The following is a 44,599-nucleotide window of genomic DNA, read 5'->3' on the forward strand; positions in this document are numbered from 1 at the left end:
GGCGCACGCTACCCAGTTTTTTCATCACTCCCAACGACATATTTCCTGATTTTCCTTCTCCCGACCTTGGGCCAACATCGACCTCGCCAGTCAGCCAAACACTGTTCACCGAAAGGTCCACCAGAGACCTCAGGTGGCAGCACTTCTCCAAGGCCGCTGGCCGTACTGCCCATGACAAAACTAAATCAACAGCTTTGGGAGTGCTCCATGATCAAGTCCTTGCTTACTCGCTTCGCACATCCACTGGCGGTCACCGCCATCGCCGCGACGGTCGCTACCAGCGCCCAGGCCGGCACCCTCTCTATCGGCCACACCACGTGGGTCGGTTACGGCACGCTCTACCTGGCTCAGGACCTGGGCTACTTCAAGGAAAACGGTTTGACCGTCGAATTACCCATCGTCGAAGAGGCCTCGATGTACATGGCCGCGCAAGCCTCGGGCGAGTTGTCGGGCTCGGCGTCGACCATCGACGAAGTGCTCAAGTACCGCCCGCAATTCTGCTTCAAGGCTGTAGCTGCACTGGATGACAGCCATGGTGGCGACGGTGTTCTGGTCGGCAAGGACGTCAAGAGTTTGCAGGAGTTGAAAGGCAAGGCCGTGGCGGTGAACGAAGGTTCGACCTCGCAGTTCTGGTTGTCTTATTTGCTGAAAAAGCACGGCATGAAAATGAGCGACATCACCGTGCAGAACATGACGGCTGACGACGCCGCCACCGCGTTCATCGCCGGTCGCGTGCCAGCGGCCGTGACCTGGGAACCGCACCTGTCGATGGTTCGCAGCAAGCAACAAGGCAAGGTGCTGATCGACAGCAGCAGTACGCCGGGAGTGATTGTCGACGTGGTCGCGCTCAACTGCACGGTTATCGAGAAGCAGCCGGAAGACGTCAAGGCGTTGGTGGCCGGTTTGTACAAAGCGGTGCAGTACACCAAGGACCATCCGCAAGAAGCTTACAAAATCATGGCCAAAGGCGTCGGCGGTTATCTGGCCGATCCGAAGGAACTGGCCGCTGCCGCGCAGGGCGTGCGCTTCTACGATCAGGCCATGAGCGAAAAACTCCTGGGCTCGCCGGGCAATCCGGGCGACAGCGAACCGCTGATCAAACTGGCCAACGAGACCGCCAGTGAATTGCAGGGCAAACCCTACAACGTCAGCAATGACGACCTGATCGACAACCGCTTCGTCAGCCCGCTCTAGGAGGTTCGCATGTTCAAGCGCAATTCATGGCTGAGCCGCTGCATCACGCCCAAGACCGGCCTTCCGGTGTCGGTGATCTGGAGCGCGAGCGGTCTGGCCTGGGTGTTGTTGGTCGGCCTGTGGGCCGGGTTGTCTTACGGCGGCGTGGTGCCGGGCATGTTCCTGCCGACACCGGGCGCGGTGGTCGAGGCCGCTGTGCGCCTGAGCCGTGACGGCACGCTGGGCCAGCATGTGTGGGCCAGCCTCGAAGTGGTCATGGTCGGCTTCATCGTGTCGTCGCTGGTGGCCGTGCCGCTGGGGTTGCTGATGGGCAGCTTTCGCATCGTCCAGGCGTTCCTTGAGCCGATGGTCAATTTCATCCGCTACCTGCCGGTCACGTCGTTCGTGCCGCTGTTCATTCTGTGGATCGGCATCGGTCTGGAGCAGCGGGTTTCGGTGATCATCTTCGGCGTGTTCTTCCAGCAACTGGTGATGATCGCGGACGTGTCCAAAGGCATCTCCAAGGACCTGATCAACGCGTCTTACACCTTGGGTTCGAACCGCCGCGATGCGGTGCTGCATGTCATCGCCCCGGCTTCGTTGCCGGGTGTGCTCGACACTTTGCGCGTGACCATGGGCTGGGCCTGGACTTACCTGGTGGTTGCCGAGCTGGTTGCGGCCTCCAGCGGTCTGGGCTACTTGAGCCTTAAAGCCATGCGCGGCTTTCAAGTGGATGTGATTTTCCTGGCAATCGCGATCATCGGCCTGTTGGGCCTGGTCACCGATCAACTGTTCCGTTTTCTCCGTCTGAGGATCGCCGCATGGGCTCAGTAAGCGCCGTCAACCCTCGTTTCGTCACGTCACAGGCCGCCCCGGTGCACGCCGCGCCACGGTTGCAAGTGGACAAGGTCAGTCTTCGCTATCAAAAGCCTGACGGTGGCGTGTTCACCGCGCTGGATCAGGTGTCGTTCGAAGTGCCGGATCAGCAATTCGCCGTGCTGGTGGGGCCTTCGGGCTGCGGCAAGTCGAGTTTGCTGTACCTCACGGCGGGTTTGAATGAGCCCACGGAAGGCGAGATCTACGTCGGTGGCCAGCAAGTTCAAGGGCCGGGTGCGGATCGCGGCATGGTGTTCCAGAGCTATACGCTGTTCCCATGGCTGACGGTGCGGCAGAACGTCGAGTTCGGCCTCAAGCGTCGCGGTATGGCTGCCGCCCAGCGCAAGGAGATTGTCGACTACTACGTCAACGAAGTGGGCTTGACCGGGTTTGCCGACAACTATGCCAAGCAACTGTCCGGCGGCATGATGCAGCGTGTCGCCATTGCTCGGGCGCTGGCCAACGATCCGCAAATCTTGCTCATGGACGAGCCCTTCGGTGCACTCGACAGCCAGACGCGCCTGCAAATGCAGCAGCTGTTGTTGCGGGTCTGGGGCAACAGCAAGAAGACCGTGTTGTTTGTGACCCACGATATCGACGAGGCGATTCTGCTGGGCGACCGGGTCTACGTGATGGGCGCCAGGCCTGGGCGGATCAAACAGATTCTGGACGTGCCGATCGAACGCCCACGGACGTTGGACATGGTCATGGAACGCTCGTTTATCGACATGAAGCGCAAGATCTTCGGGCTATTGCATGATGAGCTGGAGGAGGGGCATTGAGCCCGCACAATCCTTGTGGGAGCGGGCTTGCTCGCGAAAGCGGTGGGTCAGCCGACATCAATGTTGAATGATAAATCGCCTTCGCGAGCAAGCCCGCTCCCACAGGTTTTGCATTAAGCGGAGGTTAGGGCGCTGCCGGCAGGAGGAACCGCGCAATCACCGGCAAGTGATCGGAGATCCGCAAGGTATCGTCCTGTCTCACCATCGCCTCGACCCGTTTGATCCGCGGACTGTAGAACAGGTAGTCGACAGTCCGGTCCGGGCCGTTCAAGCCCGGATCATTCGGGTAATGGGTCAACCACTGCGCCCGGTCAATGCCGCTGGCTTCGTTGTTGGTCGGGATCATCGGGTATTTGTCCCACAGCACATGCAGCGCACTGTCGGCGGAGTAGGGCGTGCGTTGCTCGTCGGGCAGACGTCGATATTGCCCCAGCGGCAACAGGTTGAAGTCCCCGCCGATCAACCACGGCGTGCCGCGGCTTTCGAACTTGTCGAGGACTTTGACCATGGCCGTCACCTGGGATTGCAGCGTTTCGTCGGGCTGGATGACGCGGTCCAGATGGGTGTTGAACACCGCTATCTGACCGCCGTCGCTCAACGGCAGATACGTGACCAATAAGGCATTTTTCGGTTTGAACTGGCGGGTGATGAAATTGGCCGGCGCGACCGGTAATTGCAGGCGTTCGGCGTGTTCGATCTGGTAGCGGCTGAGGGTGGCCAACTGCCGGCCGACGCTGCCAAAGATGTGCGGTTCAGGCACGAAGTCGGCTTTCCAGTCGAAGGCGTGAGTGCTGCACGGATACAGGTCCGCGACTCGCTCCTGAAGCAGCTTGAACTGGTTTTGGTAATCGCTGGCCTTGGCGTCGTCATCGAGCTCCTGCAACAGCACGACGTCCGGTTGCTCGTCGCGGATCACCCGCGCCACTTCATCGAGGCTGAAAGCCATGTCTTCGGGCGTGGGTTTTTCGTCATTGCCAGCGGCCAGGTCATTCCAGAACACGTAGCGTTTTCCCGCCAGGTACTGGACGTTCCAGGTCATCACCTTCAGCGCCTGACCGGGCACCAGCGTCGGTGCCTGAGCGTTGCAACTGACCGGTAAGGCTTCCTTGGCTTCGGGGCGCCAGGTCAGGTTGTAGATCAGCAAGGCAATCAGGCCGGTCACGGTCAACAGGCCCAGCAGGGTGTAGCGCAGTAGACGGGTCATGGCTCGGCTTATAGCGTTACAAAAGTTGACCCCGAGCATAACCGACAGGCGGGCTTAAGCCCACGGGTAGAGCGGTCAAAGCGGCCCGTCAATTTTCTCGGGCACCTCGCCGATCAACATGAACAAGCGGAACAGCACCACGCTGACGAACAGTTGCAGGAAGCTGTGAGCGCTGTCGATCAACAGGGAAATCACCGGGTTCTGCGGTTCGGGATAGACCGCCAGGGTCGCGCCCTTGAGCACCCACAACGGGCCCATTACACAGAGAATGCACACCAGGATGCGCAGGAAATGGCCGCGGGTCAGGCGCAGGCTTTCTTTCATTGCCGCCAGCGGTGCCATGCCGCGCAGCACCAGCAAATACTCGCCAAACGCGAGGGTCACCATCAGCCAGATGCCCGGCAGGAAATACAGCGACAGGCCGATCAGGATCAGCAGCGTATTGAGTGCCGTCAGCACGGCAAAACGCGGCCATAGGTAGGCGGACCTCGACAGCAGGTCACGGTTACGCGGCGATTCGCCACGACTGCGGGCATCGAGAAACAGGATCAGCGCGGCGGTGTACAGCGGGTAAATCAACAAACCGACCATCACGCTGATACCGGGAAAGCTGTCCGGCTCGGTGGAGTGATCGACCACTTGTTGCAAAAGCGCCTCCAGAATCACCAGCGGCAGGCACAGCCGCACGATCTGGCCCAGATTGCGCTTGAAGAAATACAGTGAGTCACGCAGTACATCGAACGAATTCATCAGTCGGTATCGCAGGTTGGAAGCAGTGGCCCACTTTAACCGATGAAGCGCTTTGGGGCGCAAACGTAAACGTTCGGTAAAGACCATTGAAACATCCTGTATCAGCCTCCATTACGGATAAGCACCTTATCCACAGTGGATAAGGGCGACGATATTCCCGGCAATCTACGAGGTCGCCATGAACAGCGAAGAACAAACCCTGATCGATGGACTGTTTTCCCGGCTGCAACAGGCCGAAACGGACTCAGCCCCGCGCGATGCCCAGGCCGAGGCGCGGATCAAGGAACACTTGACTCGCCAGCCCGCGGCAGGCTATTTCATGACCCAGGCGATTCTGGTGCAAGAGGCTGCCCTCAAAAGCCTCGACGAACAGAACAAACAACTCGCCCAGCAAGTCCAGCAATTGCAGGCCGAACTGCAATCGGCCAAGGCGCAGCCGGCGGCTGCAGCACCAAGCAGCGGTGGTTTCTTGTCGAGCATTTTTGGTGGCGGTTCCCGTGATCCGCAGCCAGCGCCCACCCAAAGTCCACCCGCATCGGGTGGTGGCGGCTGGCGTGAACCGGCGCGGCCGTCGTTCAACTCGCAGCCGCCACAACAGAACTTCGGTGCAGCGCCGCCTCAGCAGAATTACGCCCCGCAACAGCCTGCCGGCAGTGGTTTCCTCGGTGGTGCGCTGAAAACCGCCGCCGGTGTGGCCGGTGGTGTGATGCTGGCGCAAGGCATCAGCAGCCTGTTCCATCACAATCAGCAGCCGGAAGTGGTTGAAGTCATCAAGGAAGAACCGGCTCAGGTCAATGATCAGAGCGGTGAAAAAGGTTGGGGCGAGGATCAGCGCGTGGCTGACAACTCCAGTGATCAGGGCGGCTTTACCGACGCCGACTACAGCGATGACAGCTCATCGTTCTTCGGCGGCGACGACGATTCCTTCGTCTGATTCATCTGTGGTGAGGGAGCAAGCTCCCTCGCCACACGGCCGATTATTCGCGGAACAATCCTTCAGGCTGGCATACTGGGCAACTTTTCGGGCCTGGTGCCTGATCCTGCCTGCGCTGCGGCGCGCCAACGAGGATGACCGGTGAAAAAAATCGCAGTGTTCGCCGATGTCCAGAACCTCTATTACACCGTGCGTCAGGCCTATGGTTGCCATTTCAACTATGCCGCGCTGTGGGCTGATATCAGCAAACAGGGCGAGATCGTCGAGGCCTATGCCTACGCCATCGATCGCGGCGACAGCAAACAGCAGCAATTCCAGCAGATCCTGCGCAACCTCGGCTTTGTCGTGAAGCTCAAGCCCTACATCCAGCGCAGCGATGGCTCGGCCAAAGGCGACTGGGACGTGGGCATCACCCTCGACATCATGGACGCCGCCGATCATGTCGACGAAGTGGTGCTGGCCTCCGGTGACGGTGATTTCGACATGCTGCTGGAGCGCATCATCACCAAGCACGGGGTGCAAGCCGTGGCCTACGGCGTGCCGGGCCTGACGGCCAACTCGCTGATCCGCGCCGCCAGCCGCTACGTGCCGATCGAAGGCGCGTTGCTGCTCAAGAATTGATTTTTACGGAGTTGAAACAGGTTTGGAACGCATAGCAGTCATCGACTTTGAAACCACCGGGATCTCCCCGAGCAGCAGCTGCCGGGCCACGGAAATTGCCGTGGTGATCCTTGAACAGGGGCGCATCGTCGAGCGTTACCAAAGCCTGATGAATGCCGGTGTGCGCGTCCCGGCCTTCATCGAACAACTCACCGGCATCAGCAACGCCATGCTGCGCACCGCGCCATCGGCCGAGCAGGTGATGAACGAAGTCAACGAATTCGTCGGCATCACACCGCTGCTGGCGCACAACGCCGCGTTCGACCAGAAGTTCTGGGACTTTGAACTGGGGCGTATCAAACGCACACGCTTGCAGAACTTTGCCTGCTCGCTGCTGCTCGCCCGCCGTTTGATGCCCGCCGCGCCGAACCACAAACTCGGCACCCTCACCACCTTCGCCAGCCTGCCCAATACAGGTAAAGCTCACCGGGCCATGGCCGATGCCGAGATGGCGGCCAACCTGACGGCGCATTTGGCCCAGGAGTTGCGGCAGAAGCACGGATTGCGCGAGTTGTCCCATGATCTGCTGGTGAGCTTGCAGAAAGTGCCGGCGGCGAAGATCAATGAGCATCTGAAGCGCCATCGCGGGTTCTGACTGACACCCCCAAAAATCCTCTGACACAACACCAATTCCCTGTGGGAGCGGCGGTGCGACGATTCGACTTGCTCGCGAAAGCGATTTATCTTTCAACATTGATGTTGTCTGACACACCGCCTTCGCGAGCAAGCCCGCTCCCACATTGGATCTCCTGCGGCAAATAGATTGGTGTTTAACGACGCCTCCGATTCGACGATCGCTCCTACCGAATATTAGGGATTGTCTGTCTTGCCCCTCATCTGTGGCATCGATAACCTTTTGACCGTTGCTGCCAATGCAGTAACCGGGACTGCAAGCCCGAATCGTTGGAGGCATATTTGGTTCGGAGATTCGCCCATGGTCAAAGCTACCCTCAATATCCCTAATAGCAGTGCTGACTCAGATCAGTCCGAAATAGTGCAGCCAGCTTCAAGAGAAGCTCACTTCGTACCCAAAACATTCATCCGTCATCACATCCAACTGAGAGCGCTGCTACTGCATGCCGAGGCGTGGTTTTGCGCCCGCGATATCGGCCGGTTAATGGGCGTGGATATAAACGGCAGATACGCACTCAAGCTTGATGCCGATCAGCGCCAGATGATGTGTTTGTCCGGAAGCGACGAACCTCAAGAGACATTGATGCTGAGTGAGTCCGGCGTATACGCGATGCTGGTCTATCACTACTGCCCGGAGAACCGGAATCTGCGGCGTTGGCTGACCCATCAGGTGGTGCCGATGCTGCGGGACGGTGGCGGGGTTGCTTCGAATCAGGCGCCGAGTTTGCGCTTGATGGAATGGGCAGGAGGCACGTTAAGCCTGCTGCATTGGCGGACAGAGCCCTGGGTTCGTTTAAAAGATATGCCGTGTTTGTTGGGCGCCGGATATAGCGGCGTTCGCGGATTCTGATCACACCGCAAATCCCCTGTGGGAGCGGGCTTGCTCGCGAAAGCGATTTATCTTTCAACATTGATGTTGTCTGACACACCGCCTTCGCGAGCAAGCCCGCTCCCACATTAGACCTCCTGTGGCATTAGATTGGCTTTCCTTCCAGCTGTCCCAGCGGCACGCGCTTCTCTATCGCGCTCGATAGCACAATCGAGGTCTTGCTGAATCCGAACTTGGCGATCCGGTTGATCAACTCTTCCAGCTCCGGCATCGAACCCACCGCCGCTTGCATGATCACGCACGGATCACCCGTCACCCGATGGCACTCGGTCAATTGCGGGATTTTGATCAGGTCGTCGTAGGCCTTTTGGTTGCCGTGCTGGTTCAGGCGCAGTTCGATGACGCACTGGATCGGCAGACCGATTTTCGACATGTCGACCTTCGCCTGGTAACCGGTGATCACCCCGCAGGCTTCGAGTTTGGCCACGCGCTCGGCCACGGCCGGAGCGGACAGGTTCACTTTGCGCGCCAGGTCGGCGTAGGACGCACGACCGTTTTCCAGCAGGGCGCTGAGGAGCATGCGGTCGTATTTGTCCATCGTCGGACTCCTGAAAAATGACTGACTTTCGAAAACACGGTTTATAGCGGTGATCTCCGTGTTTTGAAAAGTGTACCGGCGCTATAAACAGGTTTTGTAACTTATTTTACGCCGCTGGCCTTTCTAGAATAGCTGCTCACTTGTCTTGCCTACGAGCTGCCCCATGCCTGGCTTACGTCGTTTTCCCTTACCGTTGATCGCTGCCTTTTTCGCGTTGTACGTGATTTGGGGCTCGACTTACCTGGTGATTCGCATCGGCGTGGCGTACTGGCCGCCGCTGCTGCTCGCCGGTATCCGCTTCGTGATCGCAGGGACGTTGATGTACGCGTTCCTGCGTTGGCGCGGGGCGCCGGCACCGACCTGGGCGCAGTGGAAAGCCGCCGGGATCATCGGGATTTTGCTGCTGGCGTGCGGTAACGGCGGGGTGAGCGTGGCCGAACACATGGGCGTCGCCTCGGGTGTGGCTGCGTTGGCGGTGGCGACGGTGCCGCTGTTTACCTTGCTCTGCGGATATTTCTGGGGCGCGCGTAATACCCGTCTCGAATGGGCCGGGATTGTGCTCGGGCTGATCGGCATTGCCATGCTCAATCTCGGCTCCAACTTGCAATCGAGCCCATTGGGCGCCGCCTTGCTGATATTCGCGGCAGCGTCCTGGGCCTTCGGTTCGGTGTGGAGCAAACACTTGCCGCTGCCCCAGGGCGCGATGGCCAGTGCCGTGGAAATGCTGGTGGGCGGTGTGGCGCTGCTGATCGGCAGTGCGCTGAGTGGTGAGCATCTGGACGCCATGCCGCCAATCGAAGGCTGGGCGGCCCTGGCCTACCTGACCTTCTTCGGTTCGATCATCGCTTTCAACGCTTATATGTACCTGTTGAAAAACGTGCGTCCGGCGGCGGCCACCAGTTATGCCTACGTCAACCCGGCGGTGGCGGTGTTGTTGGGGATCGTGTTTGTCGGCGAGACCATCGGGATCGAAGAAGCGCTGGCCATGCTGGTGATCATCAGCGCCGTGGTGTTGATCGGTTTGCCGCAGTGGCGCCGGATGCCGGAACGACCTGCTGCCGTGGTGCAGACAGAATCGAGTGTGAATTAGGGTAAACTGCGCGCCATTGCATCTTGTTTTGCACACTTGTTTTGAAAAACCCGCGCTGAATTTTCCTACGGTAATCCCATGACTTTCGCCTCCCTTGGCCTGATCGAACCCTTGCTGCGCTCTCTCGAGACGCTCGGCTACCAGACCCCTACGCCGGTTCAGGCGCAAGCCATTCCTGCGGTGCTGGCCGGTCGCGACCTGATGGCCGCCGCCCAGACCGGGACGGGCAAGACCGCCGGCTTCGCGCTGCCGCTCTTGCAATTGCTGGCCATGGAAGGGCCGAAAGTGGCGTCCAACTCGGTGCGCGCACTGATTCTGGTGCCGACCCGCGAATTGGCCGAACAGGTTCACGAAGCCGTGCGTCAGTACGCCGAGAACCTGCCGTTGAGCACTTACGCGGTGTACGGCGGCGTCAGCATCAACCCGCAAATGATGAAGCTGCGCAAGGGTGTTGACGTGCTGGTGGCGACGCCGGGCCGTTTGCTCGACCTGTATCGCCAGAAGGCCCTCAAGTTCAATCAGCTGCAAACCCTGATCCTGGACGAAGCCGATCGCATGCTTGATCTGGGTTTCTCCGAGGAACTGGGGAATATCTACCGCGTGCTGCCCAAGCAACGTCAGACGCTGCTGTTCTCCGCGACGTTCTCCGACGCGATCCGTTTGCTGGCCGGACAAATGCTCAACGATCCGTTGAGCATCGAAGTCAGCCCGCGCAACGTGGCTGCCAACACCGTCAAGCAATGGGTGGTGACGGTGGACAAGAAGCGCAAGCCGGAGCTGTTCATCCACTTGTTGCGCAAGGGCAAGTGGAAGCAGGTGCTGGTGTTCGCCAAGACCCGCAACGGCGTGGACGCGCTGGTGGAAAAACTCCAGGGACTGGGCGTCAATGCCGACGGCATCCACGGCGACAAACCGCAGGCAACCCGTCAGCGTGCGCTAGACCGCTTCAAGGCCAGTGAAGTGCAGATTCTTGTGGCCACCGACGTCGCGGCCCGTGGTCTGGATATCGAAGATTTGCCATTGGTGGTCAACTTCGACCTGCCGATCGTGGCGGAGGACTACATCCACCGGATCGGTCGTACCGGTCGCGCGGGTGCAACCGGGCAGGCGATTTCGCTGGTCTGCGCTGATGAAGTGAATCTGCTGTCGGCCATCGAGACGTTGACCCGTCAGACATTGCCTCGCCAGATGGAACATGACTTCGAGCCTGAGCACCGGGTGCCGGATACCGATGCCAGCGGTCAGGTCGTCAAGAAGCCGAAAAAACCGAAGAAGCCAAAGACCTCCGGTGGCGGTAAACGCAATCTGGGTAAGTGGGTTGAGAGCGGTGATGCGTCGGCGCCGGAGCCTTCGATCAAGCCTGTGCGCAAGGTGCCGGTGTTTAATACCGGGCCGCGTAAGAAGAAGCCTTAATAGCTGCGGCGTAACTTAAGCCGCCTTCGCGAGCAAGCCCGCTCCCACACTGGATCTGTGTCGTCCACAAATCCCCTGTGGGAGCGGGCTTGCTCGCGAAGGGGTCAACTCGGTTTCAAGCCTTGTGCTTCAACCACTCCACCATCCCCAACCCCGCCGCTCGCCCACTGGCGAAACACGCGGTCAGCAGATAGCCGCCGGTCGGTGCTTCCCAATCCAGCATTTCCCCCGCGCAGAACACGCCGGGCAGTTGCTTGAGCATCAAACGCTCATCCATCGCTTCGAACATCACGCCACCGGCGCTGCTGATGGCCTCGTCCAGTGGGCGGGTTTTCACCAGTGTCAGTGGAAGCGCCTTGATCGCTTTGGCCAGCAGCGCCGGATCGGCGAAGTATTCGGCCGGCGTCAGTTCGCGCAGCAGAGCCGCTTTCACGCCATCAATGCCGAGCTGGCTGTGCAGGTGTTTCGACATTGAGCGTGAACCGCGCGGTTTGCTCAGCGCAGCCCGCACTTTATCCACAGGTCTGCCCGGCAGCAGGTCGAGGTGAATGGTTGCCGAGCCGTGCTGATTGATGGCTTCGCGGATCGGCGCCGACAAGGCGTAGATCAAGCTGCCTTCAATCCCGGTTGCCGTAATCACACATTCCCCGAGCCGCGGCACGTCGTCATTGAGGCCAATGGCGATGTTTTTCAGCGGGGCGCCGGCGAATTTGCTGACCATCAACTCGCTCCAGGCCTGCACCTCGAAGCCGCAATTACTCGGTTGCAGCGGCGCGAGTCCTACGCCGTGTTGTTCCAGTGGCAGCATCCAGGCGCCGTCCGAGCCGAGCCGCGACCAGCTGCCGCCGCCGAGGGTCAGCAAGGTGGCGTCAGGTTTGACGGTTTTTTCGCCTTCGGGGCTGTCGATGCGTAATCCACCGCTGTCATCCCAGCCGAGCCAGCGGTGACGGGTGTGGATAACGACGCCGCTGTCTCGCAGGCGTTTTAGCCAGGCGCGCAACAGGGGGGCGGCTTTCATGTCTGTAGGAAAGACTCGGCCGGAACTGCCGACAAAGGTTTCGATGCCCAGGTCATGAATCCATTGGCACAGCGCATCGGCACCGAAGCCACGCAGCAGTGGTGCAATCTGCGGCGCGCGTTCGGCGTAGCGTGAGAGAAATGCCGGGTAGGCTTCGGAATGGGTGATGTTCATGCCACCCACACCGGCCAGCAGGAATTTTCGTCCTACTGAAGGCATGCCGTCGTACAGGTCGACCTTGATCCCGGCCTGGCTCAGCACTTCGGCGGCCATCAGACCGGCGGGGCCGCCGCCGATAATTGCGACGTGAGGGGAGGAGGGCGAGGGCTGGGTCATGGGATGCGCTGCGGGATGGCGGAATAAGCCGCGCATTCTAGCAGTACACAATAACTGTGGGAGCGGGCTTGCCCGCGATAGCGGACTGTCAGCCACCAAAGATATTGAATTTGCCGGCCTCTTCGCGGGCAAGCCCGCTCCCACAGGGACCGTAGGTGGATTCGAAAGCTGGTTAAAAAACAACCGCCTCTCTGTGACCTATATGCGGTCTGGTCTGTAGGACCTTTCACTCAGGTTATCCACAGGCAGTTCCACAGGCATTGTGGGTAAAGACCCACAGCTCAATGACAACCTGATGACTGCCAGACCCGTTGTGCACTGTGATGCAGGATTCCATGACGGCGCGCCAATGCCTTGCGGTCCTTGCTGTAGCCGCCGCCGATGACCCCGACCACCGGGATATCCCGGCCCAGGCAATGACGCATCACGCTTTCATCGCGAGCGGCGACGCCTTCGTCTGTCAGCTTCAGGTAGCCGAGCGCGTCATCTTTATGCACATCGACGCCGGCGTCGTACAACACCAGGTCAGGTTGGTAGAGCGGCAGCAAATAATTGAGCGCATCGTCCACCACCTTCAGGTAATCGGCATCGCCCATGCCCTTGGGCAGTGGAATGTCCCAGTCACTTTCGGCTTTGCGTGCAGGAAAGTTCTTCTCGCAGTGCAGGGAAACGGTCACCGCTTCCGGGGTGTTGTGCAGGATCCGTGCAGTCCCGTCGCCCTGATGTACATCGCAGTCGAAGATCAGCACCCGATTTACCCGACCGCTTTCCAGCAGGAAATGGCTGATCACGGCCAGGTCATTGAAGATGCAGAACCCGGCAGGATGGTCGTAATGCGCGTGATGGGTGCCGCCGGCCAAGTGACAGGCCAAACCATGTTCCAGCGCCTGCTCGGCCGCCAGCAGCGAGCCGCCAACCGCCCGCACCGTGCGCCGGGCCAAGGCTTCGCTCCAGGGCAGGCCGAGGCGCCGCTGGTCTTCGCGGGACAACTCGCCGCCCATGTAGCGTTCGATATACGCAGGGTCATGTGCGAGCGCGAGAATCTCTGGCGGGCAGAGGTCGGGGCGCAGCAGGTCGGCGTCGCGAGTCAGTCCGCTGTCCACCAGGTGATCGCGCAGCAGGCGAAACTTGTCCATGGGGAAGCGGTGATCCGCCGGGAACTCGGGACTGTAGTCTTCGTGATAGATCAGGGGCAGGGGCATGACGAATTAACGTAGGAATGAAGGACGGATCCTACCAGCGTTGTAGACTTGCGGCATGGAAAGGGGGAGATGATGGAACCGATACTGGAACTCGAGAGCGCGCGACTGCTGTTACGGCAGTGGAGCGATGAAGATTTGCCGGAGTTTGCGGTGATGTGCGCCGATCCACAGGTGATGCGATATTTTCCGGCGCCTTTGAGTCGTCTGGAAAGTGCCTCGCTGATCGGACGGATTCGTGGTCATTTTGCCGAACATGGTTTCGGTCTCTGGGCGCTGGAGCGCAAGGACACCGGGGCATTTATCGGTTTTACCGGGCTCGCCGAGGTCGGCTTCGACGCATGCTTTACCCCGGCCACCGAAATCGGCTGGCGCCTGGCCCGCGAGCACTGGGGCCTTGGCTACGCCAGTGAAGCGGCGTGGACCGCTCTGCGCTGCGGGTTTGACCGGTTGGCGCTGAAAGAAGTGGTGTCCTTCACCACCGAAACCAACACGCCGTCGCAGAAAGTCATGCAGGCCATCGGCATGCACCATGATTCAGCCGATGATTTCGACCACCCGATGCTCGCGGTCGATCATCCCCTGCGTCACCATGCGCTGTACCGCATCACCCGTGAACAATGGCTGCAAACCTTGCATGGATAAGCCGGCACGGACGTTTACAATGGCTCCCATGGGCCCTGGCCAGAAATTGAATCGACCGTCGCAGCCATGACTGCGCGGCATGCGTTGTGTGAGGAGAGTCTGAATGAGCCAAGTGTTGGATGATCTGGTTGACCTGCTGACCCTGGAACCGATCGAAGAAAACCTGTTCCGTGGCCGCAGCCAGGACCTGGGTTTTCGTCAGCTGTTCGGTGGTCAGGTGATCGGTCAGTCCCTGTCGGCGGCCAGTCAGACGGTCGAAGAAGCGCGCCATGTGCATTCGATGCACGGTTATTTCCTGCGTCCCGGCGATTCCGCGTTGCCTGTGGTTTATCAGGTTGATCGGGTGCGCGACGGTGGCAGTTTCAGCACGCGCCGGGTGACGGCGATCCAGAAGGGCAACCCGATCTTCACCTGCAGTGCGTCGTTCCAGTACGACGAAGAAGGCTTCCAGCACCAGGCCGAGATGCCGGTTGTGGTCGGCCCGGAGAACCTGCCGTCGGAGCTGGAACTCACTCAGCAGCGCGCGCACCTGATCCCCGAGCACATGCGCGAAAAATTTCTGTGCCCGAAACCGATCGAGTTCCGCCCGATCACCGAGAAAGATCCCTACAACCCGCAGCCGTCCGATCCGATCAAGTACGTCTGGTTTCGCGCCGACGGTGCCTTGGCCGATTCTCCGGCGCTGCATAAATACTTGCTGGCCTACGCTTCGGATTTCGGTCTGCTGACTACGTCGATGCAGCCTCACGGCAAGTCGGTCTGGCAAAAAGACATGCAGGTTGCCAGCCTCGATCACGCACTGTGGTTCCATCAGGATCTGCGCGCCGATGATTGGTTGCTGTATGCGATGGACAGTCCTTGGGCGGGCAACTCGCGCGGTTTCTGCCGTGGTAGCGTGTTCAACCGTGCCGGGCAACTGGTGGCGTCGGTCACGCAGGAAGGCCTGATTCGTCACCGCAAGGATTGGGCATGAGCCTGGCCGAGGTGCGGCACTGGGTGTTCGACATGGACGGCACCCTGACGGTGGCCGTGCATGACTTCGCGGCGATCCGCGTGGCGTTGGCGATTCCTGCCGAACACGACATCCTGACCCACCTCGCCGCGCTGCCGGCCGATGAAGCCGCCGCCAAACATGCGTGGTTGCTGGAACACGAACGGGATCTGGCGCTCGGTTCGAAAGCGGCACCGGGTGCGGTAGAACTGGTGCGCGAGCTGGCCGGGCGCGGTTATCACCTGGGCATTCTCACGCGCAATGCGCGCGAACTGGCGCATGTCACGCTGGAGGCGATCGGCTTGGCCGACTGCTTCGCGGTGGAGGATGTGTTGGGCCGTGATGAAGCACCGCCAAAGCCGCATCCCGGTGGTTTGCTGAAGTTGGCCCAGGCCTGGAATGTCCCGGCCAGTGAGATGGTGATGGTCGGTGACTACCGTTTTGATCTGGATTGCGGTCGGGCGGCAGGGGCGCGGACGGTGTTGGTGAACCTGCCGGATAATCCCTGGCCGGAGTTGACGGATTGGCATGCCGCGGATTGCGTGGCGTTGCGGCAAATGTTGTTCGCTTGAAGGCCCCTTCGCGGGCAAGCCCGCTCCCACAAGGTTTTGTGTTGATCACAATACTTTGTCCAACACAAAACCTGTGGGAGCGGGCTTGCTCGCGAAGGCGTCTGATCAGGCACCACAAAACTCAGTGACCAAACAACGCCTTCTGACCCTGCGGCGAGTTGAACATCCCATCCCCGTCATGCCCGACCCCGGGTACTTCAATCAGTTGCTGACTCAAACCTTGAGGATGCAGCCGCTTCAGATAAGCAAAATAATTACGCCCGCGAGCCAATCGATTGGCGCCCTGAGCCTGGGCCTCACAGCTTTTATCCAGCGCCGGCTGATTCGGGTCGTTGTCCTGCTGCCCGAGCAGGTAAACGACATCGCGCTTGACGTAGTTTTCTTCCAGCTGCTTGGCGGTTTGCCCTTTGGCATAGGCGGGTAAATCCACCAGTCCATATTTCCAGCGATTGAAATTCGGGCAACCGGCGTGTTTGAACGCCACCGGCCGTCGTTCATCGAAGTACGCATAAGACGACGGGTTGGCAATGACGTAACGCACCTGAATGTCGGCCGCCTTGAGCGCTGGCTGATCGTGGCCCAGCAACGCGTATCGCTGCACCACCTGAGCGCCGCCGGAGTGACCGGCGATGACGATTTGCTTCACGTCCGGAAACTGTTTTCGATCGCCGATTCGGGCGATGATTTCGTCGAGCGCCGCGTAGGAACTCATGGAAAACGGAGCGCTGGATTCACCGCCCGCCATCCAGTCATTGCCCTGCCAACGCAATACGCTGTCAGCCACGGGATGGGCCGCGACGTCGGTTTCATTGAGAAATTGCGGGGCGATCACCAAGGTGCTCGCGGTTTGCCCGGCCTGTTCGGCCGCGTGCACGGCGCTCTGGCGATAGGTATCGGCATTGCGCAATCGACCATGGATGATGATCAGCACGCGTTCGATTTTCGTCGGCGCCGTGCCGATGCCCACCGCGATTTCACCTGCAGTCAGCAGCAGGCGTCCGGAGCTGACCTCTTTGACCGCATGCTCGGCAGCCTGGGCGCTTGCGCAGGTGATCAGTAGAGCTAACAGCCACTTATTCATTTATAGGTTTTTCGCTGCAAAGGTATCGCACTGGCCGACCTGGCCTTGCGCGAATCCGGTTTTGAACCAGCGCACCCTTTGCGCCGACGTACCATGAGTAAACGAGTCCGGCACCACACGACCCTGACCTTGCTGTTGCAAGCGGTCATCGCCGATGGCATTGGCGGCGTTCAAGGCTTCTTCGATGTCACCGGGTTCCAGCCAGTTCAGCCGTTTCTGCGCGTTGTTGGCCCAGACTCCGGCCAGGCAATCGGCCTGCAGTTCCTGGCGTACCAGCAAACCGCCGTCACCTTCCATCTGCCGACCCTGTTGGCGGGCGGTCTGAATTTTCGCCGACACACCGAGCAAGGTCTGCACATGGTGTCCGACTTCGTGAGCGATCACGTAGGCCTGGGCGAAGTCGCCAGCGGCGGAAAAGCGTTGGGACATTTCCTGGAAGAAACTCATGTCCAGGTAGACCTTCTGGTCCGCCGGGCAATAGAACGGACCGGTCGCCGAACTGGCCAGACCGCAGGCCGAGTTGACGCGGCCACTGAACAGCACCAGGGTCGGGTCCTTATATTGACGACCGGCCTGCTGGAAAATCTGACCCCAGGTGTCTTCGGTATCGCCGAGGATCGAGCGCACGAACTCGGCTCCTTCATCAGTGGCCGGCGGTGCCTTGCGGGTTTGAGTCGGTGCCGGTGCAGATTGCTCGCTCATCTGCCCGGTCAGTTGCCCGAGGATTTGCAGCGGGTCCTGGCCGGTCATCCAGCCGATCCCGACGATCAGGATAATCGCCGTCAGGCTCAGGCCCTTGCCGCCACCGAAACGCATCCCGCCACCGCCACTGCCGACATCATCTCCACGGGCATCGACCACGTTGTCGCTGCGTCGGCCTTTTTTCCATAGCATGTGGGAATCCTCTGATTGTCCGTGGGGATGAGTGTTGCTGCTGAGCGGGAGCGGCGCCAGTCCGGTCGTCCATCTTTTGTTGCGCACAGCAGCCGTCCCGGCAACCTGTGGTGGGTGGCCGGGTGTCTTCCAGACTCGTATTGAACACGGACAACCCATCTAATTCCTTCAGACGACGGGTTTTTATCGAGCAGGCGACCGCCTGCATCGTTATCGGACAGTGGGTTCCAGATTTCGCATTCGGTCGGTTGTCTTCTAGAATCGGACAAATTTTGTGTGGAACCTCCCATGGCCGGCAGTCAGATTGAACGTGTTTTCAGCGTGCTTGAAAGCCTCACCAGTGACCCTCGAGGCCTGCCGATGCAGACGCTGGCGGAGCAATTGGATATTCCCAAAAGCGCGACTCACCGGTTGCTCGCCGAGCTGATTCGGCTGGGTTATGTGCGGCAGAATCCGGAGAACCTGCGGTATCACCTGTCGACCAAACTGGTGGCCATGGGTTTCCGTTATTTGTCGGGCAGCGGCGCCGATATTGTGCAGCCGGTGCTTGATCGCCTCGCCGAGGAAACCGGTGAGCTGGTGCGTCTTGGGGTGATTGAAGGTGAGCGGCAGATCTGGATCGCCAAATCCCAGGGCGCCCGTTCCGGCCTGCGCTACGACCCGGACATGGGCCGCGATGCGCCTTTGTTTTACACCGCGTCGGGGCATGCGTGGCTGGCGTGTATGAGCGATGCCGAGGCGCTGTCCCTGGTCGAACGGCAGGGTGGTGAGCGGCCGAAAGACCTCGGGCCGAATGCACCACGCTCCAACATCGAATTGCTGGAGCGCTTGCGTCTGGCGCGTGAGCAGGGTTATGCCTGGGTTGAGGAAAGTTCGGCGGTGGGCACCTCGGCGATTGCTGCGGTGGTGCGACATCCGAGTGATGGTCGAGTCATCGGTGTGCTGAGCATCGCCGGGCCGAGCGCGCGGATGCCGGGGGCGCGATTGCATGAGTTGGCGCCACTGTTGTTGAAGTTTGCCGATGAGCTGTCGGCGGCCAGTCTGGCGTCGGAGCTGTTCAGCTGACCACCACCTCAGTAGGAGCAAAGCTTGCTCGCGATGAACGATGACGCGGTCTGTCTGAAACACCGCGGTGCCTGCATCGCGAGCAAGCTTTGCTCCTACAGAAACCGTGCGTTGTTCGCACACTTTTTCGGTTTGCTTGTGTAGGAATCTGGAACAAGGTTCTAAATTATTCGGGTTCGTTTTTCCTGTAAAGGATGCTTTTAAATAGTTGATGCACTACACAAGGGATATCGAATGACCGTCAGCACTCCGCTCTCCGGCGTAAACCAACCCTTCAAAGGGATTTTGCTGATCGTCGTTGCGACCTTCCTGTTTTCCAGTCACGACGCCTTGTCGAAATACCTCTCGGGCTTCTACCCGATCGTCATGGTGGTGTGGGCCCGTTATCTGGTTCACACCTTACTCATGGCCGGGATTTTCCTGCCGCAATCCGGGCTGGGTGTCCTACGAACCAAACGGCCCTTACTTCAGCTGTTTCGGGCGTTGTGCCTGTTGGGCACCAGTCTGTTTTTCACCACTGGCTTGCAGTACATCCCCTTGGCCGAAGCCACGGCGGTCAACTTTCTTGCGCCGGTTCTGGTGACTGCGCTGTCGGTGCCACTGCTGCGCGAGCACGTCACGCGTGGCCAGTGGATTGCGGTGATTTGCGGCTTCATCGGCGTGTTGATCATCGTCCATCCCGGCGGAGAACTCTTTACCCCGGCGGTGTTGCTGCCGCTCTGCTCGGCGCTGTTTTTCTGCTTCTATCAATTGCTCACCCGCAAGCTCAGCAACATCGACAGCCCGACCACCAGCAACTTCTTCGCCGGGCTGTGCAACACCCTGGTGATGAGCGCGCTGGTGCCATTCTTCTGGCAAGTCCCCAGCCTGGGCCATGGATTCATGATGGTGGCGCTGGGCGCCTGCGGGATGACGGCTCACCTGTTTCTGACGCAAGCCTTCCGCCACGCGGCCCCGGCGTTGTTGGCGCCGTTCGGTTATTGCCAGATTGTCTTTGCCGGCTTGCTGGGCTGGTTGCTGTTTTCTCACACGCCGACCCTGACCACCGTGGTCGGGATCGCGGTGATTTGTTGCAGCGGGTTGGCAGCCGCCTGGCAGCAGAGTCGTCAGTGAGAGCAGCAGGGCAGGCCTGGAATCAGGCCTGCCGGGGGAGGGGTTTTACGGGGTGACGGTCGGAATCTTGCGCGGTGCCATGAAGTACATCCAGATCAGCGCGATGAAGTACATCGCCGGAATCATGGTGAACAGCACGGTGTAGTTGTTGTTGGTGATCGTCAGAATGTGGCCGACCAACTGGGTCATGAACATCCCGCCGATGGCCGCGCACATGCCACCGAAGCCGAACACCGTACTCATCATGTGTTTAGGCGTGTAGTCCATCACCAGGCTCCAGATGTTCGCGGTCCAGGCCTGGTGCGCACCGATGGCCAGGGAGATGGCGAACACCGCGACCCACAGGCTGCTCGAACCCGCCGCCATGATCACGCCGACGATGCAGCAGGCGAACAGGAACATGGACATCAGCCGCGCCTTGATCGGGTTGACGCCACGGCCGATCAGGAACGAGGACAGGATCCCGCCGCCGACGCTGCCGAAATCGGCAGTGAGGTAGATGATGATCAGCGGGATACCCATCTGGGTCACGTTGATCCCCAGGTTGTATTGCTGATTGAGGAACGGCGGCAGCCAGTAGAGGTAGAACCAGAACACCGGCGCGGTGATCGCATAAGCCAGGGCGAAGGCCCAAGTGCCACGCATGCGCAGGATTTTCGAGAACGGTACGCGGGATTGTTCCGGTTCGACTTCCTTCTGGATGTAGTCCAGTTCCGATTGTTTGACGCTCGGATGTTCTTCCGGGTTGTAGTACTTCAAGCCCCAGAACAACAACCAGATCCCGCCCAGTGCCGACATGCACAGGAACGCGGCCTGCCAGCCCCATACATGCAGGATCAGCGGCAACAACATGGGGGTGAACATCGCGCCGACGTTGGTCCCGGCGTTGAAGATGCCGGTGGCCACGGCGCGTTCGCCGGCCGGGAACCACAACCGGGTGGTCTTCACGCACGCCGGGTAGTTGGCGGCTTCCGTCAGACCCAGAATGAATCGGCAGACCATGAAGCCGACGGCCGAAGTGGCCAGGCCGTGGGCGCCGGTCGCCAGGCTCCAGAGCAGCACGGCGAAGAAGAACACGCGCTTGACGCCGACCCGATCGATCAACCGGCCTTGCAGCACGAAACCGATTGCGTAGCCGACCTGGAACCAGAAGTTGATGTTGGCGTAGTCCATCGCCGTCCAGCTCATTTCCTTGGCGAGAATAGGCTGCATCACGCCCAGTGCGGCGCGGTCGATGTAGTTCAGGGTGGTGGCGAAGAACACCAGCGCCAGCATGCCCCAACGGGTTTTGCCGACCGCCATCGCACCGCGGATCTTGTCGCCGATGCCGCTGGTGGCAGGAGTCATGGAGGAGCGCTCCATGGAAGAGCTTTCAGAAGGAGTCATGTAGGCCACCGATTATTTTTATGTGGTGTTCTGGGTCTTTGGTCACCGGGGGCCGTGGTTGATGACGGCCCCCAATGTGGCGTTGATGTTGCGCAGTGGACGAAAAATCGTCAATTCGCCAAGGGCCATTGTGTTCGATAATCGCACGCAAAACTAACTGGGTAGTACACTTTGAATTGCTGTGTCGATTCGACCGGCCAATAATCCATCCCAAGTTAAACGCCATCCCTGTAGGAGCCCGGCTTGCCGGCGATGGCGTCCTCGAAATCGCCATCGCCGGCAAGCCGTGCTCCTACTCGAAGCGTGCGATTGATAACAAGATTGTCTCCACCACCGGGAGTCGAAATATGCAGCGTTCCATTGCCACCGTGTCCTTGAGCGGTACCCTGCCGGAAAAACTTGAAGCCATTGCCGCCGCCGGTTTCGACGGGGTGGAAATTTTCGAGAATGACCTTCTCTACTACGACGGCAGTCCGCGGGAAATTAAACAGATGTGCGCCGATCTCGGGATCGCGATCACGCTGTTTCAACCTTTCCGGGATTTCGAGGGCTGCCGCCGCGACCGCCTGCCGCGCAACCTGGAACGGGCCGAGCGCAAGTTCGACCTGATGCAGGAACTGGGCACCGACCTGGTGCTGGTATGCAGCAACGCTTCGGCCGACGCCATCGGTGACGAACAGATTCTGATCGACGATTTACGCTTGCTGGCCGAACACGCCGGTGCTCGCGGTTTGCGGATCGGCTATGAAGCGCTGGCCTGGGGCCGCCACGTGAACACTTATCAACAGGTATGGAACATCGTCCGTCAGGCAGATCACCCAAACCTCGGCGTGTTGCTGGACAGCTTTCACACGCTGTCACTCAAGGGTGATCCGAGCGCGATCGCCGAGATTCCCGGCGACAAGATTTTCTTCGTGCAAATGGCCGACGCGCCGATCCTGGCCATGGACGTGCTGGAGTGGAGCCGGCATTTTCGCTGTTTCCCGGGCCAGGGCGAATTCGATCTGCCGGGTTTTCTCGCGCCAATCATCAAGAGCGGTTACACCGGGCCGTTGTCGCTGGAGATCTTCAACGACGGCTTCCGCGCCGCGCCGCCACGGGCCAATGCCGCTGATGGTTTGCGCTCGTTGCTGTACCTGGAAGAGAAAACCCGCGAGCGTCTGGCGCAGGAAGCCATGCCACCGGCCACTGTCGACATTCTGTTCGAGACGCCCCAGGCCAGCGAGTACAACGGCATCGAGTTTCTTGAATTCGCCGTGGACGAAAGCCTTGGCGCCAAGCTGTCCCATTGGCTGGAGCGGCTGGGTTTTGTCAAAGCCGGCCAGCATCGTTCCAAGAGTGTGAGCTTGCTGCGTCAGGGTGATATCAACCTGATCCTCAATTCCGAGCCTTACTCGTTCGCCCACAGTTTTTTTGAGGCACATGGCCCCTCGCTGTGCGCCACCGCCGTGCGGGTCAAGGACAGCGCCAGTGCGCTGGCTCGGGCCGTGGCTTATAAAGGTCAGCCGTATCGCGGACTGGTCGGCCCCAATGAACTGGAGCTCGCCGCGGTGCGCGCGCCGGATGGCAGCCTGATTTATCTGGTGGACCAGGACGCCGATGTCTACGGCACCGACTTCAATCTGCAACCCTCCGCCGTGGCCAGTGGCGGTCTCAAGCGCATTGACCATATGGCGATGGCGCTGCCGGCCGACAGCCTCGACAGTTGGGTGCTGTTCTATAAAAGCCTGCTGGATTTTGAAGCCGATGATGAAGTGGTGCTGCCTGACCCGTACGGCTTGGTAAAGAGTCGTGCGCTGCGCAGCCGGGACAGTTCGATCCGCTTGCCGCTGAACATTTCCGAGAACCGCAACACCGCGATCTCACATGCACTGTCGAGTTATCGCGGCTCCGGCGTGCATCACATCGCCTTCGATTGCGACGATATTTTTGCCGAAGTCAGCCGGGCCAAGGAGGCGGGCGTACCGCTGCTGGATATCCCGCTCAATTACTACGATGACCTCGCCGCACGGTTCGATTTCGACGACGAATTCCTCAGTGAACTGGCCTATTACAACGTGCTCTATGACCGCGATGCCCAAGGTGGCGAGCTGTTCCATGTGTATACCGAACCGTTCGAAGGACGCTTCTTCTTCGAAATCATCCAGCGCAAGAACGGTTACGCAGGTTACGGCGCAGCCAACGTCGCGGTGCGACTGGCGGCCATGGCCAAGTCTCGAAGCGGTGCCGTACGTCAGGCAAAGTTGTAGGAAAATCGTAAACATGGGTACAAACCGCCGCCGCGCGGCTTCCTTCACTGTGCGGCGCGGCCCATAATCGCCAACCTGTGCAGTGATGGCCGTGAGCCCGCAATGACGATAACTTCAGAACTCTCCGCAGCGCCCGACGAGCCGATTGTCGAGCCGCGCAAGAGTCGCAAGAACAACCCGGAAAAGACCCGCGAGAATATCCTTCAAGAGGCGATTGTCGAGTTCGTCCAGCAGGGGCTTTCCGGCGCTCGCGTCGATGCGATTGCCGAGCGCATCCACACCTCAAAACGCATGATCTATTACTACTTCGGCAGTAAGGAACAGCTCTACGTCGAGGTGCTGGAGAAACTCTACGGCGATATCCGCAGCACCGAAAATCGTCTGCACCTGACGGAACTGGCTCCGGTGGAGGCGATTCGGCGGCTGGTGGAGTTCACTTTCGACCACCATGATCGTAATGTCGACTTCGTGCGTATCGTCAGCATCGAGAACATTCACAACGCTGAATACGTGAAGCGCTCCGATGCGATCAAGGCGATGAACAACACCATCCTCGATTCACTGGGCGAGATTTTGCGTCGCGGTGCTGAGGAAGGTGTGTTCCGCGCGGGGCTCGAGCCGTTGGATGTGCATCTGCTGATCAGCTCGTTCTGTTTCTATCGCGTGTCGAACCGCCATACCTTAAGTGAGATTTTTCAGATCGACCTGCCGGAAGAAAGCATCAAGCAACGTCATCGGGCGATGATCTGCGAGTCGGTTTTGCGCTATCTGCAGGCCTGACGCCTTCGCTTTTCAGCCATTCATGCTCTGAAAATGCTCGAGCATTCGCTGCGCATCCGGCACCACGCCGCTGAACAACTCAAACGCCTTCACCGCTTGAAACACCGCCATGTTGCCGCCATCCAGCGTGCGGCAACCCAACGCGCGGGCGTTGCGCAGCAGTTCGGTTTCCAGCGGGAAGTAAACGATCTCCGCCACCCATAACTCACCTCGAAGCAGCTCCACCGGCACTGGCATGCCCGGCAGTTTTTTCATGCCCATGGGGGTGGTGTTTACCAGACCGTCAGCCTGGGACAGGGTGCTCGACAAGTCATGGCCCGCAACAGCCCGGCCGCTGCCGAAATGTTGATTGAGGTTGTCCGCCAGGCTCTGGGCGCGGCTGGTCTCCACGTCGAAAATGCTCAGCAGCTGTACGCCTTCACTCAAGAGTGCATGGGCCACTGCCGCGCCGGCGCCACCGGCGCCCATTTGCACGACGCGCTCTAGGGCAACGCCCTGCAAGCCACGACGGAAACCTTCGGCGAAGCCCAGGCAATCGGTGTTGTGGCCGATGCGTTTGCCGTCCTTCAGCACAACTGTGTTCACCGCCCCAATGCCTCGGGCTTCCGGTGACAATTCGTCGAGCAGCGGGATGATCGTCTGCTTGCACGGAAAGGTGATGTTCAGGCCGGTGAAGTTCATCCGCTCGGCGGCTACCAACAGGTCGGGCAGGGCGCTGCTGTCGAGTTTCAACGGGTCCAGATCGATCAGGCGATAGAGGTAACGCAAACCCTGGGCATCGCCTTCATGCTCGTGCAGGGCGGGGGTGCGAGAGGCCTGGATGCCGGCGCCGATCAGTCCGGCCAGTACCGCGTTGTTCTGAGTCACGGTCTTCATCCCTTTAAACGTTGGCTGAAATGCTCCAGCGCCAGGCGATAGCCGTGGCTGCCGAAACCGGCCATCACCGCCGTGGCGATGGCCGACACAAAAGAGTGATGGCGGAAGGGCTCGCGGGCATGAACGTTGGACAGGTGGACTTCGATAACCGGCAATTCGCTGGCGACCAGGGCATCGCGGATCGCGACCGAGGTGTGGGTCCAGGCGGCCGGGTTGATGACGATCCCGGCACAACGGCCGCGAGCGGCGTGAATCCAGTCGAGCAGTTCGCCTTCATGATTGGTCTGGCGAAACTCCACCGCCAGGCCGAACTCTTCGGCGGCACGACCGCACAACGCAGAGATGTCGGCCAGAGTTTCGTGGCCGTAAGTCGCCGGCTCACGGGTGCCGAGCAGGTTCAGATTCGGGCCGTTGAGCACCAGAACGATAGGGGACATCGGGGTCTCTCCACTTATTGTTTTTGGCATTGGCCGAGGGTTTCAGCCTGTGGAGATAAATTGTACTAGATGGTTAATTTGGTCAATTGAAGAGGCGGTTCTCAAGGTTAATGTGTGCGGTGATCGGACGGTTTCGGCTTTTCAGCGGGGCAGATGCTCAACCAGGAAATCGATAAACGCCCTTAAACGCAACGGCATATGGCGCGTTTGCGGGTAGAGCAGGGTGAACGGCCGCGAGCGCCCGCCATAGGGCTTGAGCACTTCCACCAGCGAGCCATCGGCCAGTTCGTTTTCGACGATGAAGCGATAGGTCTGGAACAGTCCCGCGCCATGTTTGGCCAGGGTCACGCCGCCCAGCACATCATCGGAACAACTGAGGTTGCCCTCGGCCAGAATCTCCCGGTGCACGCCATTGTCGTTGAACAGCCAGGCAATCCGCCGACCGCTGCTGGGCAATTCGTACTGGATGCACTCGTGCTGTTTAAGATCATCCAGCGTTTGTGGAATGCCCGCGTGCTTGAGGTAGTCAGGACTGGCAATCATCACCAGCGCGGCGTCTTCCAACTGTCGGGCTATCAGGCCGGAATCCGGAATCGCCCGCACGCGGATCGCCATGTCATAGCCTTCACCGACGAAATCGATGTTGCGATTACTGATGTGCGACTCGACCTTCACCGCTGGAAAGCGCGCCCGGAAAGCCGGCAACAACGGCAGAATCCGGTGATGGGCATAGGTGGTGGGAATGCTGATGCGCAGGGTGCCGGAAGGCTGTTGCTGCTGGCCCATGACCTCACGCTGGGCCTCGACCAGTTGCGCCAGCGCCTGGCGACATTCTTCGTAATACCGGCGACCACTGTCGGTCAGCTTGACGCTGCGAGTGGTGCGGGCGAACAACTGCACGCCCAGGCGTTCTTCCATGCGCGACACCGAACGGCTCACGGCTGCGGGCGTCACGCCAGCCACCAGTGCGGCAGCGGTAAAGCTGCCGGCCTCGGCGGCCAGGCAAAACAGCTCGATGCTGCCCAGTTGAAGATCGTCGAATTGTCGCTGCATGATTGATTACACCGGGGATCAAATGAAGTGTGTGAGTCAGTGTTTATCAGATGTCTGCACACAGATACAGGGCGTTCGTGATGAACAAACCCGTCGGGTTGATTTCCTGACAAGCCAAGACAGCCGTCCTCGGGACGGCTTTTTTGTAGGCGCGAGGAAAGGATTGCTTACCATTTTGCGGTGTTATCCACCGGCCCGAGCCGAGCCTTGGCGCTAGTCTCAAAAGTCGCAGTGATGATTCAGCACTGCGCCAGTTATCGGATTTTTCAGGGAATGTCGGGTCTTCGGGCTCATTAACCTAACGGATGGGTTAGCATGCGATTATTCAGCTACAAAGGGTTTTCAATGGTGATCATGTTGCGCGATGAGCACTGCCCGCCGCATGCACATGTGGATGCCGGAACCTGGAGTGCGCGCTTCAAATTCAGCTTCTGGCACAACAGTGTCGAGCTGTGGGACGTGGTTCCTCATTCTCGAAGGCCACCTGTAGCGGTGTTGGAAGGGTTGCGTCACGCGCTCGGACAACCCGCTCATTTGCGCCGCGCTCGGTGCATCTGGTGGGACAAGCTGCACACGGTCTGCCTCGATCATCAGATATGGGACTGGCAAACCAGCGAAGTCGTGGTGGTAAAAAGGGTCGCCAGTACGACCTGCATGATTGGCTCGGCTTGCTATGAGCCCGAGACGAACAAGACCCTGCTGGCGCTGATAGGCGTTCCGGAGGGCGTGGAGATCGAACTATGAAAACGATAACAGCAAAAATGTTGGTGGATCGGCCCGTAACCGAAACCGTGCTGGATGAAGCCATCCAGCGTGGCCAGCTGCGCCACAAAGGCGGTCTGCGGGCGACTTCGGTGACCTTTGTGGAACCGTGCCTGGCGGTCAATTTCATTGATGGCAGTGGCGTACTGTTGCCCGTGCAGCACTATCCGGAGTTCGATGATTTCGACGTCGAGGATTTCGCAGACCTGAAAGTCGGCTTTTCCGGGACAGCCCTTTGCCACGAGGGCAAGGATCTGCAAGTCTCCATCGCCGGGATGGTTTCGGCCAGCAAGCCGCTGATGGACATGGCCGCGTCGGTCATCGCCTCGCGTAATGGTCGCCAAAGCAGCGCTGCCAAAGCAGAGGCTGCGCGGGCGAATGGCCGTAAGGGCGGGCGCCCACGCAAGACAGATATCACCCTTTAAGCACGCACAAAAAAGCCGTCGTGATGACGGCTGATTTGTATCTGGCGTCGGCAATTACCGGCGGGTCAACAACACCCCGGATTCCATGTGATGGGTCCACGGGAACTGGTCGAACATTGCGCATCGGGTGATGCGATGGGTGTCGTGCAACTGGGCGATGTTGGCCGCCAGGGTTTCCGGGTTGCAGGAGATGTAGAGGATGTTGTCGAAGCGACGGGTCAGCTCGCAGGTGTCCGGATCCATGCCGGCGCGAGGCGGATCGACGAAGACGCTACCGAACTCGTAGCTCTTCAGATCGATACCGTGCAGACGACGGAACGGACGAACTTCGTTCAGGGCTTCGGTCAGCTCCTCGGCGGACAAGCGCACCAGGGTGACGTTACCCACAGCGTTTTCGCTGAGATTGCTCAACGCGGCATTGACCGACGCCTTGCTGATTTCGGTGGCCAGCACTTTGCGCACGCGCGTCGCGAGCGGCAAGGTGAAGTTGCCGTTGCCGCAATACAGCTCCAGCAAATCGTCGGAGCGATCACCGAGTGAGTCGTAAGCCCAGTTGAGCATCTTCTGGTTCACGGTGCCGTTGGGCTGGGTGAACGCGCCTTCCGGCTGGCGATAGCTGAAGGTGCGACCGCCGACGTCCATCTGCTCGACCACGTAATCGTGACCGATCACTTCTCGTTTGCCCTTGGAGCGGCCGATGATGCTGACGTTCAAATCGGCTGCCAGTTTTGACGCCGCCGCGTGCCAATGCTCGTCCAGCGGGCGGTGATAGCACAAGGTGATCATCGCATCGCCAGCCAGGGTGGTAAGGAACTCCACCTGAAACAGCTTGTTGCTCAGGGCCGCACTGGTTTGCCACGCTGCTTTCAGCTGCGGCATCAATTCGTTGATGCGCAGGCTGGCGATCGGAAATTCTTCGATCAGGATCGGCGTGCGCTTGTCTTCCTGGGAAAACATCGCGTAGTGACGATCACCGGCTTCGCGCCACAGGCGGAATTCGGCGCGCAGGCGGAAGTTTTTCAGCGGCGAGTCGAACACCACAGGTTCTGGCGCACCGAACGGGGCCAACAGGTCACGCAGGCGCGTGACCTTCTCTTCGAGCTGAACGGCGTAAGCCTTGGAATCAAAAGTCATGCGTTGAACCAACCCAGCTTGATCACGAACAGAATCGACAGAATCACCAGTGCCGAGTTCAGCTCACGGCCGCGGCCGGACAGCAACTTGATCGCGGTCCAGGAGATGAAACCGAAGGCGATGCCATTGGCGATGGAATAAGTGAACGGCATGGCCAGAGCAGTGACCACGACCGGTGCGGCGACGGTGATGTCGTCCCAGTCTATTTCGGCCAGGCCGGATGTCATCAGTACCGCGACGAACAGCAGCGCAGGTGCGGTAGCAAAGGCTGGAACGCTGGCCGCCAATGGCGAGAAGAACAGCGCCAACAGGAACAGAATCGCCACGACAACGGCGGTCAGGCCCGTGCGGCCACCGGCACTCACGCCGGCTGCGGATTCGATGTAACTGGTGGTGGTCGAGGTGCCCAGCAGCGAACCGGCCATGGCCGCGGTACTGTCGGCGATCAGGGCGCGACCCATTTTCGGCATGTGGCCGTCCTTGCCCATCAGGCCGGCGCGCTTGGCGACGCCGATCAGGGTGCCGGAGTTGTCGAACAGGTCGACGAACAGGAAGGCGAAAATCACGCTGACCAGCCCGATGTCCAGGGCGCCCTTGATGTCCAGTTGCAGGAAGGTCGGGGCCAGGGACGGCGGCATCGACATCACGCCGCCGAACGGGGTGAAGCCCATCACGATCGAAGCGATGGTGACTGCCAGAATGCCGATCAGTACTGCGCCGCGCACTTTCAGCGCTTCAAGGGCCACGATCAGGGCAAAGCCGAGGGTCGCGAGGATCGGGGCCGGTTTTTTCAAATCGCCGAGGCCGACCATGGTTGCCGGGTTGCTCACCACGATGCCTGCGTTATGCAGGGCGATCAGGGCCAGGAACAGGCCGATACCGGCGGCAATCGCCGAGCGCAGCGGCAACGGGATACTGTTGATGATCCATTCGCGGATGCGGAAGATCGACAGCAGGAAGAACAGCACTGCCGAGATGAACACCGCTCCCAGCGCTACTTGCCAGGTGTGGCCCATGTGCAGGACCACGGTGTAGGTAAAGAAGGCGTTCAGGCCCATGCCCGGCGCGAGCGCGATCGGGTAGTTGGCGATCAGGCCCATCACCGTCGAACCGATGGCGGCTGCCAGACACGTGGCGACGAACACCGCGCCCTTGTCCATGCCGGTCTCGCCGAGGATGCTCGGGTTGACGAACAGAATGTAGGCCATGGCCAAAAAGGTCGTGAAGCCCGCCAGAATCTCGGTCCGCACGTTGGTGTTGTGTGCCTTGAGTTGAAACAGCCTTTCCAGCATGTCTGCTCCCCGTGGCGCGCCAGGCGCCGTGAATGTATCGACCTCAACAGCAAAGCACAGACCGCTGCTGGCGCCTGGTAATTTTCTGTGGGTCGGAAAAAGCCGCGCATCATACCAGCAGCGTGGGGTTATGGCTGCTTATGGCTGCGATCGTCGTCGATGTTTTGCGGTAAAGCCAAGTGCGCCATACTGCGCGCTGGTTTTGGGGGTACTTATGTATTGCATGAATAAACGTCTGATTGCCGTATTCGGAGTGTCGATCGCCTTGTTCCTGGGGGCACACACCGCCTCGGCTGCATCGGCGGCGCCGTTGAGTCAGGTGAAGGTACTCAAGGTCGAGTCGCCGAGCTGTGGTTTTGAAGACATTGCGCAGGGGCAAGAGCAAACCCGCTGCAATCACAGCGGACCGAACATCAAGGTCTACGTGCTGGAAGTCGGTTACGGTCGTAGCGCGCATGTCGGGCTGGACGGTTTTGAAGTGAATGGCACCCGGACCCCGGTCTGTGCTTTTGATAATGGCAACCTGACTGAGTGCACCGTCGGGAAAAAAACCGTCGGCTATCTGTACGTCTTCGATCTGGCGGGTAAACAGGAAGGCACGTTCACCTTCAGCAACACGTCGATCAACGCGCCAGGCAACACGCTGTCGACGCAGCTTTACATCAAGTAACGGCAGGCTCGAACAAGGGGCGGGAAAGCTGACTACGCTTTAAAGATCATCCAGTGGACTGCGCCCATGACCTTTAGAGCTCTGATTACCCTCGCCGAGGGCATCGATGACCTGCAATCAGTGACCCTGATCGATGTGCTACGCCGTGCCAAGGTTGAAGTGGTTGTGGCCAGCGTCGAGGGACGGCGCATGCTCACCTGCGCGCGCGGCACCCGAGTGACGTCCGATGCGATGCTGGTGGACGTGCTGGCACAGCCGTTCGACCTGATCGTCCTGCCCGGTGGTGACGTGGGGGCGCAACATCTGGCGGCGCATCAACCCCTGCAACAATTGATCAAGGATCAGGCCGCGGCCGGGCGCCTGTTCGCCGGCATCGCCGAGGCCCCGGCGCTGGCGTTGCAAGCCTTTGGCGTACTGCGTCAGCGGCGCATGACCTGCCTGCCCTCGGCCAGCCATCAACTGTTGGGGTGCAACTTCGTCGATCAACCGGTGGTGGTCGATGGCAACTGCATCACAGCCCAAGGTTCAGGGGCGGCGTTGCAATTCGCCCTGACGCTGGTGGAACAACTCTGCGGTAAGGCCACGCGAGCGGCGGTGGCGGGGGAGTTGGTGGTCTAGAACGTGCCCCGGACAAACTGCTTCAGACCTTCACTTCTTCCACCGGCACATGCATGCGGTCGCGCTTAGCCAGGGTCGGGAACAGTTTGATCCACGCCCCGGTCACCACCAATGTGCCAATACCGCCCATGACCACGGCCGGTACGGTGCCGAACCAGTGGGCGGTCAAGCCGGATTCAAACTCGCCCAACTGGTTCGAAGCACCGATGAACAGGCCGTTCACGGCACTGACCCGACCGCGCATTTCGTCCGGGGTTTCCAGTTGCACGAAGGAGGCGCGGATCACCATGCTGATCATGTCCGCCGCGCCCAGCACCACCAACACCGCCAGGGAAAACCAGAACGAGGTCGACAGGCCGAACGCAATGGTCGCGACGCCGAACACACCCACTGCGGTGAACATGACCCGTCCGACTTTGCGCTCCACGGCAAATCTCGCCAGGTACAGCGACATCAGCAGCGCACCGACTGCCGGCGCTGAACGCAGCAGGCCCAGGCCCCAAGGGCCGGTCAGCAGGATGTCCTTGGCGAACACCGGCAGCAACGCCGTTGCGCCACCGAGCAGGACGGCAAACAGATCCAGAGAAATCGCCCCGAGAATGTCTGGACGACTACGAATGAAGCGGATACCCGCCAGCAGTGAATCCAGCGTCGCCTTGCCCTTGTTCAGCGGTGTCTGCCGTGCAGGCAAGTTGAGCATCAGCAGGCAGGCGATGAGGTAGAGGATCACCGTCGGGCCATAGACCCAGACGCTGCCGAAGGCGTAAAGCAATCCTCCGAGGGCCGGGGCAACGATAGTCGCCGATTGCTGTGCGGATTGGGCTGCGGCGACGGCGCGGGGGAACAGCGCGCTGGGCACGATGCTCGGCAACAAGGCTTGAGTGGTCGGCATTTCGAAGGAGCGGGCGGCACCGAGCAGAAACGCGAGGATGAAGATCATCTCCCGGGTGACATTGTCGGTCGCGCTACCGATGGCCAGCGACAGGGCGATCAACGCTTGCACGGACTGACAGATTGCCGCGACCTTGCGCCGGTCATAACGGTCCGCGACATGCCCGGTGTGCAGCATGAACAGCACCCGCGGGGCGAATTCCACCAGACCGACGAGGCCCAGGTCGAGCACATTGCCGGTCAATTGGTAGAGGTTCCAACCAATGGCCACGGTGAGCATCTGGAAACCGCTGGCGGTAAACACCCGAGCCAGCCAGAACGCAATAAAAGGGCGGTGATGACGTAACAGCAAAGGCGCTTGGCTGGGCATCTGAGGGCAGGTCTTGAGCGAGGGGAGGGTCGAGATTATCACCAAGCTGTAACCAAAAGTTGCAGGGCAGGGAAATTTAGTTAGCTAGACACCGATCTCGAAAGCGCAGAAAGCCCGCTCCCACAGGGAATGTGTTTCTGCCTATGACCGTAGCGCCGAGGCAACCTGTCACGCGGCAAAAGACCACACCGTCCATCGTCAAAAATGGGACTACTCTTTCAACGTTGCTTGATCCAGATCAAGACCGCTCGTGGAATTGATCCGGCGGCCAGATGGCCAGACTCCCTACGTTGTGATGTTTGTAGAAAAAGAACGAATTCAAATTCGCCACACTCCATATCCGTGGGGGCAGTGGGTGTAGGCCGCAAGCCTTCAGCCGGTATTACCTGACAGAGGAAGACTTATGTTCGGTTTGGAGGCACTTGATCTCGCCCGGATTCAGTTCGCGTTCACCATTTCGTTTCACATTCTATTTCCCGCCATCACCATTGGCCTGGCGAGTTACCTGGCGGTGCTCGAAGGTCTGTGGCTGAAAACCCATAACGACACGTACCGCGATCTGTACCACTTCTGGTCGAAGATTTTTGCGGTCAACTTCGGCATGGGCGTGGTCTCCGGACTCGTCATGGCCTATCAGTTCGGCACCAACTGGAGCCGCTTCTCGGACTTCGCCGGCTCCGTGACCGGGCCACTGCTGACGTACGAAGTACTCACCGCTTTCTTCCTCGAAGCCGGTTTCCTCGGGGTCATGCTGTTCGGCTGGAACAAGGTGGGGCGCAATCTGCACTTCTTCGCCACGGTCATGGTCGCCATCGGCACACTGATCTCGACCTTCTGGATTCTCGCGTCCAACAGCTGGATGCAGACGCCGCAAGGCTACGAAATCGTCAACGGCCAGGTCATTCCGGTGGACTGGCTGGCGGTGATCTTCAACCCGTCGTTCCCGTACCGCCTGATGCACATGGCCACGGCAGCGTTCGTTGCGACCGCTTTCTTCGTCGGTTCCTCGGCGGCCTGGCATTTGCTGCGAGGCAAGGACAACCCGGCGATCCGCACCATGCTCTCGATGGCCATGTGGATGGCCTTGATCGTGGCGCCGATTCAGGCGGTCATCGGTGACTTCCACGGGCTGAACACGCTTGAGCATCAGCCGGCGAAAATCGCCGCGATTGAAGGTCACTGGGAAAACCACGGCGATGAGCCGACCCCGCTGATCCTGTTCGGCTGGCCGGACATGAAAGAAGAACGGACCAAATTCGCGGTAGAGATCCCGTACCTGGGCAGCCTGATCCTCACGCACTCGCTGGACAAACAGGTCCCGGCACTCAAGGAATTCCCGCCGGAAGACCGGCCGAATTCAACCATCGTGTTCTGGTCGTTCCGGATCATGGTGGGCCTGGGCATGCTGATGATCTTCACGGGGCTGTGGAGCCTGTGGCTGCGTAAACGCGACAAGCTGTATACCTCGCGACCGTTCCTGTACCTGGCGTTGTGGATGGGGCCGTCCGGCCTGATCGCGATCCTCGCGGGTTGGTTCACCACTGAAATCGGCCGTCAGCCGTGGGTGGTCTACGGCCTGATGCGCACGGCAGACGCGTCCTCCAATCACAGCTTCATGCAGATGAGCATCACGTTGATCATGTTCGTCGTGGTCTATTTCGCGCTGTTCGGTGCCGGTCTGGGCTACATGATGCGCCTGGTGCGCAAAGGGCCGAAGATCGACGAAGGCAAGGAAACCAACGAGGGTGGTCCTGGCCAGAAACGCACGCCGGCCCGTCCGCTGTCCGCCGCCGATGACAACGGTGACGACGACCACCGCCCCAGCCTGACCAAGGAGATTTGACTCATGGGTATTGATCTTCCGCTGATCTGGGCCGTGATCATCATCTTCGGCATCATGATGTACGTGGTCATGGACGGTTTCGATTTGGGGATCGGGATTCTCTTCCCGTTCATTCCGGGCAAGACCGATCGTGACGTGATGATGAACACCGTCGCGCCGGTCTGGGACGGTAACGAAACCTGGTTGGTACTGGGCGGCGCAGCGTTGTTCGGTGCCTTTCCGCTGGCCTATTCGGTGGTGCTCTCGGCGTTGTACCTGCCGCTGATTTTCATGCTGATCGGGCTGATCTTTCGCGGCGTGGCCTTCGAGTTTCGCTTCAAGGCCAAGGACGACAAGCGCCATCTCTGGGACAAGGCGTTCATCGGTGGCTCGGTTGCCGCCACCTTTTTCCAGGGCGTGGCGTTGGGTGCATTCATTGATGGGTTGCCGGTGGTCAATCGCCAATTTGCCGGTGGCTCACTGGACTGGTTGACGCCGTTCACCCTGTTCTGCGGCGTGGCGCTGGTGGTGGCTTATGCGCTGCTCGGTTGCACCTGGCTGATCATGAAGACCGAAGGCAAGTTGCAGGAACAGATGCATGACCTGGCTCGGCCACTGGCTTTCGTGGTACTGGCGGTGATTGGTATCGTCAGCATCTGGACCCCGCTGGCCCATGCCGAGATTGCCGCTCGCTGGTTCACCCTGCCGAACCTGTTCTGGTTCCTGCCGGTGCCGATTCTGGTGCTGGTGACCATGTACGGTCTGATCCGTGCAGTGGCTCGCAATGCGCACTACACGCCATTCCTGCTGACGCTGGTGCTGATCTTCCTCGGCTACAGCGGTTTGGGCATCAGCTTGTGGCCGAACATCGTGCCGCCGTCGATCTCGATCTGGGACGCCGCCGCACCGCCGCAAAGCCAAGGCTTCATGCTGGTGGGCACGCTGTTCATCATCCCGTTCATCCTGGGTTACACCTTCTGGAGCTACTACGTGTTCCGCGGCAAGGTCACCCACGAAGATGGCTATCACTAGAACGCGCGACTGTGGCGCAGGGCTGATACCTGCGCCATTTCTTCAGAGGAGATTGCGATGATGGCGGGTAAACATTCCTTGCAGGAAATCGAAGCAGCAGAGAAAAAGCCGCTTTGGCAGCGACTCGGCTGGCTGGCGATGATCTGGACCGGTAGCGTTGTGGCGCTGTTCATCGTGGCCAGTCTGATGCGCATGTTCATGAATGCCGCGGGGCTGACGACCCACTGATTTTTTGCAGCAGATCCCATCCCGTTGCCTTGCGGCACGGATTCACAACCCTCCTTGGCTGGAGGGTTTTTTTTACCCGGGATTATTTTCGGGCTTTAAGGATCACGAACTTGGGTGTGGCCGCCACTTGCTCGACACCGCGGAACAGCCGCGCGAGTTTGCTGTGATAACCCAGGTGACGGTTGCCGACGATGTACAGCGCGCCACCGACGACCAGCGCCTCTCGGGCCTGCTGGAACATGCGCCAGGCCAGGAAGTCGCCGACGACTTGTTGTTGGTGAAACGGCGGGTTGCACAGTACGACGTCCAGAGACTGTGGTTCCTGGCCCGCCAAACCATCGCCGGCACGTACCACCACTTCCCGGTCACCCAGTGCCGCGCGCCAGTTTTCGGCCGCCGATTGCACGGCCATGAACGATTCATCCACGAGCGTGTAGTGGGCGTCTGGGTTTTGCAGGGCACTGGCGATGGCCAAAACGCCGTTGCCACAACCGAGGTCGGCCACCCGCGCGGAGCCAAGGTTCTTTGGCAGGTGCGGCAAGAACGCTCGCGTGCCGATATCCAACCCTTCGCGGCAGAACACATTGGCGTGATTCAGCAGTTCGATCTCAGGGGCGTCGAGTCGATAGCGGGTCGGGTAGGGGGACACAACGGGGGCTTTGACTTCAGCGGTCGCGATCAATAGCCGAGCCTTCTTCACCGCCAGCGAGGCTTGCACCGGGCCGATGTAGCGCTCCAGCAGATCGCCCGCAGCGCGGGGCAGATGCTTGATCATCGCCGCCGCAATCACCTGGGCTCCCGGCGCCAGTTGGCCCTGCAAGCGAATCAATTGTTCTTCCAGCAAGGCGAGGGTTTTCGGGACCCGGATCAGTACCCGGTCAAAGGGGCCTGAAAAGGCTTCACTGGCAGGTACGCTTGCCACCGCATCAAATGCCTGGCCGTTACGGATCAGATTTTTTTCCAGTCCCTGAAAGGCCAGGAACGAGTCGCCGCTGCTGGTCACTTGAACCTTGCCCACCAGGCTGGCGGCCAATGCGCCAAAGCTGTCGTTGAGCACCAAAACCCGAGTGTCGGCCGAGGGCTGTTGGTCGGCCAGATGGGTTAGCAGGTATTCGTCTGCGGCGTCAAACGCCTGCAGCGGTTCGTTCTGCTGTTCGGGCTGGCGGATCAGGTCGAGTCGGGCGAAGGGTGTTTCGAGCAAGGGCATGAGGCGGGGCTCTGGGTAATCAACGGGGGTCATCAACAGGTGTCCCGCAGCCCAAGGGCGTTGTAGCGGGCGAGACCGTCCGAGTGTACTGCGCCGTGAAGGTTTACACGTCATCACTCAAGAAGGACCGCAAATGGTACGTTTTTTTCTTTTGGATTACTTGCAGGTTTTTTGGCTCAGCGAATCGCGCTGCTGTTGAGAATACCGTCCTTGGTTGCGGCGATGACTGCGGAAATCTTGTTATTGACTCCCAGTTTCAGAATCGCGCTTTGCACATGAAAATTGACCGTGCGTGCGCTGAGATTGAGGATTCTGGCACTCTCATAGGCAGTCTTGCCATCAGCCGCCAACCTCAATACATCGATTTCGCGGGGAGACAAATGCGGCACGACCGGCTTCGCCGCTTTCTTGGGCAGTGTCTGTGTGACCAACCCGTGCAGGTGGCGCCCGATGAACACCGAGAAACCGAGATTTTCATACAGCTCAAATGCAGTGATCGGGCAATGGCTTCTGGCCAGGCTCAGAATGCTGCAAACACCATTGTCCTCGTCATGGACCGATTGTGACCAGCCATGCTGCAATCCTTGCTTCTCAAGCGCATCCCACAACCAGGGAGTCTTGGAAAAAAGTTCTTCGCTCCATAGGACAGGCAATCTGGAGTGATTGCAGTGAGCCACTACCGGGTCTATTGCGTTGAAATTTTTTTGTTCATATTCAATGTTCCAATCCGTCGGGTAGTTGTTGAGTTGGACTGTATTAAAGTGGTCAGTTTTTGTTTGGTATGTTGTTGAAAAAGCGAAAAATTTAAAGCCAATGTTTTTCGCAAAGCCGAGTGAAATCCGGTAGGCAGTCTCAATCTCCGTTGCCTGTGATAATTGATTGAGTTGTGATTCCTTCCACCTCTCCATTGTGTCTCTCCAGATGTTGATACTTGGGGGTGCCATTTTGGATCCAAGATCTGGCACGAAGGCGAGTGTAGGATGTTTCCTAAGTCTGTGTGAGACTTTTTAGCTTGGTTTGAGATTTTTAAACAAATATCTGGTTCTAACGTCAGGAAATTAGAGTAGATAAGGGCATGTCGGGCTTATTGTAATCAGGCTCGTTAACCGCGTGGTTAATGTTTAAGTCGTACTATGAACTTAATGTAAATGAGGTCCTGGCTAAAGCCACTACAAATCACCGGTGTTTAAGCTGTCCGCTTTGCGGGACACTGTGGCTATCTGTTGAATGGAGCACCCCATGACCGCCAGCGCAGAAAAATTCACTCGCCAGACCTTGCTCGACGTCCAGTCGCTGACCCCCAGTCTGTTCACCCTGCGGACCACCCGGGACCCGGGTTTTCGTTTTCGTGCAGGACAATTCGCCCGGCTGGGCGTTACCAAGGCTGACGGCAGCACCGTATGGCGCGCCTATTCCATGGTGTCGTCGCCCTATGACGAGTTCCTCGAATTCTTTTCCATTGTGGTGCCAGGGGGGGAGTTCACCAGTGAGCTGAGTCGGCTGGGAGTCGGCGATACGCTGCTGGTCGAGCGTCAGGCCTTTGGTTACTTGACGCTCGATCGCTTTGTCGACGGCCGTGATCTCTGGCTGTTATCCACAGGCACCGGCCTGGCGCCGTTTCTGTCGATCCTGCAGGACTTCGAGGTCTGGGAGAAATTCGAACGAATCATCCTGGTCTACAGCGTGCGCGAAGCCCGGGAACTGGCTTATCAGGACCTCGTCAGCGGGTTGGCCGAGCGCGACTATTTAGCGGAGTTTGCGCACAAACTGCAGTTCATCACCACCGTCACCCGGGAGCAGCATGCTGGCGCTCTGAGCGGCCGGATCACTGCGCTGATCGAAAATGGCGAGCTGGAGCGGGCGGCAGGCCTGGCGCTGACGGCCGAGCACTCAAGGGTCATGCTCTGCGGCAACCCGCAGATGATCGATGACACGCGCAAATTGCTCAAACAACGCCACATGCACTTGAGCCTCAGTCGCCGGCCCGGGCAGGTGGCGGTGGAAAATTACTGGTAAAAAAACGGCGCCTCAAGGGGCGCCGTTGATTGTTTGACTAACGTCTTCAGGGCCGATTGTTCTGAGCCTTGAGCAAATCGCGGATCTCTTCCAGTAGCTCTTCTTCCTTGGTCGGAACCGGCGGCAGCGTTGGCGCTACGGCCTCTTCGCGTTTCAGGCGGTTGATGGCTTTGACGCCCATGAAGATCGCGAAAGCGACGATGATGAAGTCAATCAGGCTCTGGATGAATTTGCCATACGCCAGCACTACCGCGGGGACATCGCCGTTGGCTGCCTTGAGCGTTACGGCCAGATCACTGAAGTCCACCCCTCCGATCAGCAGGCCAATCGGTGGCATTACCACGTCGCCGACGAACGATGAAACGATCTTGCCGAAGGCGGCGCCGATGATGATACCGACCGCCATGTCGACCACGTTACCTTTGACCGCGAAGGCCTTGAACTCACTTATCACGCCCATAGGTTATTCCTTGTTACAGATGAGGTTGGTGAACGCAGTGTAAATCAGCATGGTGCTTCGTGCTTGAAACAACTGTGTATAGCGCTTGCCGGCCACCGTGTTCGGGGTAGCCGCTTTAATGTTGGGCGTCCCGGGCGCCCGTGGGCATTTTCTCCCTCGATCGCTCAGCTCTGCTGAGTGGAGGGAGTGCAGAAACAAACATAAAAAGTAGGGGCTTTAGTATCACTCGTTCGATGCAAGGATAAGCTGCGGTATATGTCGTTTAATGTGAATGGTTTACAGGATGTATGGACTCGTATCTTAAACAGTCCCATCTGATATTTGATGCGGAGAATGCCATTATATTGCCACTGGCTTGGTTGTTCGTATTGTAAAGTTTGCTTAACGGCTGGATTGTACATTCAAGTTATAAATGATGAAGGCCTGTACAGGTTCTGGTTTTTGTTTTATTGAGCGAGACAACTATTGTGTAAAGTAATTTCTGAGAAAGTTGTACAGTTTTCACAGTTAGTAATGCAGTGGATGTATTCAAAAGACTGAACAAGTTGCTGCCAGGGGGGCGCTGGGTAACTTCGCCGCGCGTGACCCACTCCAGCTGAGCTATCATCGCGGTTTTTGCCGGGAGTTCAGATGGCCAAGGCCAAGCGCATGTACGGCTGCACCGAGTGCGGCTCAACCTTCCCCAAGTGGGCTGGCCAATGCGGCGAGTGCGGGGCCTGGAACACCCTGACCGAAACCATGGTGGAGAGCGGTGGCGCAGCAGCCCCCAGCGGTCGCACCGGCTGGACTGGTCAACAGGCACAGATCAAGACCCTGGCCGAAGTCAGCGTTGAAGAAATCCCGCGTTTTTCCACAGCGTCCAGCGAGCTCGATCGGGTGTTGGGCGGTGGTCTGGTGGACGGTTCGGTGGTGCTGATCGGCGGTGATCCTGGCATCGGCAAATCGACCATTCTGCTGCAAACCCTGTGCAACCTCGCCAAAGTCATGCCGGCGCTGTACGTCACCGGCGAAGAATCCCAGCAGCAAGTGGCCATGCGCGCGCGCCGTCTCGGTTTGCCTCAGGATCAACTGCGGGTGATGACCGAAACCTGCATCGAAACCATCATCGCCACCGCCCGGCAGGAAAAGCCCAAGGTAATGGTGATCGACTCGATCCAGACGATCTTCACCGAGCAACTGCAGTCGGCACCGGGTGGCGTGTCCCAGGTCAGGGAAAGCGCGGCGTTGCTGGTGCGCTATGCGAAGCAGAGCGGCACGGCCATTTTCCTGGTCGGCCACGTGACCAAGGAAGGCGCTTTGGCGGGGCCACGGGTGCTGGAGCACATGGTCGACACGGTGCTGTATTTCGAAGGCGAATCCGATGGGCGTTTGCGTTTGCTGCGGGCGGTGAAAAACCGTTTCGGCGCCGTCAACGAACTGGGCGTATTCGGTATGACCGACAAGGGGCTGAAAGAAGTCTCCAACCCTTCGGCGATTTTTCTCACCCGTGCGCAGGAAGAAGTGCCGGGCAGTGTGGTCATGGCGACGTGGGAAGGGACGCGGCCGATGCTGGTGGAAGTCCAGGCGCTGGTTGACGACAGCCATCTGGCCAATCCACGTCGGGTAACGCTGGGTCTGGATCAGAATCGGCTGGCGATGTTGCTGGCGGTGTTGCACCGTCACGGCGGCATTCCGACCCACGATCAGGATGTGTTTCTCAACGTGGTTGGCGGGGTGAAGGTGCTGGAAACGGCCTCCGATCTGGCGCTGATGGCGGCGGTCATGTCCAGTTTGCGCAACCGGCCACTGCCCCACGATCTGTTGGTGTTCGGCGAGGTCGGGCTTTCCGGCGAAGTACGCCCGGTGCCGAGCGGCCAGGAACGCTTGAAAGAAGCCGCCAAGCACGGCTTCAAACGCGCCATCGTGCCTAAGGGCAATGCGCCTAAAGAAGCGCCGCCGGGGTTGCAGATTATTGCCGTAACGCGCCTGGAACAGGCGCTCGACGCCCTGTTCGATTAACTTTCCAGACAGAACACAAACCCTGTGGGAGCGGGCTTGCTCGCGAAGAGGGAGTGTCAGTTGCCATCAATGGCACCTGACACACCGCTTTCGTCGGAACGCCGCCCGGAGCAAGCCCGCTCCCACATTGGAATGACGCCAGTCTTTAGATTTCGATCAGAGCGCCCAGTTCGCGCTCAAGCTGTTGCGGATCGCCAAGGTTGAGCTCAACCAACCGCCGCAGGCGTTCGATGGATTCCAGGCTGATGTGTTTGCAGACGAAGCCGAGCTGACCATGATCATCGTGGGTCAGTTGCACATCCATCTTGATGGCGACGTCCTCGTTGAGATGAACATCGACCAGGAAATGCCACTCCCGATTTCCCAGCCACGGTTCGGGCTTTTCGATCAACAGTCCCTTCAGTGACAGATCGATCAACTTCACCGGCCAGATGAATTCCCCTTGGCTCAGCTCGGTTCGGGCATCGAACGCAATACGTTTGAAGCGGCGGCGATCGGCAGGGTGCTCGCTCATGAGGCAATCCTCGTAAATGTTCGCTGACTATAGACCCGCATTGTCACAGGTTGCCAGCAAAGTGATGGCTCAACCCATGTCGGGGGATGGCCTTTGCGGCCGTTAGCGCTAAACTCGGGATGACTGTCTTTCTTGTCCACCCTGGCTGGAATCATAAAATGAAAAATAATAATAGCCTGCTACGCCACCTACCCTGGCTGCTGCTGGCAACCGTAGGGGCGTGCGCCCTGGGTGTAGTGGCATTGCGCCGAGGCGAGGCAATCAACGCCTTGTGGATTGTGGTCGCTGCCGTGGCCATCTATCTGGTTGCGTATCGTTACTACAGTCTGTTCATCGCTAACAATGTGATGCAGCTCGACCCGCGACGGGCCACCCCCGCCGTGCTCAACAATGACGGTCTGGACTACGTGCCGACCAACAAACACATCCTCTTCGGCCACCACTTCGCAGCCATCGCTGGCGCGGGACCGCTGGTCGGTCCGGTCCTGGCGGCGCAGATGGGTTACCTGCCCGGTACGCTGTGGCTGATTGCCGGCGTGGTGCTGGCCGGTGCCGTTCAGGACTTCATGGTCCTGTTCATGTCCACCCGCCGCAACGGCCGTTCCCTCGGCGACATGGTTCGTGAGGAAATGGGCCGCATCCCCGGGACCATCGCGCTGTTTGGCTGCTTCCTGATCATGATCATCATCCTCGCGGTGCTGGCGCTGATCGTTGTGAAAGCCCTGGCCGAAAGCCCATGGGGCATTTTCACGGTGATGGCGACCATCCCGATCGCGATGTTCATGGGCATTTACATGCGCTACATCCGTCCGGGCCGCATCGGTGAAATCTCCGTGGTCGGCGTGCTGTTGCTGCTCGGTTCGATCTGGCTGGGCGGGCAGATTGCCGCTGATCCGTTCTGGGCCAAGGCGTTCAGCTTCAACGGCGTGCAGATTACCTGGATGCTGGTCGGTTACGGTTTCGTCGCCGCCTCGTTACCGGTCTGGCTGATTCTGGCCCCGCGTGACTACCTGTCGACCTTCCTGAAAATCGGCACCATCGTGGCCTTGGCGATCGGCATCCTGATCACCATGCCCGACCTGAAAATGCCGGCGTTGACCCAGTTTATCGATGGCACCGGCCCGGTGTGGAAGGGCGGTCTGTTCCCGTTCCTGTTCATCACCATCGCCTGTGGCGCGGTCTCGGGTTTCCACGCGCTGATCTCCTCTGGCACCACGCCGAAACTGCTGGATAACGAGGTCAACGCCCGTTACATCGGTTACGGCGCCATGCTGATGGAATCCTTCGTCGCCATCATGGCCATGGTTGCCGCGTCGGTGATTGAGCCGGGCGTGTATTTCGCCATGAACAGCCCGGCGGCAGTCGTCGGCGGTGACGTGGTGGCCGTGGCACAAACCGTCAGCAGCTGGGGTTTTGCAATAACCCCGGAAGCGTTGCAAGCGGTGGCCAAGGACATCGGTGAAACCACGGTCCTGGCCCGTGCCGGCGGTGCGCCGACCCTGGCGGTTGGTATTGCGCAGATCCTGCACAGTGTCCTGCCGGGTGAAAACACCATGGCATTCTGGTACCACTTCGCAATCCTGTTCGAAGCGCTGTTCATCCTGACGGCTGTGGACGCCGGTACCCGTGCCGGACGGTTCATGCTGCAGGACTTGCTGGGTTCCTTCGTGCCGGCGCTGAAACGCACCGAATCCTGGACCGCCAACCTGATCGCAACCGCTGGTTGCGTGGCGATGTGGGGTTGGTTGCTGTACCAGGGCGTGATCGATCCGCTGGGTGGTATCAACACCTTGTGGCCGCTGTTTGGTATCTCCAACCAGATGCTCGCCGGTATCGCGCTGATGCTCGGCACCGTTGTGCTGATCAAAATGAAACGCCAGCGCTATGTCTGGGTCACCATGCTACCTGCCGTGTGGCTGCTGATCTGCACCACCACCGCCGGCTTCATCAAGCTGTTCGATGCCAACCCGGCGATCGGCTTCCTGTCGCTGGCCAAGAAGTACAGCGATGCGCTGGCCAACGGTCAGATCCTCGCCCCGGCCAAGGACATTACGCAGATGCAGCACGTGATCTTCAACGCCTACACCAACGCAACGCTGACGGCGCTGTTCCTGTTCGTGGTATTCAGTATCCTGTTCTATGCGCTCAAGGTCGGCATTTCCGCCTGGGGCAGCAAACAACGTACGGATAAAGAAGCGCCATTCCAGGCTCTGCCGGATGCTTGATCGAGGATTGCAGTATGTTCAATGACCTGAGTCGCCTCGGTAAATACCTCGGTCAGGCCGCGCGCCTGATGGTCGGCATGCCCGACTACGACAATTACGTCGAGCACATGCAAACCAAACACCCGGACAAACCGGTGATGACCTACGAGATGTTCTTCCGGGAACGCCAAGAGGCTCGTTACGGTGGCAAGGGTGGGCCGAAGTGCTGTTGATGCAACAGCCAGGCTGATGCAGTCCCTGTGGGAGCGGGCTTGCTCGCGAAAGCGGTGTGTCATTCAACATTAATGTCGACTGAGAC

45 protein-coding genes are annotated in these 44,599 nt (G+C 59.4%); 27 read left to right on the plus strand and 18 right to left on the minus strand.

The genetic code is table 11. From position 1 onward, the window contains the following. Window positions 1–207 precede the first annotated feature (207 nt). From KGB03_RS20130 to KGB03_RS20140, 3 genes are read left to right on the plus strand one after another with little or no spacing between them, the layout of a single operon-like run. The gene (locus tag KGB03_RS20130; protein WP_223528527.1) at window positions 208–1,194 is read left to right on the plus strand and encodes an ABC transporter substrate-binding protein; all 987 of its coding nucleotides are present in this window, start codon (window positions 208–210) and stop codon (window positions 1,192–1,194) included. Window positions 1,195–1,203: 9 nt separating this feature from the next. Continuing rightward, a complete protein-coding gene (locus KGB03_RS20135) occupies window positions 1,204–2,007 on the plus strand; it encodes an ABC transporter permease (protein ID WP_192410829.1) in 804 nt (267 codons plus the stop codon). Next, entirely contained in the window at window positions 1,995–2,831 is an 837-nt protein-coding gene (locus KGB03_RS20140; protein WP_218537543.1) for an ABC transporter ATP-binding protein, read from the plus strand. Before KGB03_RS20135 ends, KGB03_RS20140 begins: the two co-directional genes overlap by 13 nt. A gap of 124 nt (window positions 2,832–2,955) precedes the next feature. On the opposite strand, the gene KGB03_RS20145 is transcribed toward KGB03_RS20140, so the two are convergent. Next, complete coding sequence (locus KGB03_RS20145; protein WP_223528530.1) at window positions 2,956–4,035, minus strand: endonuclease/exonuclease/phosphatase family protein; 1,080 nt, start codon at window positions 4,033–4,035, stop codon at window positions 2,956–2,958. 75 nt (window positions 4,036–4,110) lie between these two features. Beyond that, on the minus strand, window positions 4,111–4,785 hold the full coding sequence (locus tag KGB03_RS20150) for a YciC family protein (protein ID WP_223528533.1): 675 nt from the start codon (window positions 4,783–4,785) through the stop codon (window positions 4,111–4,113). A 178-nt stretch (window positions 4,786–4,963) separates the two neighbouring features. Between KGB03_RS20150 and KGB03_RS20155 the strand changes: the two genes are divergently transcribed. From KGB03_RS20155 to KGB03_RS20170, 4 genes are all read left to right on the plus strand, one after another. Then, window positions 4,964–5,719 carry a DUF2076 domain-containing protein gene (locus KGB03_RS20155; protein WP_223528536.1) on the plus strand — a complete coding sequence of 252 codons (756 nt, stop codon included), beginning with the start codon at window positions 4,964–4,966 and terminating at the stop codon, window positions 5,717–5,719. A gap of 141 nt (window positions 5,720–5,860) precedes the next feature. After that, entirely contained in the window at window positions 5,861–6,340 is a 480-nt protein-coding gene (locus KGB03_RS20160; protein WP_008149222.1) for an NYN domain-containing protein, read from the plus strand. Window positions 6,341–6,362: 22 nt separating this feature from the next. Beyond that, window positions 6,363–6,974, plus strand: coding sequence for a PolC-type DNA polymerase III (locus tag KGB03_RS20165; protein ID WP_017340916.1), 612 nt, complete (start codon window positions 6,363–6,365; stop codon window positions 6,972–6,974). Window positions 6,975–7,313: 339 nt separating this feature from the next. Continuing rightward, window positions 7,314–7,862, plus strand: coding sequence for a Bro-N domain-containing protein (locus KGB03_RS20170; protein ID WP_223528539.1), 549 nt, complete (start codon window positions 7,314–7,316; stop codon window positions 7,860–7,862). A gap of 124 nt (window positions 7,863–7,986) precedes the next feature. Here KGB03_RS20170 and KGB03_RS20175 read toward each other — a convergent pair whose 3' ends face one another. Next, window positions 7,987–8,439, minus strand: coding sequence for an Lrp/AsnC family transcriptional regulator (locus tag KGB03_RS20175; RefSeq protein WP_218537538.1), 453 nt, complete (start codon window positions 8,437–8,439; stop codon window positions 7,987–7,989). A 163-nt stretch (window positions 8,440–8,602) separates the two neighbouring features. Between KGB03_RS20175 and yedA the strand changes: the two genes are divergently transcribed. Beyond that, window positions 8,603–9,529 carry a drug/metabolite exporter YedA gene (gene yedA, locus KGB03_RS20180; protein ID WP_218537537.1) on the plus strand — a complete coding sequence of 309 codons (927 nt, stop codon included), beginning with the start codon at window positions 8,603–8,605 and terminating at the stop codon, window positions 9,527–9,529. Window positions 9,530–9,607: 78 nt separating this feature from the next. After that, entirely contained in the window at window positions 9,608–10,942 is a 1,335-nt protein-coding gene (locus KGB03_RS20185) for a DEAD/DEAH box helicase (RefSeq protein WP_074871125.1), read from the plus strand. A 115-nt stretch (window positions 10,943–11,057) separates the two neighbouring features. Here KGB03_RS20185 and KGB03_RS20190 read toward each other — a convergent pair whose 3' ends face one another. Further along, window positions 11,058–12,296 carry a TIGR03862 family flavoprotein gene (locus KGB03_RS20190; protein ID WP_223528542.1) on the minus strand — a complete coding sequence of 413 codons (1,239 nt, stop codon included), beginning with the start codon at window positions 12,294–12,296 and terminating at the stop codon, window positions 11,058–11,060. Window positions 12,297–12,577: 281 nt separating this feature from the next. Beyond that, entirely contained in the window at window positions 12,578–13,498 is a 921-nt protein-coding gene (locus tag KGB03_RS20195) for a histone deacetylase (RefSeq protein WP_033054220.1), read from the minus strand. 72 nt (window positions 13,499–13,570) lie between these two features. Here KGB03_RS20195 and KGB03_RS20200 point away from each other — a divergent pair, with 72 nt between their 5' ends. From KGB03_RS20200 to KGB03_RS20210, 3 genes are all read left to right on the plus strand, one after another. After that, a complete protein-coding gene (locus KGB03_RS20200; RefSeq protein WP_218537610.1) occupies window positions 13,571–14,140 on the plus strand; it encodes a GNAT family N-acetyltransferase in 570 nt (189 codons plus the stop codon). A gap of 103 nt (window positions 14,141–14,243) precedes the next feature. Beyond that, on the plus strand, window positions 14,244–15,113 hold the full coding sequence (tesB, locus tag KGB03_RS20205) for an acyl-CoA thioesterase II (RefSeq protein ID WP_218537535.1): 870 nt from the start codon (window positions 14,244–14,246) through the stop codon (window positions 15,111–15,113). Beyond that, a complete protein-coding gene (locus KGB03_RS20210; RefSeq protein WP_218537534.1) occupies window positions 15,110–15,703 on the plus strand; it encodes an HAD family hydrolase in 594 nt (197 codons plus the stop codon). Before tesB ends, KGB03_RS20210 begins: the two co-directional genes overlap by 4 nt. A gap of 121 nt (window positions 15,704–15,824) precedes the next feature. On the opposite strand, the gene KGB03_RS20215 is transcribed toward KGB03_RS20210, so the two are convergent. Together KGB03_RS20215 and KGB03_RS20220 are read right to left on the minus strand one after the other, a co-directional pair. Further along, window positions 15,825–16,784: an alpha/beta fold hydrolase gene (locus KGB03_RS20215; protein ID WP_218537533.1), complete on the minus strand. Its 960-nt coding sequence runs from the start codon at window positions 16,782–16,784 to the stop codon at window positions 15,825–15,827. Beyond that, window positions 16,785–17,678 (minus strand): neutral zinc metallopeptidase, encoded by an 894-nt coding sequence (locus KGB03_RS20220; protein ID WP_111451134.1) that lies wholly within the window; start codon window positions 17,676–17,678, stop codon window positions 16,785–16,787. Window positions 17,679–17,966: 288 nt separating this feature from the next. Here KGB03_RS20220 and KGB03_RS20225 point away from each other — a divergent pair, with 288 nt between their 5' ends. Together KGB03_RS20225 and KGB03_RS20230 are read left to right on the plus strand one after the other, a co-directional pair. Continuing rightward, window positions 17,967–18,743 (plus strand): IclR family transcriptional regulator, encoded by a 777-nt coding sequence (locus KGB03_RS20225; RefSeq protein WP_223528546.1) that lies wholly within the window; start codon window positions 17,967–17,969, stop codon window positions 18,741–18,743. A 234-nt stretch (window positions 18,744–18,977) separates the two neighbouring features. Continuing rightward, on the plus strand, window positions 18,978–19,856 hold the full coding sequence (locus KGB03_RS20230) for a DMT family transporter (RefSeq protein WP_223528548.1): 879 nt from the start codon (window positions 18,978–18,980) through the stop codon (window positions 19,854–19,856). A gap of 45 nt (window positions 19,857–19,901) precedes the next feature. On the opposite strand, the gene KGB03_RS20235 is transcribed toward KGB03_RS20230, so the two are convergent. Next, window positions 19,902–21,218, minus strand: coding sequence for an MFS transporter (locus KGB03_RS20235; RefSeq protein WP_223528572.1), 1,317 nt, complete (start codon window positions 21,216–21,218; stop codon window positions 19,902–19,904). Window positions 21,219–21,589: 371 nt separating this feature from the next. Here KGB03_RS20235 and quiC point away from each other — a divergent pair, with 371 nt between their 5' ends. Together quiC and KGB03_RS20245 are read left to right on the plus strand one after the other, a co-directional pair. Further along, window positions 21,590–23,491 (plus strand): 3-dehydroshikimate dehydratase QuiC, encoded by a 1,902-nt coding sequence (quiC, locus tag KGB03_RS20240; protein ID WP_223528549.1) that lies wholly within the window; start codon window positions 21,590–21,592, stop codon window positions 23,489–23,491. A gap of 102 nt (window positions 23,492–23,593) precedes the next feature. Beyond that, entirely contained in the window at window positions 23,594–24,271 is a 678-nt protein-coding gene (locus KGB03_RS20245) for a TetR/AcrR family transcriptional regulator (protein ID WP_223528551.1), read from the plus strand. A 12-nt stretch (window positions 24,272–24,283) separates the two neighbouring features. On the opposite strand, the gene KGB03_RS20250 is transcribed toward KGB03_RS20245, so the two are convergent. The 3 genes from KGB03_RS20250 to KGB03_RS20260 all read right to left on the minus strand — a co-directional run bounded on the left by KGB03_RS20250 (window position 24,284) and on the right by KGB03_RS20260 (window position 26,637). Then, entirely contained in the window at window positions 24,284–25,147 is an 864-nt protein-coding gene (locus KGB03_RS20250; RefSeq protein ID WP_263293649.1) for a shikimate dehydrogenase, read from the minus strand. Beyond that, the gene (gene aroQ, locus KGB03_RS20255) at window positions 25,144–25,584 is read right to left on the minus strand and encodes a type II 3-dehydroquinate dehydratase (protein ID WP_008149179.1); all 441 of its coding nucleotides are present in this window, start codon (window positions 25,582–25,584) and stop codon (window positions 25,144–25,146) included. Before aroQ ends, KGB03_RS20250 begins: the two co-directional genes overlap by 4 nt. A 141-nt stretch (window positions 25,585–25,725) precedes the next feature. Then, complete coding sequence (locus KGB03_RS20260) at window positions 25,726–26,637, minus strand: LysR family transcriptional regulator (protein ID WP_111451128.1); 912 nt, start codon at window positions 26,635–26,637, stop codon at window positions 25,726–25,728. Between the two features lie 315 nt (window positions 26,638–26,952). Between KGB03_RS20260 and KGB03_RS20265 the strand changes: the two genes are divergently transcribed. Next, the gene (locus KGB03_RS20265) at window positions 26,953–27,381 is read left to right on the plus strand and encodes a DUF4160 domain-containing protein (protein WP_111451127.1); all 429 of its coding nucleotides are present in this window, start codon (window positions 26,953–26,955) and stop codon (window positions 27,379–27,381) included. Beyond that, the gene (locus KGB03_RS20270) at window positions 27,378–27,824 is read left to right on the plus strand and encodes a DUF2442 domain-containing protein (protein WP_223528557.1); all 447 of its coding nucleotides are present in this window, start codon (window positions 27,378–27,380) and stop codon (window positions 27,822–27,824) included. The genes KGB03_RS20265 and KGB03_RS20270 overlap by 4 nt, the downstream gene beginning before the upstream one ends. A 54-nt stretch (window positions 27,825–27,878) precedes the next feature. Here KGB03_RS20270 and trmA read toward each other — a convergent pair whose 3' ends face one another. Together trmA and KGB03_RS20280 are read right to left on the minus strand one after the other, a co-directional pair. Next, a complete protein-coding gene (gene trmA, locus KGB03_RS20275) occupies window positions 27,879–28,958 on the minus strand; it encodes a tRNA (uridine(54)-C5)-methyltransferase TrmA (protein ID WP_223528560.1) in 1,080 nt (359 codons plus the stop codon). Beyond that, on the minus strand, window positions 28,955–30,250 hold the full coding sequence (locus KGB03_RS20280; RefSeq protein WP_223528563.1) for an NCS2 family permease: 1,296 nt from the start codon (window positions 30,248–30,250) through the stop codon (window positions 28,955–28,957). The genes trmA and KGB03_RS20280 overlap by 4 nt, the downstream gene beginning before the upstream one ends. Window positions 30,251–30,464: 214 nt before the next feature. On the opposite strand from KGB03_RS20280, the gene KGB03_RS20285 reads away from it, so the two are divergent. Continuing rightward, complete coding sequence (locus KGB03_RS20285) at window positions 30,465–30,920, plus strand: DUF4879 domain-containing protein (protein ID WP_192410847.1); 456 nt, start codon at window positions 30,465–30,467, stop codon at window positions 30,918–30,920. Between the two features lie 66 nt (window positions 30,921–30,986). Continuing rightward, window positions 30,987–31,538 carry a DJ-1 family glyoxalase III gene (locus KGB03_RS20290; RefSeq protein WP_111451122.1) on the plus strand — a complete coding sequence of 184 codons (552 nt, stop codon included), beginning with the start codon at window positions 30,987–30,989 and terminating at the stop codon, window positions 31,536–31,538. Window positions 31,539–31,560: 22 nt separating this feature from the next. Here the strand turns inward: KGB03_RS20290 and KGB03_RS20295 are convergent, their stop codons facing one another. Beyond that, entirely contained in the window at window positions 31,561–32,799 is a 1,239-nt protein-coding gene (locus tag KGB03_RS20295; protein ID WP_192410848.1) for an MFS transporter, read from the minus strand. A gap of 403 nt (window positions 32,800–33,202) precedes the next feature. Here KGB03_RS20295 and KGB03_RS20300 point away from each other — a divergent pair, with 403 nt between their 5' ends. Genes KGB03_RS20300 through KGB03_RS20310 form a run of 3 tightly spaced genes read left to right on the plus strand, consistent with a single transcriptional unit; the run spans window position 33,203 to window position 35,881 of the window. Further along, complete coding sequence (locus KGB03_RS20300) at window positions 33,203–34,642, plus strand: cytochrome ubiquinol oxidase subunit I (RefSeq protein WP_218537524.1); 1,440 nt, start codon at window positions 33,203–33,205, stop codon at window positions 34,640–34,642. A 3-nt stretch (window positions 34,643–34,645) separates the two neighbouring features. After that, window positions 34,646–35,653 carry a cytochrome d ubiquinol oxidase subunit II gene (gene cydB, locus KGB03_RS20305; protein ID WP_123367752.1) on the plus strand — a complete coding sequence of 336 codons (1,008 nt, stop codon included), beginning with the start codon at window positions 34,646–34,648 and terminating at the stop codon, window positions 35,651–35,653. A gap of 60 nt (window positions 35,654–35,713) precedes the next feature. Beyond that, on the plus strand, window positions 35,714–35,881 hold the full coding sequence (locus tag KGB03_RS20310; RefSeq protein WP_074880353.1) for a DUF2474 domain-containing protein: 168 nt from the start codon (window positions 35,714–35,716) through the stop codon (window positions 35,879–35,881). A gap of 82 nt (window positions 35,882–35,963) precedes the next feature. Here the strand turns inward: KGB03_RS20310 and KGB03_RS20315 are convergent, their stop codons facing one another. Both KGB03_RS20315 and KGB03_RS20320 read right to left on the minus strand, forming a co-directional pair. Next, the gene (locus KGB03_RS20315; protein ID WP_223528566.1) at window positions 35,964–37,088 is read right to left on the minus strand and encodes a methyltransferase; all 1,125 of its coding nucleotides are present in this window, start codon (window positions 37,086–37,088) and stop codon (window positions 35,964–35,966) included. Window positions 37,089–37,264: 176 nt separating this feature from the next. Next, complete coding sequence (locus KGB03_RS20320) at window positions 37,265–37,996, minus strand: helix-turn-helix transcriptional regulator (RefSeq protein WP_218537522.1); 732 nt, start codon at window positions 37,994–37,996, stop codon at window positions 37,265–37,267. Window positions 37,997–38,327: 331 nt separating this feature from the next. Between KGB03_RS20320 and KGB03_RS20325 the strand changes: the two genes are divergently transcribed. After that, window positions 38,328–39,104 (plus strand): ferredoxin--NADP reductase, encoded by a 777-nt coding sequence (locus KGB03_RS20325; protein ID WP_111451115.1) that lies wholly within the window; start codon window positions 38,328–38,330, stop codon window positions 39,102–39,104. Window positions 39,105–39,150: 46 nt separating this feature from the next. Here KGB03_RS20325 and mscL read toward each other — a convergent pair whose 3' ends face one another. Next, entirely contained in the window at window positions 39,151–39,564 is a 414-nt protein-coding gene (gene mscL, locus KGB03_RS20330) for a large-conductance mechanosensitive channel protein MscL (protein ID WP_008149145.1), read from the minus strand. 630 nt (window positions 39,565–40,194) lie between these two features. On the opposite strand from mscL, the gene radA reads away from it, so the two are divergent. Continuing rightward, complete coding sequence (gene radA / locus KGB03_RS20335) at window positions 40,195–41,562, plus strand: DNA repair protein RadA (RefSeq protein WP_218537521.1); 1,368 nt, start codon at window positions 40,195–40,197, stop codon at window positions 41,560–41,562. A gap of 145 nt (window positions 41,563–41,707) precedes the next feature. Here radA and KGB03_RS20340 read toward each other — a convergent pair whose 3' ends face one another. Continuing rightward, a complete protein-coding gene (locus KGB03_RS20340; protein WP_192410852.1) occupies window positions 41,708–42,076 on the minus strand; it encodes a PilZ domain-containing protein in 369 nt (122 codons plus the stop codon). 158 nt (window positions 42,077–42,234) lie between these two features. On the opposite strand from KGB03_RS20340, the gene KGB03_RS20345 reads away from it, so the two are divergent. Together KGB03_RS20345 and KGB03_RS20350 are read left to right on the plus strand one after the other, a co-directional pair. After that, on the plus strand, window positions 42,235–44,301 hold the full coding sequence (locus KGB03_RS20345; RefSeq protein ID WP_223528569.1) for a carbon starvation CstA family protein: 2,067 nt from the start codon (window positions 42,235–42,237) through the stop codon (window positions 44,299–44,301). 14 nt (window positions 44,302–44,315) lie between these two features. Then, complete coding sequence (locus KGB03_RS20350; RefSeq protein WP_008154232.1) at window positions 44,316–44,513, plus strand: YbdD/YjiX family protein; 198 nt, start codon at window positions 44,316–44,318, stop codon at window positions 44,511–44,513. The last annotated feature ends 86 nt before the right edge of the window (window positions 44,514–44,599 follow it).

This window comes from Pseudomonas sp. BF-B-26, from assembly GCF_019956495.1.
GTDB lineage: Bacteria > Pseudomonadota > Gammaproteobacteria > Pseudomonadales > Pseudomonadaceae > Aquipseudomonas.

What these genes read in the sequence shown, in the direction of transcription:
- KGB03_RS20130 (WP_223528527.1), top strand. Translation starts at nt 208, where the DNA reads ATGATCAAGTCCTTGCTTACTCGCTTCGCACATCCACTGGCGGTCACC.
- KGB03_RS20135 (WP_192410829.1), top strand. Translation starts at nt 1,204, where the DNA reads ATGTTCAAGCGCAATTCATGGCTGAGCCGCTGCATCACGCCCAAGACC.
- KGB03_RS20140 (WP_218537543.1), top strand. Translation starts at nt 1,995, where the DNA reads ATGGGCTCAGTAAGCGCCGTCAACCCTCGTTTCGTCACGTCACAGGCC.
- KGB03_RS20145 (WP_223528530.1), bottom strand. Translation starts at nt 4,035, where the DNA reads ATGACCCGTCTACTGCGCTACACCCTGCTGGGCCTGTTGACCGTGACC.
- KGB03_RS20150 (WP_223528533.1), bottom strand. Translation starts at nt 4,785, where the DNA reads ATGAATTCGTTCGATGTACTGCGTGACTCACTGTATTTCTTCAAGCGC.
- KGB03_RS20155 (WP_223528536.1), top strand. Translation starts at nt 4,964, where the DNA reads ATGAACAGCGAAGAACAAACCCTGATCGATGGACTGTTTTCCCGGCTG.
- KGB03_RS20170 (WP_223528539.1), top strand. Translation starts at nt 7,314, where the DNA reads ATGGTCAAAGCTACCCTCAATATCCCTAATAGCAGTGCTGACTCAGAT.
- KGB03_RS20175 (WP_218537538.1), bottom strand. Translation starts at nt 8,439, where the DNA reads ATGGACAAATACGACCGCATGCTCCTCAGCGCCCTGCTGGAAAACGGT.
- yedA (WP_218537537.1), top strand. Translation starts at nt 8,603, where the DNA reads ATGCCTGGCTTACGTCGTTTTCCCTTACCGTTGATCGCTGCCTTTTTC.
- KGB03_RS20185 (WP_074871125.1), top strand. Translation starts at nt 9,608, where the DNA reads ATGACTTTCGCCTCCCTTGGCCTGATCGAACCCTTGCTGCGCTCTCTC.
- KGB03_RS20190 (WP_223528542.1), bottom strand. Translation starts at nt 12,296, where the DNA reads ATGACCCAGCCCTCGCCCTCCTCCCCTCACGTCGCAATTATCGGCGGC.
- KGB03_RS20195 (WP_033054220.1), bottom strand. Translation starts at nt 13,498, where the DNA reads ATGCCCCTGCCCCTGATCTATCACGAAGACTACAGTCCCGAGTTCCCG.
- KGB03_RS20200 (WP_218537610.1), top strand. Translation starts at nt 13,571, where the DNA reads ATGGAACCGATACTGGAACTCGAGAGCGCGCGACTGCTGTTACGGCAG.
- tesB (WP_218537535.1), top strand. Translation starts at nt 14,244, where the DNA reads ATGAGCCAAGTGTTGGATGATCTGGTTGACCTGCTGACCCTGGAACCG.
- KGB03_RS20210 (WP_218537534.1), top strand. Translation starts at nt 15,110, where the DNA reads ATGAGCCTGGCCGAGGTGCGGCACTGGGTGTTCGACATGGACGGCACC.
- KGB03_RS20215 (WP_218537533.1), bottom strand. Translation starts at nt 16,784, where the DNA reads ATGAATAAGTGGCTGTTAGCTCTACTGATCACCTGCGCAAGCGCCCAG.
- KGB03_RS20220 (WP_111451134.1), bottom strand. Translation starts at nt 17,678, where the DNA reads ATGCTATGGAAAAAAGGCCGACGCAGCGACAACGTGGTCGATGCCCGT.
- KGB03_RS20225 (WP_223528546.1), top strand. Translation starts at nt 17,967, where the DNA reads ATGGCCGGCAGTCAGATTGAACGTGTTTTCAGCGTGCTTGAAAGCCTC.
- KGB03_RS20230 (WP_223528548.1), top strand. Translation starts at nt 18,978, where the DNA reads ATGACCGTCAGCACTCCGCTCTCCGGCGTAAACCAACCCTTCAAAGGG.
- KGB03_RS20235 (WP_223528572.1), bottom strand. Translation starts at nt 21,218, where the DNA reads ATGGAGCGCTCCTCCATGACTCCTGCCACCAGCGGCATCGGCGACAAG.
- quiC (WP_223528549.1), top strand. Translation starts at nt 21,590, where the DNA reads ATGCAGCGTTCCATTGCCACCGTGTCCTTGAGCGGTACCCTGCCGGAA.
- KGB03_RS20245 (WP_223528551.1), top strand. Translation starts at nt 23,594, where the DNA reads ATGACGATAACTTCAGAACTCTCCGCAGCGCCCGACGAGCCGATTGTC.
- KGB03_RS20250 (WP_263293649.1), bottom strand. Translation starts at nt 25,147, where the DNA reads ATGAAGACCGTGACTCAGAACAACGCGGTACTGGCCGGACTGATCGGC.
- aroQ (WP_008149179.1), bottom strand. Translation starts at nt 25,584, where the DNA reads ATGTCCCCTATCGTTCTGGTGCTCAACGGCCCGAATCTGAACCTGCTC.
- KGB03_RS20260 (WP_111451128.1), bottom strand. Translation starts at nt 26,637, where the DNA reads ATGCAGCGACAATTCGACGATCTTCAACTGGGCAGCATCGAGCTGTTT.
- KGB03_RS20265 (WP_111451127.1), top strand. Translation starts at nt 26,953, where the DNA reads ATGCGATTATTCAGCTACAAAGGGTTTTCAATGGTGATCATGTTGCGC.
- KGB03_RS20270 (WP_223528557.1), top strand. Translation starts at nt 27,378, where the DNA reads ATGAAAACGATAACAGCAAAAATGTTGGTGGATCGGCCCGTAACCGAA.
- trmA (WP_223528560.1), bottom strand. Translation starts at nt 28,958, where the DNA reads ATGACTTTTGATTCCAAGGCTTACGCCGTTCAGCTCGAAGAGAAGGTC.
- KGB03_RS20280 (WP_223528563.1), bottom strand. Translation starts at nt 30,250, where the DNA reads ATGCTGGAAAGGCTGTTTCAACTCAAGGCACACAACACCAACGTGCGG.
- KGB03_RS20285 (WP_192410847.1), top strand. Translation starts at nt 30,465, where the DNA reads ATGTATTGCATGAATAAACGTCTGATTGCCGTATTCGGAGTGTCGATC.
- KGB03_RS20290 (WP_111451122.1), top strand. Translation starts at nt 30,987, where the DNA reads ATGACCTTTAGAGCTCTGATTACCCTCGCCGAGGGCATCGATGACCTG.
- KGB03_RS20295 (WP_192410848.1), bottom strand. Translation starts at nt 32,799, where the DNA reads ATGCCCAGCCAAGCGCCTTTGCTGTTACGTCATCACCGCCCTTTTATT.
- KGB03_RS20300 (WP_218537524.1), top strand. Translation starts at nt 33,203, where the DNA reads ATGTTCGGTTTGGAGGCACTTGATCTCGCCCGGATTCAGTTCGCGTTC.
- cydB (WP_123367752.1), top strand. Translation starts at nt 34,646, where the DNA reads ATGGGTATTGATCTTCCGCTGATCTGGGCCGTGATCATCATCTTCGGC.
- KGB03_RS20310 (WP_074880353.1), top strand. Translation starts at nt 35,714, where the DNA reads ATGGCGGGTAAACATTCCTTGCAGGAAATCGAAGCAGCAGAGAAAAAG.
- KGB03_RS20315 (WP_223528566.1), bottom strand. Translation starts at nt 37,088, where the DNA reads ATGCCCTTGCTCGAAACACCCTTCGCCCGACTCGACCTGATCCGCCAG.
- KGB03_RS20320 (WP_218537522.1), bottom strand. Translation starts at nt 37,996, where the DNA reads ATGGAGAGGTGGAAGGAATCACAACTCAATCAATTATCACAGGCAACG.
- KGB03_RS20325 (WP_111451115.1), top strand. Translation starts at nt 38,328, where the DNA reads ATGACCGCCAGCGCAGAAAAATTCACTCGCCAGACCTTGCTCGACGTC.
- mscL (WP_008149145.1), bottom strand. Translation starts at nt 39,564, where the DNA reads ATGGGCGTGATAAGTGAGTTCAAGGCCTTCGCGGTCAAAGGTAACGTG.
- radA (WP_218537521.1), top strand. Translation starts at nt 40,195, where the DNA reads ATGGCCAAGGCCAAGCGCATGTACGGCTGCACCGAGTGCGGCTCAACC.
- KGB03_RS20340 (WP_192410852.1), bottom strand. Translation starts at nt 42,076, where the DNA reads ATGAGCGAGCACCCTGCCGATCGCCGCCGCTTCAAACGTATTGCGTTC.
- KGB03_RS20345 (WP_223528569.1), top strand. Translation starts at nt 42,235, where the DNA reads ATGAAAAATAATAATAGCCTGCTACGCCACCTACCCTGGCTGCTGCTG.
- KGB03_RS20350 (WP_008154232.1), top strand. Translation starts at nt 44,316, where the DNA reads ATGTTCAATGACCTGAGTCGCCTCGGTAAATACCTCGGTCAGGCCGCG.